Raw genomic sequence first — 57,671 nt, 5'->3', positions numbered from 1 at the left:
AACAGCAACGGCTGCGCCCACCGGGTCCGATCGATCAGCTCCGGATCCGACCAGGCTTCCCGGGCCCCTTCGAAGTGCGTCAGCACCGCGTCGAACGCGGCGGCGAACACCGGATAGCGGTCGTAGGAGTCCTGGCCCATGCCCACGCGCTGCGCGCCCTGGCCGGCGAACGCGATCGCCACCCGGCCCCGCGACACCGCGCCGCGCACGGCCTCGCCCAGCCGGGACACGCCGGTATCCCCCCGCAGCGCGGCGGTCTCCCCCAACGGCGCGGCGGTCTCCCCCGACGGCGCGGCGGCGTCACCCGGTCCCCGCACCACCTCCGGGCCGGCGAACAGCACCGCCCGGAACGGGAGAGCGGCCCGGGAGAGCGCCAGTTGCGCGCCGACGTCGGATGCCGGTGCGGCGGACTGCTCCCACCAGCCGGTCAGACGGTCCACCTGGGCGGCCAGCGCCCGCTCCGACCTCGCGGAGACCACCAGCGGCACGGGCCCGGCCGGAGCCGGCACCGCGACCGGGGCCGGCGCCGGTCCTTCCTCCAGAATCACGTGCGCGTTCGTGCCGGAGATCCCGAACGACGAGACGGCGCCGCGGCGCGGCCGGCCCTCGACCTCCCAGGCGCGGTTCGACGTCAGCAGTTCGACCGCTCCGAGGTCCCACTCCACTTCGGCGGAGGCCGCCTCGGCGTGCAACGTCCGGGGCGCGACGCCGTGCCGCATCGCCAGCACCATCTTGATGACCCCGGCGACGCCCGCCGCGGCCTGGGTGTGCCCGAGGTTCGACTTGACCGACCCCAGCAGTAGCGGCGTGTCGCGCTCCTGGCCGTAGGTAGCCAGCAGCGCCTGCGCCTCGATCGGGTCGCCGAGCCGGGTTCCGGTGCCGTGCCCTTCGACGACGTCGACGTCGGTGGGCGCCAGCCCGGCCGACGCGAGCGCCTGCCGGATCACCCGCTGCTGCGCCGGGCCGTTCGGGGCGGTCAAGCCGTTGGACGCACCGTCGGAGTTGACCGCGGACCCGCGGATCACGGCCAGGACCCGGTGTCCGTTGCGGATCGCGTCGGACTGCCGCTCGACGACCAGCATGCCGACGCCCTCGGACCAGCCAGTGCCGTCGGCACCGTCCCCGAACGACCGGCAGCGCCCGTCGGACGACAGCCCGCCCTGCAGCGCGAATCCGATGAACGTACCCGGGGTCGACATCACGGTCACCCCGCCGGCCAGCGCCAGATCGCACTCGTCCGAACGCAGCGCCTGGGCCGCGAGGTGCAGGCTGACCAGCGACGACGAACACGCCGTGTCGACAGTCACCGCAGGCCCCTCCAGCCCGAACAGGTACGCCACCCGGCCGGTCGCGACGCTGGCGGACGTCCCGGTGCCCAGGAAGCCCACGGACTCGTCAGGGAACTGCGCGCTGGTGCCGTAGTCGTGGTACATCAGCCCGGCGAAGACACCCGTCCGGCTGCCGCGCAAGCCGGTCGGATCGATCCCGGCCCGCTCCAACGCCTCCCACGACGTCTCCAGTAACAACCGCTGCTGCGGATCCATCGCCAGCGCCTCACGCGGCGAGAGCCCGAAGAACGCCGCGTCGAACTCCCCGGCCGCCGGGAGGAACCCGCCCACCAGCGGTCGGTCCAGCCGGGCGACGTGGGGGTCGAGCTCCCAGCCGCGATCCGCCGGTGCCGGTGCGATGCCTTCCCGGCCCGCGGTGACCAGTTCCCAGAGGTCCTCCGGTGACTCGACGCCGCCCGGGTAACGGCAGGCCATGCCGACGACGACGATCGGATCGTCCGTGGTCGCTCGTCGGCCCGGGGCCGCACGGCGTGGCGTCGCGTCGGTTCCGCTCAACTCGCCGGCCAGGTGGGCCGCGAGAGCGGCCGGGGTCGGGTAGTCGAACGCCACTGTGGACGAGAGCCGCAGGCCGGTGCCGGCCGCGACGCGGTTGCGCAGCTCGACGGCCGTGAGCGACTCGAGGCCGAGCTCGGCGAACGAGCGGAGCGTGTCGACGGCCTCCGGGCCCGCGTGTCCGAGTACTGCCGCGGTGGACGCCCGGACCAGGTCGAGCACGGCCTCGGCACGCTGCTCCGCGGGCAGCGACGCGAGCCGGCCGGCGGTGTCGGCGGCGCTCCCGTCCAGGGCGGTGCGCCGGGACGGTGGGGGCACCAGGCGGTGCAGCAGCGACGGCAGGTACCGGGCGTGGCGTCGCAGGATCCCCAGATCGAGCCGGAGGGGAACCACGAGCGGCTCGGCCGTGTGCGTCCCGGCCGCGTCGAACAGCGCGAGGCCCTGCTCCGTGGTGAGGGGCGGGAGCCCGATCCGCGCCATCCGATCGAAGTCGGCCGCCGCGGAGAGCTCGGTGCGGTCTTCCCACGCCCCCCACGCGAGCGACGTCGCCGGAAGTCCCAGGTTCCGCCGGTGGGCGGCCAGCGCGTCCAGTACCGCGTTCGCAGCCGCGTAGTTGCCCTGGCCGGCCGCGCCCCCGACGCCCGCGAAGGACGAGAACAGCACGAACGACCGCAGCGGCACGTCGCGGGTCAACTCGTGCAGGTGCCAGGCCGCGTCGACCTTCGGCCGCAGGACGTCCGCGACCCGGTCCGGCGTCAGCGCGGTCACGGTGGCGTCGTCGACGACGCCGGCCGCGTGGATCACCGCGGCCACCGGGTGCCCGGCGAGGAGTTCGGCCACGGCCGCACGGTCGGTGACGTCGCACGCGACGACCTGCACGTCGGCACCGAGCGCGGTCAGCTCGGCGGACAGTTCCGCGGCACCGGGGGCGTCCGGTCCGCGTCGGCTGGTCAGCACCAGCCGCGTCACACCGCGGGAGGAGACCAGGTGGCGGGCGAGCTGCGCGCCGAGACCGCCGGTCCCGCCGGTGATCAGCACCGGGTCCGCGAACGGCTCCACCGGCTCGCCCGAGGGGCTCAGCCGGGTGAGTACCGGGGTCAGTGCCCGGCCGGACCGGATCGCCAGCTGGGTGTGCCGGCCCGACGACAGCTCCGGCACGGCCGCGTCGGAGGACGCGTCGTCGTCGACGTCGATCAGCACGAACCGGCCGGGATGCTCCGCCTGCGCCGACCGGACGAAGCCCCAGACGGCGGCCGCCGCGGGATCGGTGACCGGCTCCACCGCGCCGCGGGTGACCACCGCGAGACGGTCGCCGTCGCCGGCCAGCCACTCCTGCACGGTCTCCAGCGCCCACCGTGCGGCGCGATGCGCCGAGCCGACCGGATCGGCCGGGTCACCGGCCGGGGCCTGCGCGAGGGTGACGGCCGGCTCGTCGCCGGGTTCCCCCTCCGCCGGGGAACCGATCGGATCCCAGGCCACCGTGAACAGCGATCGCCTGGCCGTGGCGGCTGCCTCGTCCACCGGGTCGGCGGCGATCGGACGCAGTGCGAGGCTGCCGATCGTCGCGACCGGTCCTCCCCCGCCGTCGGCCAGGTCCAGCGTGAGCTGATCGGTCCCTACCCCCTCGAACCCCGCTCCGTCGACGCCGTGGCGACGCAGCCGGACCCGGAGCAGCGTCGCGTGCGTGGCGTGCAGGCGGACGTCGCGCCAGGCGAACGGCAGGCGGGCGACGTGGTCCCCGCCACCCAGCGAGCCGGTGTGCAGGGCGCCGTCGAGCAGGGCCGGGTGCAGCCCGAACCGGGTCGCGTCCGCCCGCTCCTCGGCGCGGAGGGCGACCTCGGCGTAGAGGGTGCCGTCCGGCGCCGACCAGGCCGCCTGCAGACCCTGGAACGCCGGGCCGTAGTCGAGGCCACCGGCGCGCAGGCCGTCGTAGAGACCGTCGAGCGCGATCGGGGTGGTGTCCTCCGGCGGCCAGGTGCGCGCGAACTCCCCGGCGGCGACCCCGGCGGCCGCCGGACCGGTGGCGAGCGTGCCGGTGGCCTGGCAGACCCAGGGGTCGTCCGAGCCGTCCGGGCGGGCGTGGATCTCCACCGGCATCGGGCCGTCCGGGCCGGTCGGGGCGCCCACCACGACCTGGACCTGGACACCGCCGGAGTCGGGCAGGAACAGCGGCGCGTGCAGCGTCAGCTCCTCGACCCGGGTCGCGCCGACCTGATCCCCGGCCCGGATCGCGAGCTCCAGCAGGGCCGCGCCGGGAACGAGCACCGAGCCGGCGATCCGGTGGCCGGCCAGCCAGGGCTGAGCCGACAGCGAGATCCGGCCGGTGAGCACGACCCCGCCGCCGGCCAGCTCGACCGCGGCGCCGAGCAGCGGGTGGCCGGCCGCGCTGAGGCCGGCCGCGGTCAGGTCGCCCGCGTTTCCCCCGGACGCGGCGGGCCAGTACCGCTCGTGCTGGAAGGCGTAGGTCGGCAGGTTCAGCGCCGCGCCGTCCGCCCCAGTCCCGGCCCCGGTCGCGGTCGCGGTCGCGGTCGCGGTCAGCACAGCGGGCCAGTCCGGCTGCGCGCCGCGGACGTAGGCGGTGGCCAGCGCGCGCATCGGCTCGTCCCCGACAGCGGCCAGCGTGACGTCGGCCGGCACGATCTGCGCGGCGGCGCCGGTCAGCGTCTGATCGGGGCCGACCTCGAGGACGACCTCCACCCGGTCGGCCAGTGCCGCCACCGCGTCGGCGAAGCGAACCGGTTCGCGCACCTGCCGGACCCAGTACCCGGGGTCGGTCCAATCCGGATCGGGGCCGACCGTCGACACCAGCTCGAGCCGGGGTTCGCGGAGCTCGACCGCTTCCAGGACCCGCCGGTAGTCGTCCAGCATCGGGTCCATCAGCGGCGAGTGGAACGCGTGCGAGACCCGCAGCCGCCGGGTGCGCGCGGCCAGTCCGGCGGCGATCTCGGTGACCGCGGTCTCCGTACCGGACAGCACGACGGCGTCCGGTGTGTTGACCGCCGCGATCGCCACCTCGTGTTCGCGGCCCTCCAGCAGCGGGCGGATCCGGGTCTCGGGAGCGGCCACGGCGACCATCGCCCCGCCCGGCGGGAGCGCCTCCATGAGAGCGGCCCGTGCGGTCACGACCCGGCAGGCGTCCGGGAGCGACCACACCCCGGCGACGTAGGCGGCGGCCAGCTCTCCGATCGAGTGCCCGAGCAGCGCGTCCGGACGGAGGCCCCAGGACTCGAGGAGCCGGAACTGGGCCACCTCGAGCGCGAACAGCAGTGGCTGGGCCCATCGGGTGCGGTCGATCAGCGCCGGGTCGGCCCACGCCTCGCGCGCGCCGCCGAACTCCCCGATCACCTCGCCGAACGCGGCCGCGAACACCGGGTACCGCTGGTAGAGCTCCCGGCCCATGTCCGCACGCTGGCTGCCCTGACCGGCGAACGCCACCGCGATCCGGCCCGCCGACGCGACACCCCGCACGGCGTGGCCGAGGTCCAGCGCGACGACGTCGTCGGCGAAGAACACGGCCCGGTGCGGGAGTCCGGCCCGGGAACGCGTCTGCGCGGCGGCGAGCGCGCGGACGGGGGTGCGCGACTCGGCCCACCAGGCGCTGAGCCGGTCGGCCTGCGCGACCAGGGCCGCCTCTGACGCGGCCGAGACCACGATCGGCAGCACTCCGCCCGGCGACGGCTCGTCCGCCCGGGACCGGGCCGCCGCGGAGTCCCCCGACGACGGGCCGGCCGGCGCTGCGGGCCGGACCTCCTCCAGGATCACGTGCGCGTTCGTGCCGGAGATTCCGAACGACGAGACCGCCGCCCGGCGCGGGTGTCCGTTCGCGCCCCAGGAGCGGTTCTCGGTGAGCAGCTCGACCGCGCCCGCGGCCCAGTCCACGTGCGAGGAAGGCGCGTCGACGTGAAGCGTCTTCGGCAGGACGCCGTGTTCCATGGCCAGGACCATCTTGATGATCCCCGCGACGCCCGCGGCGGCCTGGGTGTGACCGAGGTTCGACTTGATCGACCCGAGCAGCAGCGGTGACTTCCGGTCCTGCCCGTAGGTCGCCAGCAGCGCCTGCGCCTCGATCGGGTCGCCCAGCCGGGTACCGGTGCCGTGCGCCTCGACGGCGTCCACCTCGGCCGGGTCGAGTCCGGCACCGGCCAGCGCCTGCCGGATGACCCGCTGCTGCGACGGGCCGTTCGGTGCCGTCAGCCCGTTCGACGCGCCGTCCTGGTTCACCGCCGAGCCCCGCAGCAGAGCCAGCGGCCGGTGTCCGTGGCGCACCGCGTCCGAGAGTCGCTCGACCACCAGCATGCCGACGCCCTCGGCCCAGCCCACCCCGTCGGCCGCGTCCGCGAACGACTTGCACCGGCCGTCGGCGGCCAGGCCACCGCGACTGCTGAAATCGGCGAAGACGCCCGGCTGGGCCAGCACCGTCACGCCGCCGGCCAGCGCGAGGTCGCACTCCCCCGCCCGCAGGGCCTGCGCCGCCAGGTGCAGGGCCACCAGCGACGACGAGCAGGCGGTGTCCACGGTGACGGCCGGCCCCTCGAGGCCGAACGTGTAGGAGAGCCGGCCGGTCGCGATACTGCCGGACGTGCCCGTGCCGAGGAACGACAGCGCGTCGTCGGGGAACGTGCCGCTCCAGCCGTAGTCGTGGTACATCAGCCCGGCGAAGACACCCGTCCGGCTGCCGCGCAAGCCGGTCGGATCGATCCCGGCCCGCTCCAACGCCTCCCACGACGTCTCCAGCAACAACCGCTGCTGCGGATCCATCGCCAGCGCCTCACGCGGCGAGACCCCGAAGAACGCCGCGTCGAACTCCCCGGCGTCCTGGAGGAAGCCGCCGGCGAACGCCTGGGACGCCCCGGATCCGAGGTAGGGGCTCAGGTCCCAGCCCCGGTCGGTCGGCAGCGGGGTGATGCCGTCCTCCCCGGCCACCAGCAGCCGCCAGAGGTCCTCCGGTGAGCCGATGCCACCCGGGTACCGGCAAGCCATGCCGACGAGGACGATCGGATCGTCGTCGGACACCCGGACGACCGGCCCGCCGCCCGCGGGCCCGTCGAGCTGCCCGGTCAGCTCGGCCAGGACGTGTTCGGCGAGAGCCAGCGGAGTCGGGTAGTCGAAGACGAGGGTCGCCGGCAGCCGCAGCCCGGTGGTCTCGGCCAGCTGGTTGCGCAGCTCCACCGCGGTGAGCGAGTCGAAGCCGAGGTCGTTGAAACCACGCCGCACGTCGATCCGGTCGGCGGCGGCGAAGCCGAGCACCTGGGCGACCGCGCCCCGTACCAGGTCGAGCACCTGACGGCGCCGGTCGGCCGCGTCGCGTCCGCGGAGCCGCTCGCGGAGCCGCCGATCGCCGGCCGGCTTCGACGACGCCGTGGGCCGCGCCGCGCGGACCAGCCGGCTCAGCAGCGGCGGCACGGCCCGGCCACCGGCGTCGAGCCCGGACAGATCCAGCCGGATCGGCGCCACCACCGGCTCGCTGCTGGACAGTGCCGCGTCGAACAGCGCCAGCCCGGCGCGCGGGCTCAGCGCGGGCAGGCCGGTCCGGGCCAGCCGGCGGGTCGCCTGCTCGTCCAGGGCTCCGGTCATCCCGGCGTCCCGGCTCCACGGCCCCCACACCAGCGAGACGGCAGGCAGTCCGGCCGCGTGCCGCTGCTGCGCGAGCGCGTCGAGGAACGCGTTGCCCGCGGCGTAGTTGGCTTGGCCGGCCGCGCCGAAGGTACCGGCGATCGACGAGAACAGCACGAACGCGGCCAGGCCGGCGTCCGCGGTCAGCTCGTGCAGGTGCCAGGCGGCGTCCGCTTTCGGGCGGAGCACCGTGGCCAGCCGGGACGGGTCCAGCGCGCCCAGCGTGCCGTCGTCCAGCACCCCGGCGATGTGTACGACCGCGGTCAGCGGGTGGTCCTCCGGCACACCGGCGAGCAGCCCGGCGAGCGCCTCGCGGTCGGCCACGTCGCAGCCGGCGAGAGTGACGGTGGCGCCGAGCTCGCGCAGCTCGGCCGCGAGTTCGGCCGCGCCCGGCGCCTCCGGTCCGCGCCGGCTGGTGAGCAGCAGGTGCCGGACGTCGTGCGCGGTGACTAGGTGGCGGGCGACGAGCGAGCCGAGCCCGCCGGTGCCGCCGGTGACCAGCACCGTGCCGGCGGGGTCCAGGCCCGGGTTCGCGTCCGGCGGCGGTGGCGCGTGCCGGACGACCCGGGGTGCCCACAGCGCTCCGTTCCGCGCCGCGAGCTGCCCGTCACCGGCGTCGGCCAGCGCGACCGCGGCCGGCCACGGGACGTCCTCGTCGTCGGCGTCCACCAGCAGGATCCGGCCGGGGTGCTCCAGCTGCGCCGAGCGGACCAACCCCCAGACGGCGGCGCCGGCCAGGTCGCTCGGGGCCCGGCCGTCGACGCCGACCGCGCCGCGGGTCAGGACGGCGAGCCGGGCGCCGGCCCGGCTCTCGTCGCCGCACCACTGTTGCAGCGCGGCCAGTACCCGGCCGGTCAGCTCGTGCACCGGCCGCACCGGGCCGGCCGAGTCGGCCGCGTTTGCCGCGTCCGCCGAGTCCGCCGAGTCCGCCGTGTCCGCCGCCGGGTAGGCGCGCAGCACGGTGAGGTCTGCCGGACCCGCCTCCGCGAGCGTGTCGACGACGTGGACGGCGAGCGTTCCGACCGGCGCGGGAGACACGGCCGACTCGGCCGGCTCGGGCAGCTCGGCCGGCTCGGGCAGCTCGGCCGACTCGGGCAGCTCGGTGAGGAGCGTCCAGTCCAGGCCGTACAGCGTCTGCGCCATGGCGCCGGGGCCCGGCTGCCGGGAGACCGGACGCAGCACCAGCGACCGGGCGGACAGCACCGGCGCACCGGCGGCGTCGACCGCGTCGACCGCCACCTCGTCCGCGCCCCGCCGGGTCAGCCGGGTCCGCAGCACCGACGCGCCGGCCGCGTGCAGGGTGACACCGCTCCAGCTGAACGGCACCCGCCCCACCCCGGCCGGCTCCAGGCCGGTGAACGGCGCGGCGTGCAGGACGGCGTCCAGCACCGCGGGATGCAGCCCGTAGGCGGGCGCGTCACGGACCGCGTCGGGTGCGGCCACCTCCGCGTAGACGACGCCGTCCGGGCCGCGCCAGGCCGCGCGCAGCCCGTGGAACGCCGGGCCGAAGGCCAGCTCGCCGGGGCCGCGTGGGGTGTACACGTCCGCGATGTCCAGCTCGACGGCGCCGAGCGGGGGCCACTCCTCGGCGGTGAACGCCGGCTGCTGCATCCGCGCGGTCAGTACGCCGGACGCGTGGCTCGCCCAGGGCTGGGCGTCGGGCGCGTCGGCCGGGCGCGCGTACACGGTGAAGTCGCGCGTGCCGGACTCCCCGGCGGCGCCGACCCACACCTGCACGGCGATCTCGCGGTCGGCCTCGATCAGCAGCGGCGTCGTGAGCGTCAACTCGTCGACCTGCCCGCAGCCGACGTGATCACCGGCCCGGATCGCCAGCTCCAGGAACCCGGTGCCGGGGAACACCGCCAGGCCGTCGAGCGAGTGGTCGCTGAGCCACGGCTGCGCGCGCACCGCCAGCCGCCCGGTCAGCAGCGTCTCGTCCGCCCTGGCCAGCGCGACGGCCGCGCCCAGCAGCGGATGTCCGGTGTTGAGCAGTCCGGCCCCGCTGACCTCCGGGGCCGGCCGGCCACCCAGTCCCGACGGCCAGTACCGCTCGTGTTCGAAGGCGTAGGTCGGTACGGAGACGGTCCGGCCGCCGACGTCGGCGAGGACAGCGGCCCAGTCGATCGGTACGCCGCGGACGTCCAGCCGGGCCAGCGCCTCGATCAGGACGGCCTGCTCGTCCCGGCCGGCGCGCTGCGCCGCCACCGCGACGGTGCCGGACCCGGTGACGTCGGCCCCGGTGATGTCGGCCGGCTCGGCGTTCCCGGACGGCGCCTCGGTGACCGGCGTCTCCGCGGTCGGCGCCCCCGTGGCCAGGGCCTCGGGGGCCAGGGCCTCGGGGGCCAGGGCCTCCGGGGTCAGGATCTCCGCGGCCAGGGTATCCGCGGCCAGCGCGGTGAGCGTGGCGTCCGGGCCGATCTCCAGCAGCGCGCCGTACGCGGAGTTCCGCAGCGTGGCGACGGCGGCGGCGAACCGCACCGGCTGCCGGACCTGGGTCACCCAGTACTCCGGGTCGCGCAGTTGCTCGACAGTGGCCCGGGCACCGGTCACCGTGGACACCACCGGCAACGCGGGCGGCGCGTAGGACAAATCGGCGGCGACCGCGCGCAACTCGTCCAGCATCGGCTCCATCAGCGGCGAGTGGAACGCGTGCGACACCCGCAGCCGCCGGGTCCGCGCCCCGGTCGCGGCCGCGACCTCCTCCACCGCGTCGGCGACCCCGGAGAGCACCACCGACGCCGGACCGTTGACCGCCGCCAGGCTGACCTCGTCTTCCCGGCCGGCCAGCAGCGGCAGTACGTCCGCCTCCGGCGCGGCCACGGCCACCATCGCGCCGCCGGGCGGCAGCGCCTGCATCAGCCGGGCCCTGGCGGTCACCAGCAGGCACGCGTCGCTCAGCGACCACACTCCGGCGACGTACGCGGCGGTCAACTCACCGAGCGAGTGGCCGGTCACCGCGCCAGGACGGACTCCCCACGACTCCAGCAACCGGTAGAGCGCCACCTCGACGGCGAACAGCAGCGGCTGCGCCCACCCGGTCTCGTTCAGCGCATCCGGCTCGGTACCGAACAACACCGCTCGCGCGGGCGTGTCCAGGTGCTCGTCGAGTTCGTCGAGCACCTCGTCCAGTGCGGTGGCGAACACCCGGTACCGGCCGTAGAGCTCGCGGCCCATGCCGAGCCGCTGGGCGCCCTGTCCGGCGAACAGCGCGGCGAGCCGCGTCTCCCCGGGGGCGGCTCCTCCGGTGAGTACTCCCCCGGCGATGCCGCCGCCGGCCAGGGCGTCGACGCCTGCGCGCAGGTCGGTGAGGTCGCTCGCGAGCACGACCGCGCGCTGCGGGAAGCGGGTCCGGCTGGTCGCCAGCGTCCAGGCCAGGTCGGCGAGGCCAGCCGCGCCGGATCCGTCGTCGAGAACGGACCGCAGCCGGGCCGCCTGGCCCAGCAGGGCGCCGGGCGACTCGGCCGAGAGCAGGATCGGCAGCGCCTCGACCCGGTCACGGGCCGGCCGTTCGGCCGCGGGGAGCTCCGGTGCCGACTCGAGGATCACGTGGGCGTTGGTGCCGGTGACCCCGAACGACGAGACGCCGGCCCGGCGCGGCCGGTCGCCGGACGTCCACGGAATCGGTTCGGTCAGCAGTTCGACCGGTCCGGTCGTCCAGTCCACGTGCCGGGTCGGTTGGTCGACGTGCAGCGTCCTGGGCAACAGGCGGTGCTGCATCGCCAGCACCATCTTGATGACACCCGCGACACCGGCCGCAGCTTGCGTGTGCCCGAGGTTCGACTTGATCGACCCCAGCCAGAGCGGCCGCTCCCGGTCGCGGCCGTAGGTTCCCTGCACCGCCTGTGCCTCGATCGGATCACCCAGGACGGTGCCGGTGCCGTGGGCCTCGACCGCGTCGATGTCGTCGGCGCGCAGCCCGGAGTTGGCCAGCGCCTGCCGGATGACCCGCCGCTGGGACGGGCCGTTCGGCGCGGTCATCCCGTTGGACCCGCCGTCCTGGTTGACCGAGGAACCGCGGACGACGGCGAGGACGTGGTGGCCCCGGCGCCGGGCGTCGGACGCGCGCTCCAGCAGGAGCATGCCGACGCCCTCCGACCACCCGGTACCGTCCGCGGCGTCGGCGAACGCCTTGCACCGCCCGTCGTCGGCCAGGCCGCCCTGCCTGCTGAAGCCGACGAAGCCGAACGGCGTGGTCATAATCGTGACCCCGCCGGCCAGCGCCAGATCACATTCGCCCTCGCGGAGCGCCTGCGCGGCCACGTGCAACGCGACCAGCGACGAGGAGCACGCGGTGTCGACGGTGAGCGACGGCCCTTCCAGCCCGAGGACGTACGACAGGCGTCCGGACAGAGCGCTGCCGGAGACACCGGTGACGGCGTGGCCCTCGACGTCCTGGGTCTCGGTGAAGATGACGCTGGCGTAGTCCTGCCCGTTCGAGCCGACGTACACGCCGGTCCGGCTCCCGCGCAGCGTCGCCGGGTCGATACCGGAGCGCTCGATGGTCTCCCAGCCGACCTCCAGTAGCTGCCGCTGCTGCGGGTCCATCGCGAGAGCTTCGCGCGGCGAGATCCGGAAGAAGCCGGCGTCGAAGTCCGCGGCGTCGGCCATGAAGCCGCCCCGCCGGGTGGCGATCGCACCGCGTCCCCGCAGGCCCGCGCCGAACAGGGCCTCCAGGTCCCAGCCGCGGTCGTCGGGGAACTCCGTGACGATGTCCTGATCGGACACCAGGAGCTGCCAGAGTTCCTCCGGTGAGCCGATCCCCCCGGGGAAGCGGCACCCCATTCCGACGATGACGACCGGGTCTTCACCCTGGGTCGTCGCGGGGCCCGGTCCGGTCGCCGGCGCGTCCGCCTCCTCGCCGAGCAGCTCGCCCAGCAGGTGCCCGGCGAGTTGCTGCGCGGTCGGGTAGTCGAAGATGAGGCTGGACGGCAGCCGGAGACCGGTGACCGCGTTGAGCCGGTTGCGGAGCTCGACCGCGGTCAGGGAGTCGAAGCCGAGGTCCCGGAACGCCTGGTGCGCACCGACGGACTCGCTTCCGGTGTGCCCCAGCACGACCCCGACGTGCGTCCGCACCAGGTCGAGAAGCAGGGTGATCCGCTCGGGCACGGTGAGCCGGGCCAGCCGCTGCGCCAGCTGGTTCCCGGCCGAGCCGACGCTTCCGGCGGTCCGCCGGCCCGGCCGGATCAGCCCGCGCAGCAGCGGCGGTACCAGGCCGGGGTCGGGCCGGGAAGCGACCGCCCAGAGGTTGAGCCGGAGCGGCGCGACGACCGCGTGCCCGACCGCCGGGTGGCCGACCGCCGGGTGCCCGACCGCCGGGTGGCCGGTCGCCGGGTGGCCGGTCGCCAGCACGCCGTCGAGCAGGGCCAGGCCCTGGTCGGCGGTGAGCGGCGGCATACCGGCCCGGCCCATCCGCTTGACGTCCGCCTCGCTCAGGCCGCCGGTCATTCCGGTCGGCACCGCCCACAGGCCCCACGGCAGCGACAGCGCGGGCCGGCCGAGCGCGCGCCGGTGCTCGGCGAGAGCGTCCAGGAACGCGTTCGCGGCGGCGTAGTTGCCCTGCCCGGCGGCGCCGAACAGTCCGGCGGACGAGGAGAACAGGATCAGCGGTGCGGATCCGGCCAGCTCGTGCAGGTGCCAGGCCGCGTCGGCCTTGGGACGCAGCACGGCGGTCAGCCGCTCCGGAGTGAGCGACTCCACGGTGCCGTCGTCGAGTACCCCGGCGGTGTGGAACACGGCCGACAGTTCGACGCCGGCCAGCAGTTCCTCGACCGCGGCCCGGTCGGCGAGGTCGCAGGCGGCCAGCTCGACCCGGACCCCACGCCCGGCCAGCGTGTCGCGGAGTTCGCGCGCGCCGGGGGCGTCGGCACCACGCCGGCTCGCCAGGAGCAGGTTCCGGACGCCGTACCGCTCGGCCAGGTGCGCGGCGACCAGCGCGCCCAATCCACCGGTGCCGCCGGTGATCAGCACGGTCCCGTCCGGGTCCCACCCCGGCTGCGCCGGATCGGCCGCCGGATCGACCGCCGGATCGGCCGGGGCGCCGGCCGCCGCATTCGCCGCGGGGCCGGCTGCCGGGCTCGCCCCGGGGCCGGCTGCCGGGCTCGCCGCGGGGCCGGCCGAGCCGGCGCGGACGAGCCGCGGGGCCCAGAGCCCATCGACGCGGACCGCGACCTGGGGCTCCCCGGCCGCGGCGATCGCCGGCAGTGCCGCCCGCGCCGGTTCCAGGTCGTCCAGGTCCTCGACGTCGACCAGGACGATCCGGCCGGGGTGCTCGGACTGAGCGGCGCGCAGCAGGCCCCAGCAGGCCGCCGCGGCCAGATCGGTCGGTGGGCGGCCGTCCACCCCGACCGCGCCGCTGGTCAGCACGACGAGCACCGACGTGCCGGTCCGCTCGTCGGCCAGCCACTGCTGGAGCAGCGTCAGCACCCGGCCGGTCAGCTCGTGCGTCGCCGGCACCGGGCCGGACGCGGCCGGATCCGCCGCGAGCCGGACGCAGACCACGGGCGGCACGGTGGCCAGCTCCGCGGGCGGACCGGTGAGCTCGACGGCGTCGAGTTCCGCGCCGCGCGCGGCGGCGCCGGTCGGATCGGGCAGCGCGGTCCACTCCACCCGGAACAGGGCGTCGCGGAGAAGGTCGGCGGTGTCGTCGGTGGCCAGCTCGGCGGCCTCGACCGGGCGCAGCGTGAGCGACCGGACGGAGAGGACCGGCGCGCCGGCGGCGTCGAGTGCGGTCACCGAGAGCGACTCCGACCCGAGACGCCGCAGCCGGACGCGCAGCGTCGCGGCCCCGGCGGCGTGCAGACTGACGCCGCTCCACCTGATCGGCTGCCGGGGAGTCCGGGCCAGGACACCGGTGGGCAGCGGCGCCGCGTGCAGGGCCGCCTCGAGCAGGGCCGGGTGGAGGCCGAAAGCGCGGGCGTCGGTGGCCGGCTCGGGAAGCTCCACGTGCGCCCACACGGTGCCGTCGGAGTCACGCCAGACGCCCTGGAGGCCGGAGAAGTGCGGACCGTAGTCGGCGCCGTTCGCGGCCAGCTCGGGATACCAGTCGGTGAGGTCGACCGGGGTCGCGCCGGGCGGCGGCCACGCGCCCGGGTCGACGCTCTCGCGGTGCTCGCCCGCGGTGAGCACGCCCTCGGCGTGGCGACGCCACAGGGCCCCGTCGGCGGAGTCCCCCGGACCGGCCGCGGGTCCGTCGGCCGGCCGGGAGTACAGGCCGACGGTCCGGGCTCCGGACCGGTCCGGCGGGCCGACGAACACCTGCACGACGACGGCTTCGTGCTCGTCGAGAACGAGCGGAGCGTGCAGGGTCAGGCTCTCGACCCGATCGCAGCCGACCTCGTCACCGGCCCGGATCGCGAGTTCTAGCCAGGTCGATCCGGGGACCAGTGCGCGGCCGAAGAGGACGTGCTCGGCGAACCACGGCTGGTTGCGCAGGGACATCCGGCCGGTGAGCACCACTCCGTCGCCGCTGGCCAGCGCAACCGCCGCGCTGAGCAGGGGGTGGCGCGTCTCGGCCAGCCCGGCACCGGCCAGGTTGCCGATCGACCCGCCGGAGGTGCTCGGCTCGGGCCAGAAGCGTTCGTGCTGGAATGCGTAGGTGGGCAGGTCGATCCGCCGGCCGCCGGTCAGCACCGGGGCCCAGTCCACCGGCACGCCGCGGACGAACAGCTCGGCGACGCCGGTCACCACCCGGGCCAGGGTGTCCTCGTCCCGCCGCAGCGTGCCGGTCACCGCGCCGTCGGTCAGATCGGTGATCGCACCGGCCAGCACCGGATGGGGACTGCACTCCACGAAGACGTCGTAACCCTCACCGGCGAGCGCCCGGATCGCGTCGGCGAAACGCACCGGCCGCCGCAGGTTCCCGAACCAGTAGGCGGCGCCCAGGTCGGGTCCGGCCACCCAGTCGTTCGCCACCGTCGACCACATCCGGGTCGAGGCCGCCGCCGGTTCCACCCCGGCCAGCGCGTCGAGCAACTCCGCCTCGATCGCGTCGACGTGCGCCGAGTGCGACGCGTAGTCGATCGGGACCCGCCGCGCCCGGACGCCCGCCGCGGTCCACCCGGCGATCAGCCCGTCGACCGCTTCCGAGTCACCGGTCAGGACAGTGGACCGCGGACCGTTCACCGCTCCCACCGACACCCCCGGCGGGAGCACCGATTCGACGTCGGCCAGTGGCAACGCCACCGACACCATCGCACCGGAGCCGGCCAGCCGGGACGCGAGGATCGCCGAACGCACGGCCACGATCCGGGCGCCCTGCTCCAGGGTCAGCGCACCGGCCACCACGGCCGCGGCGATCTCACCCTGCGAGTGACCCACGACCGCGTCCGGACGAACCCCGAACGAGTCCCACACCGCGGCCAGCGCCACCGTCACCGCGAACGACGCCGGCTGCACCACCTCCTCCCGGGTCAGCGCCGCCTCGTCACCGAGGACGTCGAGCAGATCCCATCCGACGTACGGCGCCAACGCCTCGGCGCACTCCGCCAGCCGCGCCGCGAACACCGGCGACTCCGCCACCAGCCGCAGGCCCATCCCGGCCCACTGCGCGCCCTGACCGGGGAACACGAACACGGTCCGGCCCCGGACGCCCGCGACACCCCGGACGACGTTCGGCGCGGTGTCCAGCGATCGCAGGCCTCTGACCAGTTCCGCTCCGTCGGTGGCCAGCACGACGGCACGCTGTTCGAACACCCCGCGGGTCGCCGCGGACGACCACGCCACGTCCGGCAGCGCCGGGCCGGTCTCCTCGACGTACGCGGCGAGCCGCGCGGCCTGCTCCGGCAGACCGGCGCCGGTCTTCGCCGAAACGACCACCGGAACCGGGGTGCCCGGCGCGGCCGGTACCGGCGGCGCCTCCGCCGGGAGGGGCGGGGCATCCGCCGGGAGGGGCGGGGCGTCCGCCGGCGCTTCTTCCAGGATGACGTGCGCGTTCGTGCCGGAGATCCCGAACGACGACACACCGGCCCGGCGCGGCCGGCCCTCCGTCGGCGTCCACGGCCGCGCTTCGCCCAGCAGCCGGACGGCCCCGCTGTCCCAGTCGACGTGCGACGTCGGCGCGTCCACGTGCAACGTCGGGGGAAGCACGTCGTGGCGCATCGCCAGGATCATCTTCAGCACACCCGCCACACCCGCCGCGGCCTGGGTGTGCCCGATGTTCGACTTGATCGACCCAAGCCACAGCGGCGTCTCGCGGCCCTGGCCGTACGTGGCGAGCAGCGCCTGCGCCTCGATCGGGTCGCCCAGGACGGTGCCGGTGCCGTGTCCCTCGACGGCGTCGACGCTCGCTGCGGAGACGCCCGCACCGGCCAGCGCCTGGGTGATCACCCGCCGCTGGGACGGTCCGTTCGGCGCGGTCAGACCGTTGGACGCACCGTCCTGGTTGACCGCGGAGCCACGGAGCACGGCCAGCACCGGGTGTCCGTTGCGCTGAGCGTCCGACAGCCGCTCCAGCACCAGCATGCCGACGCCCTCGGACCACGAGGTGCCGTCCGCGGCGTCGGCATAGGACTTGCAGCGGCCGTCGGCGGCCAGGCCGCCCTGCCGGGTGAACCCGACGAACCCGAACGGCGTGGTCATCACCGTGACGCCGCCGGCCAGCGCGATCGAACATTCGCCGCCGCGCAGCGCCTGGGCCGCCATGTGCATCGTGACCAGCGACGACGAACACGCGGTGTCGACGCTGACCGCGGGCCCTTCGAGGCCGAACGTGTACGCCAGACGACCGGACAGGACGCTGGCCGAGTTGCCGGTCAGCGCCGCGTCCTCGAGCTCCATCCGGGACGTGATCATCAGGTTGGCGTAGTCCTGGCCGCTCGTGCCGACGAACACACCGGCCCGCTCGCCCCGCAGACTCTGCGGGTCGATGCCCGCCCGTTCGAGCGCCTCCCACGAGACTTCGAGCAGCAGCCGCTGCTGCGGGTCCATCGCGAGCGCCTCGCGCGGCGAGATCCGGAAGAACCCGGGATCGAACTCCCCCGGGTCGTCCAGGAAACCGCCCTGGCCGGTCGCGGCGCCGCCGCGTCCGTCCGGGCCGTCTCCGGCGAGCATGTCGAGGTCCCACCCGCGGTCGGTGGGGAAGTCCGCGATCGCGTCGCGCCCGGAGGCGAGGAGGTCCCACAGCTGTTCCGGTGTGCGGACGCCGCCGGGGAACCGGCAGGCCATGCCGACGATCGCGATCGGGTCACGTCGGCTGGACTCCAACTGCTCCAAGCGCCGCCGCGTCTGGTGGAGGTCAGCGGTGACACGCTTGAGGTAGTCGACGACCTTCTGCTCCTGCGCCATGACGTCGAGTAGAGCCGAGATCGCACTACGAAACGCCTAGTGTTGCGCTCGAGTCAAAGGCGGATCAGCGCAGGTCAGGGCCTGATCCACCACCGTGGAGCGCGGCCTGGACGAGCTCGTCGAGCGGCATCGTGTCGATCGCGTCCCCGGGGTCGTCTCCGGCGTCGGCCGGGCCGCGGCCGGTGAGCTGGAGCAGCGGTCCGAGTACTCCGATCTCCCGGAGCTTGGCCATCGAGAGCGAGCCGAACACCGCCCGGACGGCGGCCTCCTCTTCGTCCGCGACGGTCCGTGGTCCCTCGCCGGGGAACAACTCGGCCACCAGGTGGGCGGCGAGCGTCCCGGGGTTCGGGTAGTCGAAGACGAGCGTCGCCGGCAGGCTCAACCCGGTACCGGCGGCGAGCTGGTTGCGCAGCTCCACCGCGCTGAGCGAGTCGAAGCCGAGGTCGCGGAAGACCCGGTCGGCCTCGATGGCGTCCGGCCCGGCGTGTCCCAGCACCGCGGCGGCGCGGGTACGCACCAGGTCCAGGATCAGGTCGTGCCGCTGCGGGGCCGCCGACTCCCGCAGCCGGCGCAGCCAGCCGGCCTCGATCACCTCCTCCGCCGGCTCGTCCGGCGTCGGGCGCCCGGCGGCGAGCCGGCGCAGCAGTGGGCTGGGTCGCAGGGCCGCGTGGGCGCGCGCGAATCGGACGGGGTCGATGTCGGCCACGACGACCACCGGCTCGTCCGCGCCGACGGCCTGAGCCAGTGCCTGCAGTGCGAGGGCGGGATCGAGCGGCCGGACGCCGGCCCGGCGCTGGGCCTGCCGTGCCCGTTCGTCCGCGGCCATCCCGTCCGCCCAGGCGCCCCAGGCCACCGACGTCGCGGCCAGGCCGGCCGCCCGTCGTCGCACGGCCAGCGCGTCCAGGGCCGCGTTCGCCGCCGCGTAGCTCGCCTGTCCCGGGTTGCCGACGGTGCCCACCGCGGAGGAGAACAGCACGAACGCGACGAGCGCGCGATCGGCGGTCAGCTCGTCCAGCACCTGCGCGCCGACCACCTTGGCCTGGCGGGCGGTGGCGATCCGCTCGGCCGTGAGCCCGTCGAGCACGCCGTCGTCCAGCACGCCGGCGGTGTGCACCACCGCGGTCAACCCGGGAAGCTCGTCGACCAGGGCACGGACGGTGGCGCGGTCGGCGACGTCACCCGCGACGACCCGGACCGAGCAGCCCAGCCCGGTCAGCTCGTCGTGGAGCGCGTCGGCGCCGGGAGCCGCGGGGCCGCGCCGGCTCAGCAGCACGAGGTGCTGGGCGCCGTGGGTGGCCAGCCAGCGGGCCACGTGCGCGCCGAGCGTCCCGGTGCCACCGGTGATCAGGACCGAACCGCTCGGTTCCCAGCTCCGCGGCGCCGGGTCCGGGGCGTGGTCGAGCCGGCGTCCGTAAGCGCCCGACGGCCGGATCGCGACCTGGTCCTCGTCGTCGTGCCCGGTCAGCACGCGGGTGAGCCAGCCCGCCGCGGCCGGGGTGAGGCTGGCGGGCAGATCGATCAGGCCGCCCCAGCGGGCGGGGTGCTCGGCCGCGGCGACCGGGCCGAACCCCCAGATCGCGGCCTGGCCGGGGTCCGGTGGCGCGTCGGCGGTGCCCACGCCGACCGCGCCGCGGGTGGCGCACCACAGTGGCGCGACGACACCCACGTCACCGAGCGCCTGGAGGAGCGCGGCCTGCACGGCGACGGCGTCCACCGGGGCGGGGACCGGCAGTGACAGCACGCCCTGCCAGGGCTGTGCGGCGTATCCGGCCAGCGTCTCGGCGAGAACGGCGCGGTCCGGGTCGGGCCCCGGCAGCGGCACGACCACCGTCTGCGGGCCGAGCGCCTCGGCCACCGCCTCCGCGAGCGCGGGCTCCGGTGCCAGCACCAGCCAGGCCGCCGGCCGGACCGGCGCGGTCCCTCCGGTCAGCGGTTCCCAGCCGACCCGGAACCGCCAACCGTCGATCGTGGACCGGCGCTGCCGCTCCCGGCGCCAGCCGGCCAGTGCCGGGAGCACCGCACCGACGGTGGCGGAGTCGAGGTCGAGCGCCTCGGCCAGCCCGTCGGCGTCCGTCTGTTCGACCGCGGCCCAGAAATCCTCGTCCTCGTCGGCCACGGCCGTCGCCGCGACCGGCTCGGCCCAGTACCGGCGATGCTGGAAGGCGTAGGTCGGCAGCGCCACCGGGCCCCCGGCCGGCGGCAGCACCGCGGCCCAGTCCACACCGACGCCGTGCGCGTGCAGCCGGGCCAGGGCGCCCATCGCCGCGGCCGAGTCGTCGGAGTCCCGGTGCAGCATCGACACCAGCCGCCCGGCCGCCTCCGGCGGGAGGACCGCACCGGCCAGCGCGGTCAGCGACGCGTCCGGACCGAGTTCGACGTAGGCGCCGGCCCCGGCCGCCGCCAGCGAACGGACGGCGTCCGCGAACCGCACCGGGTTGCGGACGTGGCGCACCCAGTACCCGGCGGCGGCGATCTCGGCCGCGCCGGCCTCCGCGCCGGTGACCGCCGAGACGTAGCCGAGCCGGGGTGGTGAGTAGTGCACCCGCTCGGCGATCGACGCGAACTCCGCGAGGATCGGCTCCATCAGCGGGGAGTGGAAGGCGTGCGACACCCGCAGGCGCCGGGTGCGCCGTCCGTTCCCGGTCAGCGCGGTGGTCAGCCGCTCCAGGACCACGTCCGCGCCGGCCAGGACGACCGCGGACGGACCGTTGATCGCCGCGATGGCGACCTGCCCGGCCTGTCCGTTGAGGCCCGCGAGCAGGGCGCCGACCTCGGCCTCGGTGGCGTCGACCGCGACCATCGAGCCGCCGGCCGGAAGCGCCTGCATGAGGCGGCCACGGGCGGCGACCAGCGTGCAGGCGTCCGCGAGCGAGAACACGCCCGCGGCGTGGGCCGCGGCGAACTCACCCACCGAGTGCCCGGTCACCAGGTCGGGCCGCAGGCCCCAGGCGGTGGTCAGCTCGAACAGCGCCACCTGCAGCGCGAACAGGGCCGGCTGGGACCATTCGGTCCGGTCGAGCAGGTCGGCCTCGGCGCTGCCCGGCTCGGCGAACATCAGCTCGCGGAGCGGCCGGTCGAGCTCCTGGTCGAAGTGGGCCAGCACGCGGTCGAGCGCCTCGGCGAAGACCGGGTAGCGCCGGTAGAGGTCACGGCCCGCCCCGGGACGCTGGGAGCCCTGCCCGCTGAAGAGCAGCGCCGTGCGGCCCGCGGGCCCGGACCGGCCGAGCGTGACGCGGGCGGCCGGCTCGCCGTCGGCCAGCGCGCGCAGATCGTCGAGCAGCCCGGCGTGGTCGGCCGCCAGCACGGCGGCGCGGTGCGACAGGGCCGCCCGGGTGGTGGCCAGCGACCGGGCGAGGTCGGACAGCCGCACCCCGGGCTGCCGGTCCAGTGCCGCGCTCAGCCGACCGGCCTGCGCGCGGAGCGCGGCCGCCGACCGGCCGGAGAGGACGATCGGCACCGGGGCGTCCCCGCCTGCCGGTGCGGTGGGAACGGCGGGGACGGCGGCCGGTGCCGGTGGCTGCTCCAGGATCACGTGCGAGTTCGTGCCGGTCGCGCCGAACGACGAGACTCCGGCCCGGCGCGGCCGCCCGCGCTCGGGCCACGCCCGCGCCTCGGTCAGCAGCTCGACGCTGCCCGCCGCCCAGTCCACGTGCGAGGAGGGGGCGTCGATGTGGAGGCTCTTCGGGACGCGGCCCTGACGCATCGCCAGGACCATCTTGATCACCCCGGCCACCCCCGCCGCGGCCTGCGTGTGCCCGATGTTCGACTTGATCGAGCCCAGCAGCAGCGGCGTCTCCCGATCCCGGCCGTAGGTGGCGAGCAGGGCCTGCGCCTCGATCGGGTCCCCCAGGCTGGTACCGGTTCCGTGTGCCTCGACGACGTCGACGTCGTCCGGACCGAGCCCGGCGCCGTCGAGTGCCCGCCGGATGACACGCTGCTGCGCGGGACCGTTGGGGGCGGTGAAGCCGTTGCTCGCGCCGTCGGAGTTGACCGCGGAACCCCGGATCAGCGCGAGCACCTCGTGGCCGTGCCTGCGGGCGTCCGTCAACCGCTCCACGACCAGCATCCCGACGCCCTCGGACCAGGCGGTGCCGTCGGCGCGGTCGGAGAACGCCTTGCACCGGCCGTCGCCCGAGAGCGCCCCCATCTCGCCGAACTCGATCAGTGCGACCGGGCTGGACATCACCGCGACGCCGCCCGCCAGCGCCAGATCGCACTCCCCGGCGCGGAGCGACTGCGCGGCCAGATGCAGGGCGACCAGCGAGGACGAGCACGCGGTGTCCACGGTCACCGAGGGGCCTTCCAGCCCGAAGGTGTACGACAGCCGGCCGGAGATCACGCTGGCCGCCTGCGCGGTCCGGTTGTGCCCACGCTGGTCGGCCGGCGGCTGGTAGTCGCCGTTGGTGGCGCCGACGAACACGCCGACCGGGGCGCCTCGCACGGAGGTCGGGTCGACACCGGCCCGTTCGAACGCCTCCCACGCGGCTTCCAGCGCGATCCGCTGCTGCGGGTCCATCACGAGCGCTTCGCGGGGGGCGATGCCGAACAGTTCCGCGTCGAAGTCCGGAGCGTCGTAGAGGAAACCGCCCGCACCGGGCCGATCCAGTTGCCAGCCGCGGTCCCGGGGAACGTCACCGATCGCGTCGACCTCGTCGGCCAGGAGGGCCCAGAGGTCCTCCGGCGTGCGGACGCCACCGGGGAACCGGCAGCTCAGTCCGACGATCGCGATCGGCTCGTGCGCCACCGAAGGCGCCGTCGGCTCGGTCACCGCCACCGCCGGGCCGGCGCCGAACAGCTCGCCGAGCAGGAAGTCCGCGGCAGCCTGCGGAGTGGGATGGTCGAAGACCAGCGTCGCGGGCAGCCGCAGGCCGGTCACCACGTCGAGCTGGTTGCGCAGGTCGACGGCGGTCAGCGAGTCGAAGCCGACGTCGCGGAACGCCCGGTCGGCATCGATCGCCGCGTCGGCCGGACGCCCGAGCACCAGGCTCGCCGTGGAGCACACCAGGTCGACGAGGCGCGCCAGCCGCCGCGCCGGTGACAGGTCGCGCAGCGTGGTCCGCAGGTCGGGATCGCCGGGCGCCGGCGCGTTCACCGGCGCGGCCGCCGGGCTCACCCGGTCGAACAGCGCGGTGGGGCGCTCCGCGGTGTGGACCGGCAGGAAGCGGTCCCACCGGACGTCGGCCACCGTGACGGCGGGCAGATCCGACCCCACCGCGGCCCGGAGCGCGGCGACCGCGAGGTCGGGCGCCAGTGGCGGCAGGCCGTTCACCCGCAGGTGCAGGTCCATCGCCGGGTCGGTGGTGACCTCACCACCGCTCCAGGCCGACCAGGCGATGGCCGTGCCGGTCAGCCCGGCGTCGCGCCGGTACCGCACGAACGTCTCGGCCTGGACGCCGGCGGCGCCGGTGACGGCCTGCCCGGCCGTGCCCCACACGCCGGCGATCGAGCCGGCCACGACGAACGCGTCCAGCGTCCGGTCCCCCAACGCGGTGTCGACGGTCTCCAGGACCGTCTGGCCGACCGCCACCGCAGCCGCGGTGGCATCCGGATCGGCGTCTCCGAGCAGGGCCGGGGAACCGTGTCCGGTCAGGACGATCACCGCGTCCGGCGGACGTGCGGCCACCAGCCCGGCCAGCTCGGCGGGCTCGGCCACGACGACGTCGGCCTCGGTTCCGGCCAGCCAGGTCAGCAGCGGCTCGCGGTCCGCGGCGGCGCCGCCCACGACCAGTACGCGTCCACGCGGCTGCCACGGCCCGCCGTCCGCCCGGGCCGCCCCGTCCGCGGGAACGGTCGCGGGGACCAGGCGCCGCCCGTAGGCACCGGAGGCGCGGATTCCGACTTCGCCTTCGGTGCCGGGCCGGGCGAGCACGGCGGCGAGCCTGCTCGCCGCGCGGGGGTCGAGCACCGTCGGGAGGTCGATCAGGCCGCCCCAGCGGTCCGGGTACTCGAGCGCGGCGGTGCGGCCCAGACCCCACAGACCGGCCCGACGCCAGTCAGCCATCCGGTCGGACCGGACGACCGTCACCGCGGCCCGGGTCAGGCACCACAGTGGCGCGTCGACACCGGCCGCGCCCAGGGCCTGCAGCAGCCCGACGGTGGCTCCGAGCGCGTCGCCGCCTCCGTGCAGGGCGAGCGCCGAGAGCACCCCGGCCGGTGCGCCGACGTCGCGCACGGTCTGCGGTAGCGCGTCGACGGAGACCACGAGCACGGTGGCACCGACCTCCCGCAGCGCGACGGCCAGCGTCCGCCGATCCACTGTGTCCGGCGTGTCCACTGAGTCCACTGTGTCCGCCGTGTCCGCGTCCGGCGGGACGACGAGCAGCCAGGTGCCGGAGAGGCTCGCTCCGGACGCGGCCGGCAACGGCTGCCAGCTGTCCCGGTACTGCCACTGCCCGACCGTCACGGCCGCCCGGCGCTCCCGGTGCCAGGCCGACAACGCGGGCAGCACGGTCGTCAGCGCGGCACCGTCGGTCCGCAGCAACCGACCGACGCCGTCCGTGTCGGCGCGGTCCACCGCGTCCCAGAACTCCGCGTCCACCGGATCACCGGCCACCGGCCGCGGCGCCGGTTCGGGCCAGTACCGCCGGTGCTCGAACGGATACGTGGGCACGGGGACCGCCCGGACGCCGAGCGCCGCGAAGTAGCCGCGCCAGTCGACCGGAAGTCCGCAGACCCAGCCGGTCGCCAGCGCACGCAGCACCGACTCGGCCTCGTCGTGGTCGCGGCGCAGGAACGGCACCACGGTCGTCTCCGGACCGCTCAGCACCTGTGCCACCAGCGCGGAGAGCACCGCGTCCGGCCCCAGCTCGATGAACGTCCGGACACCGGCGTCGTGCAGCGCGCGCACACCGTCGGCGAAGCGGACGGTCGCGCGGGCCTGGCGCACCCAGTAGTCCGGGCTGCGGAGCAGCTCCGGATCGGCAGGCGCGCCGGTGACGTTCGAGACGATCGGGATGCTCGGCGCCTCGAACACGACGTCCCGCAGCGCCGTCCGGAAAGCCTCGAGCATCGGCTCCACCAGCGGCGAGTGGAACGCGTGCCGGACCGCCAGCCGGGTCACCTTCTGCCCGCCCGCCGCCCACTCCCCGGCCAGCCGCTCGACCGCGCCGGTCACACCGGCGACGACCACGGACGACGGCGCGTTGACCGCCGCGATCGACACCTCGGCGCCCGCGCCCTCGATCAGGGCCGCGATCTCGGCCTCGGTGCCCTGCAGCGCGACCATCGCGCCCGGGACGGCCAGGCGCTGCATCAGGGTGGCGCGTGCGGTCACCAGCCGGCACGCGTCCGGCAGGCTGAGCACGCCGGCGACGTGCGCGGCCACGATCTCGCCGATCGAGTGTCCGGAGACGAAGTCGGGGTGCGCACCGAGCGACTCCGCCAGCCGGAACAGCGCCACTTCCAGGGTGAACAGGGCGGGCTGCGTCCAGCGGGTGGTGTCGAGCAGGTCGCCGCTCCCGTCGAAGACGACGTCCCGCAGCACGTGGCCGGCGTCCGGGCCGAGCGGGGTGAACTCACCGGCCAGCGCGTCGAATTCGTCGGCCACGGCGTCGAACGCCGCGGCGAAGACCGGGAACCGGGCGTACAGCTCGCGGCCCATCCCGGCACGCTGGGAACCCTGGCCGGTGAAGAGCACGGCGACGCCACCGCCGGTGCGGGCACGGCCGCGGGCGGCCTCGCGGACGCCGTCCCGGCCGGCCAGCAGCACCGCGCGGTGCTCGAGCCCGGAGCGCGCGGCGAGGCCGGCCCCGACGCCGAACACGTCGTCGGAGGCGCCGAGTTGCCCCAGCCGCGTGGCCAGCGCGTTCGGCGTCCGCGCGGAGACCACCCACGGCACCGCGTGGGACGGCAGCGGTCCGGACGAGGACCCGGGCGCGGGCGCGGGGGGCTCCTCGACGATGACGTGGGCATTGGTGCCGCTGATCCCGAACGCGGACACCCCGGCCCGCCTCGGGTGCCCGTTCGGCACCCAGGGCGTCGCCTCGGTGAGCAGTTCCACCCCGCCGGTCGACCAGTCCACCAGGCTGGACGGTGCGTCCACGTGGAGCGTGCGCGGCAACAGCCGGTGGTGCATGGCCAGCACCATCTTGATGATCCCGGCGGCGCCGGCCGCCGCCTGGGTGTGGCCGAGGTTCGACTTGACGGTGCCCAGCCGGAGCGGCACCGCCCGGTCCCGGCCGTAGGTGGCGAGCAGAGCCTGGGCCTCGATCGGGTCGCCGAGCGCGGTCGCGGTGCCGTGCGCCTCCACCGCGTCCACGTCGGCCGGTTCCAGCCCGGCCGCCGCCAGCGCGTGCCGGATGACCCGCTGCTGGGCGGGCCCGTTCGGTGCGGTCAGGCCGTTCGAGGCACCGTCCTGGTTGACCGCCGACCCGCGCACGACGGCCAGCACGCGGTGCCCGTTGCGCTCGGCGTCCGACAACCGTTCGAGCACCAGCAGGCCGACGCCCTCGGACCAGGCCGTGCCGTTGGCGCCCTCCGCGAACGACCGGCACCGTCCGTCCGGAGCCAGCCCGCCCTGAGTGCTGAACTCGACGAACGAGTCCGGGCTGGACATCACGCTGACGCCTCCGACCACCGCCAGCGAGCACTCACCGGAGCGCAGGGCCTGGCCGGCCCAGTGCAGCGCGACCAACGAGGCCGAACAGGCGGTGTCGACGGTGACGGCCGGGCCTTCCAGCCCGAGCGTGTAGGCCAGGCGGCCGGAGAGGATGCTGGCCGCGGTGCCGGTGGCGGCGTGCCCGGCGACGTCCGAAGCGGAGGACTTGAGCAGACCCACGTAGTCCTGGCCGTTGGTTCCGACGAACACGCCGGCGTTGCTGCCGCGCAGTTCCAGCGGGTCGATGCCCGCTCGCTCCAGCGCCTCCCAGGCCGTCTCCAGCACCAGGCGCTGCTGCGGATCCATCGCCAGCGCCTCGCGCGGGGAGATCCCGAAGAAGTCGGCGTCGAAATCGCCCGCGTCGTGCAGGAAGCCGCCGTGGCGGGTGGCGGACGCCCCGGCGAAGAGCGCGGAGAGGTCCCAGCCCCGGTCGGTCGGGAAGCCGGTGATCCCGTCCCGGCCGTCCACGAGCAACTGCCAGAGATCCTCCGGCGACGTGACGCCGCCGGGGAAGCGGCACGCCATGCCGACGATCGCGAGCGGCTCGTCGACGGCCTCCGCGCGCACCGGCCGGTCCGGCGCCGCATCGGCGAACGACAGCTCGGTCAGCAGCTGCCCGGCGAGCGCGTCGAGAGTCGGGTAGTCGAACGCGAGCGTCGCGGGGAGGGTCAGCCCGGTCGCGGCGCTGAGCGCGTTCCGCAGCTCGACGTTGGTCAGCGAGTCGAACCCGAGCTCCTTCAACGGCCGGTCGGCGGTGATGTCGTCCGCGCGTCGATGACCGAGCGTCGCGGCGACCTGGCCGCGGAGCAGGTCGACCAGGGCACCCCGGCGGCGGGCGGCGGGCAGCTCGGCGAGCGCGGCCGGCCAGGCCGACGCGGCCGGAGCGGTGGCGCTGCCGACGGCCGCGGCGGCCGCCCGCACCTCGGGGAGCCGCGCCACCAGCGGATTGCCCCGGACGCCCGCGCGGCCGCTGATGAAGCGCGCCCAGTCGACGTCCGCCAGGATCGCGACGGCCCCGGCGTCCGGACCGGCGGCCGCCGCGAGCGTACGGTCCATCGCGGCGAGCGCGCGGGCCGGCGCCATCGGCATCATGCCGAGCCTGCGGACGCGCTCCAGCTGCGCTCCGCCGTGGACGGCCATGCCCGCCTGCGCCCACGCACCCCAGGCGATCGACGTGACCGGCAGTCCCTCCGCACGCCAGCTGCTCGCCAGCGCGTCGAGCAGCGCATTGGCCGCCGCGTAGTTGGCCTGACCGGCCGCGCCGAAAACCCCCGCGGTCGACGAGAACAGCACGAACGCCGAGAGCGACGCATCGGCGCACAGCTCGCGCAGGTACACCGCCGTGGTCACCTTCGCCCGCAGCACCGTGCCGAAACGCGGCCGGTCCAACCCGTCCAGGAGACCGTCGTCGAACACGCCGGCCGCGTGGTAGACCGCACCGAGCGGCCGCTCCGCCGGGATCCCGGCGAGCACGCCGGCCAGCGCGTTCCGGTCGGCGGCGTCACACGCCACCACGGACGGCTCGGCGCCACGCTGCCGGAGCTCGGTGAGCAGCTCCGCCGCGCCGGGCGCCGCCGGGCCGCGACGGCTGAGCAGCAGCAGGTGACGGGCACCGCGGTCAGCCAGGTGCCGGGCCAGCTCGGCGCCGATCCCACCGGTGCCGCCGGTGATCAGCACGGTTCCCTCCGGCACGGGCGGCTCCGCGGAAACCGGCCGGTCCGGCGCACGGACGAGCCGGCAGGCGTAGAGGCCCGATCGGCGCACGGCGAGCGAGTCGTCCTCGCCGCCGGAGTCGAGGACGGCCAGCATCGTGGCCCGCGCACGGTCGTCGAGATCGGCGGGCAGGTCGATCAGGCCGCCCCACAGCCGGGGTGCCTCCAGCGCCGCCGATCGACCGAGCCCCCACGCGGCGGCCTGGGCCGTCGCGGTCACGACCTCGCCGGGCCCGGCCGCGACCGCGCCGCGGGTGACCGCCCAGAGCGGTCCGGTCAGGCCGGCCTCGCCGAGCGCACGCAGCGCCACGGCGAGTGTCCACAGCCCGGTGGGCACGCCGGGCTCGGCCGGAAGCTCGCGCTCGTCCAGTGGCAGCGCGCAGAGCACACCCACGACCGGGTCACCGGCGGCGGCGCAGGCCCGCAGCCGTGCGGCCAGGCCGGCCGCGTCGACGTCGGCGCCGACCTCGATCCGGTCGCCGGGTCCGCTCCGGGCCCCGGCCAGCGCCGCGCACCAGGCCGGATCGGGCGAGTTCGCCGGCACCAGCGTCAGCCAGCGGCCGGACCGGCCGGCCGCCGGCCTCGGCACCGGCCGCGGCGACCAGGTCAGCTCGTACCGCCAGCCGTCGAGGACGGAGTGCTCGTGCCGCCGCCTGCGCCAGCCGGCCAGTGCCGGGAGCAGCGAGTCGAGGGAGCCCGGCGCCAGGTCGAGCCGCTCGGCCAGCCCGGTGGCGTCGTGCTGGTCCACCGCGCGCCAGAACTCGTCGTCCGGTCCGGTGACCGCGCCCGCGCCCGCCGGACCGGGCTCCGGCCAGAACCGGCGCGGCTGGAAGGGGTAGGTGGGCAGCTCCACCGGCACCGCGACGGTACCGGCGAAGAACCGTTCCCAGTCGATCTCGACACCGTGCGCGTGCAGCCGCGCCAGCCCGGTGACGACGGCCGTCTCCTCCGGGTGGTCGCGCCGCAGCAGCCCCACGACGTCGGCGTCGGGATGGCTGGGCGGTACGAGGGCGGCCAGTACGCTGTCCGGTCCGATCTCGGCCACCGTGTGCAGACCGCGGCCGGCCAGTTCCCGGACGCCGTCGCCGAACCGGACGCTCGCCCGCACCTGCCGCACCCAGTACTCCGGGTCGGTGACGTCACCGGTCACCGTGCCGCCGGTGGTGATCAGAGGAACCACCGGCGGGGCATACGTGAGGCCGCGGGCGACCACCCGGAACTCGTCCAGCATCGGTTCCATCAGCGACGAGTGGAAGGCGTGCGAGACCCGGAGCCGGCGGGTCCGCGTGCCGTCGGCGGTGAAGGCCGTGGCCAGCGCCGTGACGTCCGGCTCCGGACCGGCGACGACGACCGCCGTGGGACCGTTGACCGCGGCGATCGAGACACCGGCGGGCAGCCGCCCGGAGACGTCGGCCTCGCTCGCCTCCACGGCCAGCATCGCTCCGCCGGTGGGTAGCGCCTGCATCAGCCGCGCGCGGGCGGCGACCAGCAGGCAGGCGTCCGGGAGCGCCAGCACGCCGGCGACGTGCGCGGCGGCCAGCTCACCGATCGAGTGCCCGAGCAGCGCGCCGGGCCGCACTCCCCACGACTCCAGCAGCCGGTACAGGGCCACCTCGAACGCGAACAACGCCGGCTGGGTGAAGCCGGTGCGGTCCAGGTCCGGTTCGTCGGCCGCGAACATCACCGGCCGCAGTGGACGGTCCAGGTGCGCGTCGAGGTGGGCGCACACCTCGTCGAGCGCGTCGGCGAAGACGCCGTACCGTTCGTACAGCTCGCGGCCCATCCCCGGACGCTGGCCGCCCTGCCCGGTGAACAGCAGCGCCACCCCGGAGGACCGGGCCGATGCCCGGTGAACGGCCGGGTGCGGACTATCGGCCAGCAGCGCGGCGAGCCCGTCGGTGAGCTCGGCCGGATCGGCGCCGACCAGCACCGCCCGGTGGTCGAAGGCGGTCCGGGCCGTGGCCAGCGCACCGGCCAGATCGGCGAGGCGCGGGAATCCGGTGGCCCGCAGCATGTCCAGCAGGTCTCTGGCCCGCTGCCGCAGCGCCTGCCCGGTCTTCGCGCTGAGGATCAGCGGCACGGTCCGCTCGTCGCTCCCGGGCTCCCCGTCCGGGCCGTCGGAGCTGACCGGGCCGTCCGAGCCGACCGGGCGAGCCGGAGCGGGTTCGGCGGCCTCGAGGATCAGGTGGGCGTTGGTGCCGGAGAGGCCGAACGAGGAGACCGCGGCGCGCCGCGGCCGGTCGGTCTCCGGCCAGGGTCGCGCGGTGGTCAGCAGCTCGACGGCGCCGCCGGCCCAGTCCACGTGCGACGACGGCGCGTCGACGTGCAGGGTCGCCGGGAGGAGCCCGTGCCGCAGCGCCTGCACCATCTTGATGACGCCCGCCACGCCGGACGCCATCTGCGTGTGCCCGATGTTCGACTTGACGCTGCCCAGCAGCAGCGGCCGCTCGCGATCGCGTCCGTACGTGGCCAGCAGCGCGCCGGCTTCGATCGGATCACCGAGCGCGGTGCCGGTGCCGTGTCCCTCGACCGCGTCGACGTCACCGGGGCGCAATCCGGCGGTGGCCAGGGCCTGCCGGATCACCCGCTGCTGGGCCGTGCCGTTGGGGGCGGTCAGGCCGTTGGACGCGCCGTCGGAGTTGACCGCCGTCCCCCGGATCACCGCCAGCACCCGGTGGCCGTTGCGGCGGGCGTCCGACAACCGCTCGAGCACCAGCAGGCCGACGCCCTCGGCGAGGCTCATGCCGTCGGCGGCGTCGGCGTAGGCCTTGCACCGCCCGTCGGTGGCCATCGCCCGTTGCCGGCTGAAGCCGACGAAGGCCGCCGGTGTCGCCATCACCGCGACACCACCGGCCAGCGCCAGGCTGCTCTCGCCGGCCCGCAGCGACTGCCCGGCCAGGTGCAGCGCGACCAGCGACGAGGAGCAGGCCGTGTCCACCGTGACCGCCGGGCCCTCCAGCCCGAGCAGGTACGACACCCGCCCCGAGAGCACGCTGGCGATCGTGCCGGTGACCAGGTGCCCGTCCAGTTGGGCGTCGGCGGCGGCGGCCGCCTGGCCCAGGGCGGAGTAGTCCTGGTAACCCGCGCCGACGAAGGCCCCGGTGGCGGTGCCGCGCAGCCGACTGGGGTCGAGGCCAGCCCGTTCGAACGCTTCCCAGGCGGTCTGCAGCACCAGCCGCTGCTGCGGGTCCATGGCCAGCGCCTCGCGCGGCGAGATCTCGAAGAAGTCCGCGTCGAAGTCGGCCACGTCGTGCAGGAAGCCGCCCCGCGTCGAGTACGTGGTGCCCGGATGCCCCGGATCGGGGTCGTACAGCGCGGCCGCGTCCCAGCCGCGATCGGTGGGGAACTCCGAGATCGCGTCGCCCTGGTCGAGCAGCAGCTGCCAGAGGTCGTCGGCCGAACGGACGCCGCCGGGGTACCGGCAGGCCATGCCGATGATCGCGATCGGCTCGTCGGACGCGCCCGGAGCGGCGTCGGCGATCGGATCGCTCCCGGCACCGGACCCGACGAGCTCGCCGGACAGGAAACGCACGAGCGCGACCAGGTTCGGATGGTCGAAGACCAGCGTGCTGGCGAGGCTCAGGCCGGTCGCGGTCGCCAGCCGGTTACGCAGGTCGACCGCGGTGACCGAGTCGAAGCCCAGGTCACGGAACGCCCTCCGGGGCCCGATAGCGTCCGTGTCGGAGTCGGTGTGCCCGAGTACCGCGGCGACCTGGGCCCGGACCAGGTCGGTCAGCAACCGGTCCTGCTCGGACGCCGGCGCGGCCCGCAGCTGCCGGGCGAAGCCGCTGTCCGCTCCGGCCGGCTCGGCCGCCGCCGCCGCGCGGACGGCGGGGATCTCGCCGAAGAGCGGGCTCGGCCGGGCCGAGGTGTAGACCGGGTGGTAACGGTCCCAGTCGACGTCGGCCAGCGCGGTGACGGGGGCGTCGTCCGCCAGCACCCCGGCCAGACCGGCCAGGGCCTGCTCCGGAGGCATGAACCGCAGGCCGCTGCGGCGGATCTGCTCCGGGTCCACCCGTCCGGAGCGCTGGTCGTCGGCCCAGATACCCCAGCTGACGGCGGTCGCCGGGCGCCCCTCGGCGCGCCGCCGCTCGGCCAGCGCGTTGAGGTAGGCGTTGCCCGCCACGTAGGCGGCGTGCCGTCCGCTCCCCCACATCCCCGCGGTGGAGCCGTAGAGCAGGAACGTCTCGACCGGGTCGTCGCGGAGCAGCTCGTCGAGGTTGGCCGCGCCGACGGCCTTCGCCCGTAGGACGTCGGCGAACGCGGCGGGCGTCGTCTCGGCCAGCGAGTGCAGCTGGATGTTCGCCGCGGTGTGGACGATCGTGCGCAGTTCGTGCCCGTCGGCGCGGAGGCCGGCCAGGACCCCGTCCAGGGAGTCCCGGTCGGCCACGTCGCACCGGATCGCCTCGGCGTCCGCACCGAGCGCGTGGAGCTCGGCCAGCAGCTCCGGCGCTCCGGGAGCGTGGGCACCGCGCCGGCTGAGCAACACCACGCGCCGGGCACCGCGCCGCGCGAGCCAGCGGGCGAGGTGAGCCGCGAGCGCGCCGCCGCCGGTGACCAGCGCGGTGCCGCTCGGTGTCCAGTCCCGGCCGCGACGCCCGGCCACCGGCACGATCCGGCGTACGTATCGCCCGGACGTCCGGATCGCGACCTGGTCCTCGCCGGTCCGGCCGGTCAGTAGCGTGGCCAGGTGGGCCGCACCGCGCCGGTCGAGCTCGTCCGGCAGATCGACGACGCCGCCGAACCAGCGTGGGTACTCCAGCGCGGCGGTCCAGGCGATGCCGTGCAACTGCGCCTGCCCCGGATGCGTCACCCGGTCGGCCCGGCCGGTGCTCACCGCCCCGCGAGTGGCCAGCCAGAGTGCGGGCGCGGCCGGTTCGGTGGCGAGCAGCTGGATCAGTGCGACGCAAGCAGCCACGCCCAGGCTCAGCTCGGGATGCGTCCGGGTGGGACGCTCGGCCGGGCCCAGCAGCGCCAGGATGCCGGTGACGCCGTCCAGATCGCCGAGCGCGGCACGCAGCGACTCCGGCTCGACCGGCTCGGCGAGTTCGACCGTGCGGACCTCGTCCGCCGAATCCGACAGCGCCGCGCGGACGTCGGCGTCCGGGACGCCCGACGCGGTCACCAACAGCCACGTTCCGCCGAGTGCGGTACGCGTGGCGGTGGTACCCGCCGGTCGCCAGACCGCCCGGTAACGCCATCCGTCGACGGCTGACGCCAGGTCCGCGCGGTGCCGCCACGCTGCCAGCGCGGGCAGGACGGCGTCCACCGCCGCGCCGTCGAGCTCCAGCGTGCCGGCCAGACCGGCGGCGTCTCCCTGCTCGACGGCGTCCCAGAAGTCCCGGTCGGCGGTGGGACCGCCGGTGCGCCGGCCGAACGCGCGGTCGCCCTGTTCGGCCCAGAAGCGCTGCCGCTGGAAGGGGTAGGTCGGCAGCTCGACCCGGGCGCCGGGCGGCGACGCGAACACGCCGCCGCGCCAGTCGACCGGCGCGCCACGGACCCACAGCTCCGCCAGCGCCCGGCGGAACTGGGACAGGTCTCCGTGCTTGCGCCGGAGCGAGCCGGTCAGCACGGTCGGTGCCGGCTGCGCGTCGAGGGTTTCCGCGATACCGGCCCGCAGCACGGGGTGCGAGCTGACCTCGATGAACGCACCGAAGCCCGCCGCCGCCAGCGCGTCCACCGCGTCGGCGAAGCGCACCGGCCGCCGCAGGTTCGCGTACCAGTACCCGGCGTCGGCCTCGGGGCCGTCCAGCCAGTCGCCGGTGACCGTCGAGCGGAACGGGACGCGCACCGGCTCCGGCCGGACCGGGGCCAGCGCGGTGAGCAGCTCGGCCTCGATGGCCTCCACCTGCGCCGAGTGCGACGCGTAGTCCACCGCGATCCGGCGCACCTGGACGCCGCGGTCGACCAGCACGGCGGCGAGCCCGTCCAGCGCGGCCGATTCGCCGCTCACGACGACGGAGCGGGGACCGTTCACGGCGGCCAGCTCCAGCTCGTCCCCGGTTTCCGCGATCGCGGCGACGGCCTCGTCGGCCGGGAGCCCGACCGAGAGCATGCCGCCCGCACCGGCCAGCCGGGCCGCGATGATCCGGCTGCGCAGCGCGACCACCCGCGCCGCGTCCGGCAGCGTGAGCGCACCGGCGACGTGAGCGGCGGCGATCTCGCCCTGGGAGTGACCGATCACCGCGTCGGGGTGGACGCCGTGCGCGCGCCAGAGCGCGGCCAGTGCCACCGACACCGCGAACGAGGCCGGTTGGACCACGTCGACCCGGTCCAGCGAGGCCGCGCCGGGCGTGCCGCGCACGACGTCCAGCAGTGACCAGTCGAGGTGCTCGGCCAGTGCGTCCGCGCACCGGGTGAGGGCTTCGGCGAAGACCGGCGACTCGTCCAGCAGGGCGGCGCCCATGCCCACCCACTGCGCCCCTTGGCCGGGGAAGACGAACACGTACCCGCCCGTGACGTCGGCGACGCCCTGCACGACCCCGGCCCGTGCGGCGGCGCCACCGGCCGGCGTGTCGGGGCCGGTCAGCACGTCCAGACCGGTCAGCAGCCCGGAAGGATCGGAGCCGAGCACGACGGCCCGGTGGTCGAGCGCGGACCGCCCGGTGGCGAGCGCGTGCCCGACGTCGTACGGCCGCTCCGGCACGGCGCCGGCGCGCAGCCGTTCGTGCAACCGTTCGTGCAGCGCCGCGGCCTGCGCACGCAACGCGGTGGCGCTCGCCGCGGAGAGCAGCCAGACCCCGGCCGGTTCGGCCGGCTCGGACGGCTCGGCCGGCTCGGCCGTGATCGGGACCGGCGCGGGAGCGTCGGCCGCCTCGAAAATCGCGTGGGCGTTCGTACCGCTGATGCCGAACGACGAGACCGCCGCCCGGCGCGGCCGGCCCTCCACGTCCGGCCACGCCCGCGCCGCGGTCAGCAGCTCGACCGCGCCGGCCGACCAGTCCACGTGCGACGACGGCGCGCCGGCGTGCAGCGTGGCGGGCAGGACGCCGTGACGCAGCGCCAGCACCATCTTGATCACGCCGGCCACACCGGCGGCCGACTGCGTGTGCCCGAGGTTGGACTTGACCGAGCCCAGGTAGAACGGCGTCGCGCGGTTCTGCCCGTACGTGGCGAGCAGCGACTGCGCTTCGATCGGGTCGCCGAGCGGGGTACCGGTGCCGTGCGCGTCGATCGCGTCGACCTCGGCCGCGTCCAGCCCGGCCCCGGCCAGTGCCTGCTCGATCACCCGGCGCTGCGAGGGACCGTTCGGCGCGGTCAGGCCGTTGGACGCCCCGTCGGAGTTGATCGCCGAGCCACGCAGCACCGCCAGCACCGGGTGGCCGTTGCGGCGGGCGTCCGAGAGCCTCTCGACGAGCAGCAGCCCGGCACCCTCGGCCAGCCCCATGCCGTCGGCGGCGTCGGAGAACGCCTTGCACCGGCCGTCGGCAGCGAGCGCCCGCTGCCGGCTGAACGCGACGAACGACGCCGGCGAGGCCATCACGGTGACGCCTCCGGCCAGCGCCAGCGAGCACTCGCCGCCGCGGAGCGCCTGCGCGGCCAGGTGCAGCGCGACGAGCGACGACGAGCACGCGGTGTCCACCGTCACCGCCGGCCCCTCGAGGCCGAACACGTAGGCCAGCCGCCCGGACAGCACGCTGGCGATCGTGCCGGTGACCAGGTGGCCCTCGGAGTCGTCGCCGGTCGACACGTAGTCGGTGTGGCTGGAGCCGACGAACGCGCCGGTACGGCTGCCGCGCAGCGAGCGCGGGTCGAGGCCGGCCCGTTCGAACGTCTCCCAGGCCGTCTCCAGGAGCAGGCGCTGCTGCGGGTCCATCGCGAGCGCTTCCCGCGGCGCGATTCCGAACACGGTCGGGTCGAACTCCGCGACGTCGTGGAGGAAGCCGCCGTCGACGACGTAGGTGTGGCCGGCCCGGTCGGGATCCGGGTCGAACAGCCGGTCGGTGTCCCAGTCGCGGTCGGTCGGGAAACCGGTGATGCCGTCCCCTTCGTCCAGCAGCAACTGCCAGAGCTCCTCCGGCGAGCGGACGCCGCCCGGGAACCGGCAGGCCATGGCGACGATCGCGATCGGCTCGTCCGGGTCGCGTACCGGCGTGCCGACCGCGCCGCTGCCCGCGTCGGCGGCCCCGGACAGCTCGGCGGCCAGGTGGTCGGCGAGTGCCCCGGGTGCGGGGTGGTCGAAGACGACGGTCGCCGGCAGCGTCAGGCCGGTGAGCGTCGTCAGGCGTTGGCGGAACTCGACCGCGGTGAGGGAGTCGAACCCGAGGTCGCGGAAGGCACGGCGCTCCCCGATCGCGGCGACCGGGTGGCCGAGCACGGCCGCGGCCTCGGTGCGGATCAGGCCGAGCAGCTCCCGGCGGCGGCCGGCGGCGTCCCGGCCGCGTAGCCCGGCCAGGATCGCGGTGTCGGCGGGTCCGGCGGTGGTGGCGCCGCCCGCGGCGTGCAGCGCCCGGACGTCGGCCAGCCCGTCGAAGAACGGAGCCGGCCGGACCGCGGCGAACAGCGGATGGAAGCGGGCCCAGTCCACGTCCGCGACGACCTGCGTGGTCTCCCGCCGGGTGAGGACGGCGGCCAGCTCGTCGAGCGCGACCTCGGGACCGAGCAGCCCCACGCCGCGGCGGTGCAGGAAGTCGAGCATGCGCTCGTCGGCGGCGGCCATGCCGAGCTCGGCCCACGGCCCCCAGGCGACCGACGTCGCCGGGCGGCCTTCGCCCCGCCGGTGGTCGGCCAGCGCGTCCAGATAGGCGTTGGCGGCCGCGTACGCGCCCTGACCGACGCCGCCCCAGGTGCCGGCGATCGAGGAGACGAGGACGAACAGTTCGATCGGATGGTTGGCGGTCAGCGCGTCCAGGTTCGCGGCGCCGATCGCCTTGGCGGCCTGCCCGGCGGTGAACTCGGCCGGCTCCACTCCGGCCAGCGGCGTGAACGCCTCACCGACGCCGGCCGCGTGCACGATTCCGGTGAGCCGCTCGTCGTCCGGCAGCCCGGCGAGCAGCCCGGCGAGCTGTTCCCGATCGGCCACGTCACAGGCCGCGACCGTCACCCGGCTGCCGACGGCGACGAGGTCGGCTTCGAGCGCGGCGGCACCGGGGGCGTCCGGGCCGCGCCTGCTGGTGAGCACCAGGTGCGCCGCGCCGGCCGCGGCGAGCCGCCGGGCGATCGCCGCGCCCACGCCACCGGTCCCGCCGGTGACGAGCACGGTGCCGCTGACCGGCAGGTTCGGAGCGGGCTCGGCGCTGACCGGGTGGCGGTACAGGCGGCGCCCGTGCAGGCCGCCGGCCCGGATCGCGATCTGGTCCTCGACGTCCCGCCCGGCGGTCGCGACGGCAGGCCCGGCACGGCGGCCCTCGGGTCCGGCAAGGGGGCCCTCCGGTCCGGCCGGCGGCCGGGAGCGGGCGAGGATGGCGGCGAGCCTCCGGCCGAGCGACTCGGCCGCGGTGCCGACCGGTCGCGCGGGCAGGTCGACGAGCCCACCGAAGCGCTCGGGATGCTCCAGCGCCGCGACCCGGCCGAGCCCCCACACGTGCGCCTGGGCGGGGTTGGGCAGCGCCTCGCCGTCGACGGCGACCGCGCCCCGGGTCACGCACCACAGCGGCGCCTCGATCCCGGCCCGGCCCAGCGCGTGCAGCAGGGCGAGCGTCGCCGCCGCCCCGCCGTCGCCATCGACGCCGTCGAAGCCGAGCGCGGCCGTGCTCACGACCCCGGCCGGTAGCCCGTCGGACGCGGCCAGCGCCGCGGCCAGGGCCGCGTCGAACCCGGCGCGGTCCGCGGTCGGCGCGGTCACCACGCTCAGCGCGACGCCACGGTCGCGCAGCAGATCGGCGACGTCGGTGACTTCGCCTGCCCCCACCACCAGCCAGTGGCCGGTCGGTACGGTCGCCGGCGGCTCCGCGAGCGCCTCCCAGCCGACGCGGTAGCGCAGCGGGCCGCGGGCAGCGGCGGCACGACGCCGTCCGCGCCAGGTGACCAGCGCCGGGAGCAGCGCGCCCGTGTCGGGGCCGGAGAGCCCGAGCAACGCGGCGAAGCCTTCCGTGTCTCCGGCCTCCACGGCCTGCCAGAGCGCGTTGTCCGGCTCCGCCGCCGCGTCGAGGCCCAGCAGCGGACCGGCGGGGGGCCAGAACCGCTCGCGCTGGAACGCGTACGTCGGCAGGTCGAGGCGCGGAGCCGGGGGCAGCGCCGACGGCCAGTCCACCGGCACGCCGGCGACGTGCAGCCGGGCCAGTGCGGTCGCCAGCGCCTCCGGCTCGGACCGCCCGGCCCGCAGCAGCGGAACCAGGGTCGGGCCGGCGTCGTCCGGCAACGCGCCGCCGGCCGCCGGGGTGAGCACGGCGTCCGGCCCGAACTCCACGAAGACCGTGACGCCGGAGCCGTGCAGAGCCCCGACCGCGTCGGCGTAGCGCACCGTGCGGCGCACCTGCGCGACCCAGTACTCAGGGTCGGTGACGTCCCCGTTCGTGGTGCCGCCGGTGGTCACCAGCGGGATCGTCGGTTCGGCGTAGGTCAGGCCGCCGGCCACGGCCCGGAACTCGGCCAGCATCGGTTCCATCAGCGGCGAGTGGAACGCGTGCGAGACCCGGAGCCGCTTCGTCCGCCACTCCCGGTCGGCGCACTGCCGGGCGATCTCGTCCACGGCCTCGGCCGCACCGGCGACCACGACGGCGCGGGGGCCGTTCACCGCGGCGAGGGAAACGTCGTCGGTGAGCAGCGCGGAGACCTCGGCCTCGCTCGCCTCGACCGCGAGCATCGCTCCCCCGGCGGGCAGCTCCTGCATCAGCCGGGCCCGGGCCGCGACCAGCGTGCAGGCGTCCGCCGGTGAGAGCACGCCGGCCACCTGGGCCGCGGCCAGCTCGCCGATCGAGTGCCCGGCCAGCACGTCCGGGCGCAGGCCCCACGACTCCGCCAGCCGGTAGAGCGCCACTTCCAGCGCGAACAGCAGAGGCTGCGCCCAGCCGGTCCGGTCGATCAGCTCGGCGTCGGTGAGCGTCTCGCGGGTCAGCCCGAACCGGTCGAGGATGTCGTCGAACGCGGCGGCGAAGACCGGGTAGCGCTCGGCGAGCTCCAGGCCCATGGCGGGCCGCTGCGAGCCCTGACCGGTGAACAGGAACGCGACGCGGTGCCCGCGGTCGGCGACGCCCCGCACCAGCCCGGGCGCCGGCTCACCGGCGGCCAGCGCACGCAGCCCGGTCCGGATCGTGCCGGGATCGGTGGCGACGATCGCGGCGCGGTGGTCGAACGCCGTGCGGGTGGTGGCCAGCGACCGTGCCAGAGCGATCGCCGGCGGGGCCGCGTCGAGCACGGGCAGGAGCCGTTCGGCCTGGGCTCGTAGGGCCTGCTCGGACTTGGCCGCCAGCAGAACCGGCAACGGCCCGGCCTGCGCGGCGCGCGGCCCGGCCTGGGCGCGCGGCTCGGCCTGGGCTGCGGAAGGGTCGGGGCCGCTCGCGGGTGGCGGCTCGGCCGCGAGGGGTGGTTCCTCGATCACCAAGTGCGCGTTGGTGCCGCTGATGCCGAACGACGAGACCGCGGCGCGGCGCGGCCGGCCGGTGCGCGGCCACGGCCGTGCTTCGTGGAGCAGTTCGATCCGGCCGGTCTCCCATTCGACCCGGGTGGACGGCGCGTCCGCGTGCAGCGTCCGCGGCAGCCGTTCGTGCCGGAGCGCGAGGATCATCTTGATCAGCCCGGCGACGCCCGCGGCGGCCTGCGTGTGCCCCAGGTTGGACTTGACGCTGCCGAGCAGGAGCGGCCGCTCCCGGTCGGTGCCGTAGGCGCCGAGCAGCGCCTGCACCTCGATCGGATCGCCCAGCGGCGTGCCGGTGCCGTGGCCCTCCACGGCGTCCACGTCGGACGGAGCCAGGCCACCGGCCGCGAGCGCCTGCCGGATCACGCGTCGCTGGGCGGGCCCGTTCGGCGCGGTGAGGCCGTTCGAAGCACCGTCGGCGTTGATCGCCGAGCCCTTGAGGACGGCCAGGATCGGGGCGCCCCGCGCACGGGCGGTGGAAAGCCGCTCCAGCGCGACCACCCCGACGCCCTCGGACCAGCTCGCGCCGTCGGCCCCGTCGGCGTACGACTTGCACCGGCCGTCCGGCGCGAGCCCGCGCTGGCGGGAGAACTCGACGAACGCGACCGGGGTCGCCAGTACGGTCACGCCGCCGGCCAGCGCGAAGTCGCACTCCCCCGCACGCAGGGCCTGCGCCGCCAGGTGGATCGCGACCAGCGACGAGGAGCAGGCGGTGTCGACCGTGACGGCCGGTCCCTGGAGCCCGAGCGTGTAGGAGACCCGGCCACTGACGACGCTGGCCGAGGTGCCGCCGCCCCGGAAGCCCTCGAACTGGCTGCCGGTCAGCAGCAGTTCGTAGTCGTGGTACATGACGCCGGCGAAGACGCCGGTGCGGCTGCCGCGCAGCGACCGGGGATCGAGGCCGGCCCGTTCGATCGCCTCCCACGACGTTTCCAGCAGCAGCCGCTGCTGTGCGTCGGTGGCAACCGCTTCCCGGGGGCTCAAGCCGAAGAAGTCCGCGTCGAAGCCGGACGGGTCACGCAGGAAACCGCCGTGCCGGGTGATCGACGTGCCCAGATGATCCGGGTCGGGGTGGTACAGGGCCGCGGTGTCCCAGCCCCGGTCGGTCGGGAACGGGCCGATCGCGTCGACCTCGTCGGCGAGCAACCGCCAGAGGTCCTCGGGTGTCTCGACGCCGCCCGGGAAGCGGCAGCCCATTCCGACGACGACGATCGGGTCGTCGGCGGCAGCGGTCGTGACCGGTGGGTGCCCGGTCGTCTCGGCGCCGCCCGCGATCTCCCCGGCGACGAACTCGGCCAGTGCGGCCGGTGTCGGGTGGTCGAAGACCAGCGTCGCGGGCAGCGCCGTGCCGAGAGCGGCGCCGAGCCGGTCACGCAACTCGACCGCGGTGAGCGAGTCCAGCCCGAGTTCGCGGAACTCACGCAGCGGATCGACGGTCGCGGACGAGGCGTGGCCGAGCACGACCGCGACCTCGGTACGGACCAGGTCGATCAGGGCGCGGAGCCGGTCGGCGGGGGCGAGCCCGGCGAACCGGCGTGCCCCGGTGCCGCCGCGGTCCGCTGACGCGGCGGTGCGCCGGGCTCCGACGAGCAGGCGGAGCAGCGGCGGGACGTCGCGTCCGCGCAGCACGGCCAGGTCGAGCGGCACCGGAGCGATCGCCGGGACGCCGGTCTCCTGGTGCGCGGCCAGCGCGGTGTCGAACAGCGCGACACCGTGCTCCGGGCTGATCGGCGGTGTACCGGCCCGGGCCATCCGCGCCTCGGCGTTGCGGCCACCGGCGGCGAGCATGCCGGTCCCACCGGCCCACGGCCCCCAGGCCAGCGACAACGCCGGCCGGCCGGTGGCCCGGCGGTGCCGGGCCAGCGCGTCGAGGAACGCGTTGCCGGCCGCGTAGTTGGCCTGACCGGCCGCTCCGACGGTGCCGAGGATCGAGGAGAACAGCACGAGCGGCGTCGACGGCAACAGTTCGGAGAGGAGCCAGGCCGCATCGACCTTGGGCGCCAGCGCCCGGTGCAACTGCTCACCGGTGAGCGTGCCCACCGTGGCGTCGTCGAGGACGCCTGCCGCGTGCACGACGGCGGCCGGCGGGTGCTCGGCGGGGATCGCGGCGAGTACCGCCGCCAGCGCGGCCCGTTCGGTCACGTCGGCGGCGGTGATCGTCACGGTGGCGCCCAGTGCGGTCAGCTCGGCGGCCAGCCCGGACGCCCCCGGTGCGTCGGGGCCGCGGCGGCTCACGAGCATCAGGTGCCGGACGCCGCGCTCACCGGCCAGGTGCCGCGCGACGATCGCCCCGAGGCCGCCGGTGCCCCCGGTGACCAGCACCGTCCCGTCCGGGTCCCACCCCTGGCCGTGCCCACTGACGGTGCCGCCGGTGCGGTCCAGGCGATCGAGACGGTCCAGGCGGGGCACGAGGAGCGAGCCGCGCCGGACGGCGAACTGCGCTTCCCCGGACGCCAGCGCCGCCGCGACCAGCGCGGCCGGGTCGGTGTCGGTGTCGGTGTCGAGCAGGACGAACCGGCCGGGGTACTCGAGCTGGGCGGAGCGCAGCAGACCGACGGCCGCCGCCGCGGCGAGGTCGTCCACCGCGTCGCCCGGCACCGCCGCGACCGCTCCGCGCGTCCGGAGTACGAGCGTGGACGACGCGAACCGGGCGTCGGCCAGCCACGCCGCGATCAGGCCCAGCGTCCGGGCACACAGGTCGTGCGTACCGGCCACGACGTCGTCCGCGTCACCGTGCAGGGAGACGACGACGACCCCGGGCGCGTCGTCCGGCACGGCCGGAAGATCCTCGTCGGCGAGCACCAGGATCCCCGCGCCACCAGCCGTGCCGTTCCCGTCCGCCGCGCCCTCGGCCGTGGGGGGTAGCGGTTTCCAGTCGAGCGCCAGCAGCACGTCCCGGCCGGTCCGCGGGCCGGCCGCGGCCGGGCGCCCGGCCTGGACGGCCCGCAGCGCCAGCGCATCGACGGAGAGGACCGGTGCGCCCTCGGGGTCGAGCGCGAGCAGCGCGAGCCGGTCGGGGCCGGTCCTGGTCAGCCGCGCGCGCAGTGCGGTCGCACCGACGGCGTGCAGCCGCACCCCGCTGAACGCGAACGGCAACCGGCCGGTGGAGTCCGCGCCCAGGTCGGCGAGGGCACAGGCGTGGAGGGCGGCGTCGAGCAGAGCCGGGTGGAGGCCGAACGCGCCGGCGTCGGTCACCGCGGCGGGCAGGGCCACGTCGGCCAGGATTTCGTCGCCGTGGCGCCAGGCCGCCCGCAGGCCGCGGAAGGCCGGTCCGTAGTCGAGGCCGTGCTCGGCGAGCCGCGCGTACGCTCCGGTCAGGTCCAGCTCCGCGGCGTCCGGCGGCCGGTCGGTCGTCACGAACGGTGCCGGAGCGGCCCCCGTCCGCCGCAACCGGCCGGCTGCGTGCTCGACCCACGACTCGTCGGCACCGGCGTCGGCCGGGCGCGCGTGGATCCGCAGCGGATGCGCGCCGCTCGAATCGGCCGGGCCGACCCAGACCTGCACGGCGGTCGCGGCCCACTCGTCCAGGACCAGCGGGCTGGTGAGGATCAACTCGTCGATCGTGTCGCAGCCGGCCTGGTCGGCGGCGCGGACGGCGAGGTCGAGAAAACCGGCGGCGGGAAAGACCGGCACCCCGCCGAGCGCGTGGTCGGCCAGCCACGGGTGGGCGCCGAGGCTCACCCGCCCGGTGAGCAGGACGCCGTCCGCACCGGCGAGCGTGACGACCGCCCCGAGCAGCGGATGCCCGGACCCGGTGAGGCCGACCGCGGCGGGGTCGGCGACGCGGGAGAGGCCACCGGCGGGCCAGTACCGGTCGCGCCGGAACGCGTAGGTGGGCAGGTCGACGTGTGCCTCGATGGGTGGGCCGAGCAGCGCGGGCCAGTCCAGCGGCACGCCCCGCACGTGGAGCCGGGCCACTGCCGCGGCCAGAGTGTGCACCTCGTCGGCGTCCCGGCGCGCGGTCGGCACCGCCACCGCGTCGCTCCCCGCACCCCCGGGTGTCAGGGTGCCGCCGGGAGTCAGCGCGCCGCCGGGAGTCAGGGTGCCGAGTGTCTCGAGGACCGCCGGGGTGAGCGCCGCGTCCGGGCCGACTTCGAGGAACACCCGCACCCCGCCGCGGTGCAGCGCGGTGACCGCGTCCGCGAAGCGGACCGGCGAGCGCACCTGTCGAACCCAGTAACCGGGATCGCACCACAGTTCCGGCCCGGCCGGTTGCCCGGTCACCGTCGAGTGGAGCGGCAGGGCGGGCGGGGCGTAGCGGACCGATTCGGCGACCCGCCGGAACTCCTCGAGCATCGGCTCCATCAGCGGCGAGTGGAACGCGTGCGAGACGTCGAGCCGGCGAGTACGGACGCCGAGCTGATCGGCGATCGCGAACACCGCCGCCTCGGCCCCGGAGAGCACGACGGAGCCGGGAGCGTTGACGGCCGCGATCTGCACCTCGTGCTCGTGCCCGGCGAGCAGTGGCGCCACCTGCTCCTCGCCGGCCTGCACCGCGACCATCGCGCCACCGGCCGGCAGGCTCTGCATCAGCCGCCCCCGCGCCTCGACCAACCGGCACGCGTCGGGCAGGGACCACACCCCGGCGAGGTAGGCCGCGGTCAGCTCACCGATCGAGTGACCGGCGAGCACGGCGGGCGTGACGCCCCAGGACCGGACGAGCCGGAACAGCGCGACCTCGACGGCGAAGAGCAGCGGCTGCGCCCACTCGGTCCGTCCGATCAGCTCCGGGTCGGCCCAGGCCTCCCTGGCTCCGCCGACGTGGTCGAGGACCTCGTCGAAGGCAGCGGCGAACACCGGGTACCGCGCGCTCAGCGCCCGGCCCATGCCGACGTGCTGCGCCCCTTGCCCGGTGAACAGCACCGCCAGCTTCCCGCCCCCGGTTCGCCCGGTCACCACGGTCGGGGTGCTGCCGGCGTCCGGCGGCGGCGCGTCCGCGGCCAGGGCGGACAGGCCGCTGCGCAGGCCGGTCCGGTCGGCGGCGAGCACGACCGCGCGGTGCTCGAAGTGGGTGCGGCCGGCCACCAGCGCGGCGGCCAGGCCGGCCGGCTCGGGCAGCGGCTCGGCGTCGAGATGCGAGGCGAGCCGTCCGGCCTGCGCCCGGAGCGCCTCGGGCGTCCGGCCGGAGACCGGCACCGGCACCGGGCCGACGCCCGCCGACACGGCGCCGGGCACGGGCGACACGGCGCCGGGCACCGGCAGATCGGGCATCGGCGGCTCTTCGAGGATCACGTGCGCGTTGGTCCCGCTGATGCCGAAGGACGACACCGCGGCCCGTCGCGTCGCCCCGCCGGCCGGCCAGGCGCACGCCTCGGTCAGCAGCGAGACCGCGCCCCCGCTCCAGTCCACCTTCGACGTGCCCTGACCGACGTGGAGCGTCCGGGGAAGCAGCTGGTGCCGCAGCGCCATGACCATCTTGATGACGCCGGCCACACCGGCCGCCGCCTGGGAGTGCCCGAGGTTGGACTTCACCGAGCCGAGGTGGAGCGGGCGCCGCGGGTCGCGGTCGCGTCCGTAGGTGGCCAGCAGCGCCTCGGCCTCGAGCGGGTCGCCCAGCGGCGTCCCGGTGCCGTGCCCCTCCACGGCGTCGACGTCGCCGGGCGTCAGGAGCGCGTTGTCCAGGGCCTGGCCGATCACCCGCTGCTGGGACGGCCCGCTGGGTGCGGTGATGCCGTTGGAGGCGCCGTCCTGGTTGACCGCCGAGCCACGCACGAGCGCCAGCACGGGATGACCGTTGCGCTCGGCGTCGGCCAGTCGTTCCAGTACCAGGATGCCGCAGCCCTCCGACCAGCCGACCCCGTCGGCGTCGTCGGCGAACGACCGGCAGCGGCCGTCGGACGCGAGCCCGCCCTGGCGGCCGAACTCCCGGAACGTGTCCGGGGTGGACATCACGGTCACGCCGCCGACCAGCGAGAGCGAGCTCTCCCCGGCGCGCAGCGACTGCACCGCCAGGTGCATGGCCACCAGCGAGGACGAGCACGCGGTGTCGATCGTGACGGCTGGGCCGATCAGGCCGAGCGTGTACGAGATCCGCCCGGAGAGGATGCTGTTGGCGTTGCCGGTGAGGCCGAAGCCGTCGAAGTCGGCCGGAAGCTGGTCGCGGTAGTCCGGAGACATCGCGCCGACGAACACCCCGGTGCGGCTGCCGCGCAGCGACCGCGGCTCGATGCCTGCCCGTTCCAGGGCCTCCCAGGAGTTCTCCAGGACCAGCCGCTGCTGCGGATCCATGCCGAGGGCTTCGCGCGGCGAGATGTCGAAGAATCCGGCGTCGAATCCGGCCGGGTCGGTGAGGAAGTGACCGCGCACCGCGTCCGGCCCGCCGAAGGCCGCCAGGTCCCAGCCGCGGTCGGCCGGAGCCGGACCGGCGGTGTCCCGGCCGTCGCGGACGAGTTCCCAGAGGTCGTCGGCGGAGTTGACGCCGCCCGGATAGCGGCAGGCCATGCCGACGACGGCGATCGGGTGCCGGTCCCGGTCCTCCAGCTCGCGTACCCGTCGTCGCGTGTTGACGAGATCGGACGTCGCCCGCTTCAAGTAGTCGCGCAACTTCGCTTCGTTGTCCATCGCACCCCGCCTCGGCCACACGCTCGGGCCAGTCTTGGCCGGGCGTCATCAGGAAATCCGTAGACGTTGCGACGTGCACTAGTCGTTTCCGGGCGGTTGGGGGCCGACCCTGATCCGACGCCACGGCACCGTGACCGGCGCGGGTTCCCGCCGCGGCGAACCAGGAGGCGACGTGCGGATCCTGCTCGCGACCATGGGCTCCACCGGCGATCTCCAGCCCTTCCTCGCGCTGGGCAGGCGACTGCTCGACGAAGGCCACGACGTGCGGCTGACCGCGCAGGACGGGCACGCCGGCCGCTGTGCGGAGGTCGGCGTGCCGTTCGAGTCGGCCGGGATCGGCGAGCAGGCCTCCGCCACGCTGACCGAGTTGATGCCCGACGTGCTCGCCGAGCACGATCCGGTGAAGGAACTGTCGCTCGTCACCGCCGCGACCGCCCGGATCCAGGCCGACGCGCTACCGGCCCTGCGCGGACCGGTCCGGGATTCCGATCTGGTGCTGCACTCGCCGCTGGCGATCGGCGCGGCCGTGGCCGCCCGCGCGGAGGGCGTACCGGACGTCAGCGTCACCCACACCTGGCCGCTCGAACCCACCCGCGCCTACGGTCCCTCGAACGTCGACCGCGGCCGGATCCTCAACGGGCTGGCCTGGTGGGTGGCGCGCCGGGTGATCGGGCCCGCGACCGATCCGGCCTTGAACACCGTCGTCACCGGGGGTGGCCTGCCCCGCTGGAAGGACGTCCTGTTCTGGGGCCGGCGTTCCGCGCTGCTCGAGTTGGTGCCGATCAGCCCGGCGGTGCTCCGGCCCGATCCGCACTGGGCCGCGACGACGCTCCTGACCGGCTACTGGTTCCTGGCCGAGCCGGAGTACACGCCGTCGCCGGAGCTCTCCGCCTTCCTGGCGACGGCGCGGCCGCTGGTCATCGGCTTCGGCTCGACGGCCGGCTACGACGTGCCGGTGCTGGCCAGGACCGTGGCCGACGCGGTCCGTGGGCTCGGCTACCCGGTCGTGATCCAGGGGGACTTCCTGGCCGAGACCGGCGTCGATCCCGGCCCCGACGTGTTCCTGGCCGGCCACGTGCCGCACGACTGGTTGTTCGCCCGGGCGGCCGGGGTGGTGCACCACGGCGGCGCCGGCACCACGGCGGCCGCGTTCCGGGCCGGAGTTCCGCAGGCGATCATCAGCCATCAGGGTGACCAGCCGCAGTGGGGCCGCCGGCTCGTCCAGCTCGGCGTCGGGCCCGAACACTGCCCGCACGACCGGCTGGACGCCCGCTGGCTCTCGTCGACACTGCGCACGCTCGCCGAGGACGCCGCGATGGCCGATCGCGCGCGGGCGTTAGGGTCCGTGGTCAGCGCCGAGGACGGCACCGGGGAGGCCGTCCGGGCGTTGGAGAAGGTCCACTCCGGGACGGGCCGCGGAGGGCGCTGAGCACCGGCACCGCCGGTATTCAGCCCTGGGCCCGGGACTCCCACCACTCGCCGTTGTCGCGGTACCAGTCGAACACGCCCAGCAGGCCCTCCCGGAACCCCATCTCCGGTTCGAACCCCAGCTCCTCGCTGATCTTCGTCCGGTCCAGCGAGTACCGCTGGTCCTGCGCGACCCGGTCCGCGACGTAACTCACCCGGTCCCAGCCCGCACCGCCCAGCTCCAGCAGAAGCCTGGTCAGCTCGCGGTTGGTCATCTCCACACCACCGCCGATGTTGTAGATCTCCCCCGGCCGTCCCTTGTCCAGGACGAGCGAGATTCCCCGGCAGTGGTCGTCGACGTGGATCCACTCCCGCACCGCGCTCCCGTCGCCGTGCAGCGTCACGTCCTGGCCGCGGAGCAGCCGGGTGATGAACTTCGGGATGATCTTCTCCGGGTGCTGCCGAGGGCCGTAGTTGTTCGAGCACCGGGTGATCGAGAGATCCAGCCCGAACGACCGGTGCAGCGACCTCGCCATGCAGTCGCTGGCGGCCTTCGACGCCGCGTACGGGTTGTTCGGCTGCATCGGGTAGAGCTCGGTCCACGACCCGTTCTGGATCGACCCGTACACCTCGTCCGTGGAGACGTGCACGACCCGCTCGACGTGGTGCTGCCGGCACTGTTCGAGCAGCCGGTGCGTGCCGACGACGTTGGCCCACAGGAACGGCTCGGCGTCCGCCACCGATCGGTCCACGTGCGACTCGGCGGCGAAGTGCACCAGCGCGTCGTGGCCGGGGACGAGATCGGCGAGCAGTTCCCGATCGCAGATGTCGCCGTGCACGAACGTGAGCCTCGGATCGTCCGCGGGCAGGTTGTCGCGCCCGCCCGCGTAGGTCAGCTTGTCGAGCACGGTCACGTGCGTGTTCTCGTGACTGGGATACATGCCCTGGAGCAGCGAGCGCACGAAGTGGGATCCGATGAATCCCGCACCCCCGGTTACCAACACCCGCATGGCAACTCCTCGCCCACGACGAATAGGTAGCCATTCTGCGTTCGCGAGAGCACATGAATCCCTTAGCTGCGTCGCCGATATGGTCCCGTCGTCCGGCCCGCTCCGTACCGGGAAGAGGTCGTCGATGGACGCACCGGATCGTTGCCTCGTCTGTACGTCGACCGAGCTGGAGCCGGTCGTCTCGCTCACTCCGACGCCGCCGGCCAACGACGTCACCAGCAGCCCGGAAGCCTCCCGCGCGCAGGAGCGCTACCCGCTCGACCTGGTGCGCTGCGCCGGGTGCGGGCTGGTGCAGTTGCGCGACGTCGTCCCCCGGGACCGGTTGTTCGCCGACTACCGGTACGCCACCGGCGCGGCACCGGGGCTGGTCGCGCACTGCCGCGAGCTGGCCGACACGGTGATCGGCCGGCTGGGGCTGGGCGCCGGGGACAGCGTTCTGGAGGTCGGCTCGAACGACGGCACGCAGCTCGGCTTCTTCGCGCAGCGCGGCCTGTGGGTGCTCGGCGTCGATCCGGCCGTCGAGCTGGCCCGGGCGGCCGACCGGTCCGGTGTCCCGACCGTCGGCGCGCCGTTCGGCAAGGACAGCGTCGACGAGGTGCTCTCCCGCATCGGGCCGGTCGACGTCGTGCTCGGCAGCAACGTCGTCGCCCACGTCAGCGACGTCGGCGGCGTGCTCCACGGGATGCGCCAGCTGCTCAAACCGGCCGGCCGGGCCGTGATCGAGGTGGCCCACGTCCTGCCGATGATGCGGCACGGCATGTTCGAGTTCGTCTACCACGAGCACCTGTCGTACTTCTCGCTGCACGTGGTGGCCCGCGCCGCCGAGGCCAGCGGGCTGCGCCTCGTCGACGCCGACCTGATCCCCACCCAGGGCGGCTCGCTGCGCTGCTGGCTGGCCCGCGACGACGATCCGGCCGAAGTGAGCCCCGGCGTGGCGCGGATCCTGCACGCGGAGGTCGAAGCGGGTGAGCGCGACGGCACGCTGGTCTCCGGGTTCTCCGACCGGGTGAAAGGCGTCTCGGCCAGCCTGCACGACGTGCTCGGCGGGCTGACCGCGACCGGCAGGCGGATCTGCGGCTTCGGCGCGTCCGCACGTGCGGTGACGCTGCTGGCCCAGGCCGAGGTCGCCGGCGACATCGACTTCATCGTCGACGACAACCCGCGCAAGGTCGGCTGCTTCACGCCGGCCGACGGCATCCCGATCGTCCCGGTGAGCCGCCTGCGCCCGGAGGACGTCGACTACTGCGTGCTCTTCGCCTGGAACTTCGGCGACACCATCCGGGCCCGCCACCGTGCGTTCACCGCGGGCGGCGGAGCGTTCGTGCTGCCGTTCCCCGACCTGACCGTGGTACGCGGCCGCTGACCCGGCGTGCGCACCCTCGTCACCGGCGGTTCCGGCTACCTGGGGCGGCCGGTCGTCGACGCCCTCCTGGCCGCCGGCCACCACGTCACCGTGGTGAGCCGGCGCGACGCGTCGTGCCGGCCCGGCGTACGGCACCTGCGCGGAGACGTCCGCGACCGGGCTCGCGTGCACGACATCGTCACCGACGGACGCTTCGACGCCGTGTGTCACTTCGCCGCCGCCGTCAAGGGGCGTGATTCGTTCGCCGACCCGCTGACCTATTTCGACGTCAACGTCGCCGGCACGCTCAACCTGCTCCGGGCACTGCGGGACGCGGGCTCGCCGGCCCGGTTCGTGTTCGCCTCCACCGACAAGGTGTACGGGTCGAGCCGGTCCGGCGCCGTCGACGAGACCGTCCCGCCGGCCCCGGAGAGTCCCTACGCCGAGTCGAAGACGAGCGCCGAACAGCTGATCGCCGCGCAGGCGCGGACCGGCGCGATCGGTGCGGTGACGCTGCGCTGCTTCAACCTCGCGGGCACCGCCGGTGGCGTTCCGGACGACGATCCGGATCGGATCATCCCGAACGCGTTCCGCGCCGCGACCGGCGTCCGATCGCACGTCACGCTCAACGGTGACGGCTCCGCGGTCCGCGACTTCGTGCACGTCCTCGACGTCACGGACGCGGTCGTGCTCGCGCTGGACGCGGTCCGTCCGGGCCGGAGCCACACGTACAACATCGGGAGCGGCGTCGCGACGAGCATGGCGGAGATCGTCGCCGCGGTCGAAGAGGTGACCGGGCTCCCGGTGCCGGTGGTCCGCGCACCCGCCCAGCCGGAGCCCCAGGCGCTCATCGCCGACGTCGGACTGGCCCGCGAGCACCTGGGCTGGAGCCCCGGCCGATCCGACCTCACCGCCATGCTCCGCGAGGCCTGGCAGGCCTGGCCCCGGCCCTGACTCCGGCTGCCCGGGCGACCCCGCTGCCACGCGACCCCGCGGGAGCGGCCGGTCTCAGGACAGGCCCAGCTCGTTGTCGAGGAAGTCGAACATTTCGGTGTCGCTGGCCAGCTCCAGGTGATCCGCGGCGGTCCCGCCGTCGCGCCGGGCCGCCCACCGGCCACGCAGCACGTCCAGCTTCGCCGCGACCTGCTCGTGCGTCGCCCCGTCGGACTCCAGCGCCCCGAGCGCCTTCTCGATCGCGGTGAGCTGGTCGAGGAGCTCCTCGACCGGGTCGAGCGGCGCCAGGCCCAGCTGTTCGATGACCCGGCCGGCGAGGTCACCCGGCGTCGGGTAGTCGAAGACCATCGTCGCGGGCAGTCGCAGCCCGGTGGCTCGTCCCAGCCGATTGCGCAGTTCCACCGCGGTCAGCGAGTCGAACCCGAAATCCCGGAAGGCACGGTGCGGCTCGAAGGCCTCCGCTCCGGTGAACCCGAGGACGTCGGCGACCTGGTCACGGATCACGTCGAGCACCACGTCGGTCCGGCCGGCCTCGGTCAGCGGCGCCAATCGGCGGGCGAGCGTGTCCGGCGCGGCCGTGACCGCCGCCGCGCGCCGCCGGGAGTGGCCCAGAGCGCGCAGCACGGGCGGCAGTTCAGCCGCGCCGCCGAGGTCCAGCGCCACCGCGGCCACGACCGCACCGGCCCCGGTACCCAGGGTGCCGGTGCCCAGCGTGCCGGTGCGCAGGGTGCTGGTTCCCAGAGCGCCGGTGACGGCGGCGTCGAAGAGCGCGAGGCCGTCGGCCGGGATGAGCAGGCGTACCCCGGCACGGCGCATCCGGCGCAGCGAGGCCTCGTCGAGATCCTCGGCGAGCCCGTCCTGCTCCCACGGACCGTAGGCGATCGAGACGGCCGGCTGCCCCGCGGCCCGGCGCTGCTCGGCGAGCGCGTCGAGCGCGGCGTTCGCGGCACTGTAGTTGGCCTGACCGGCGTTGCCGAGCACACCGGCGATCGACGAGATCAGCACGAGCGGCGTGTCCCCCACGAGCTCGTGCAGGTGCCAGGCGCCGTCCACCTTCGGCCGGAGCACACGCGCGAGCTCGTCGGTGCCGAGCGTGGCGACCGTGCCGTCGTCGCGCACGCCCGCGGTGTGCACCGCCGCCGACAGCTCGACACCGGCGAGAACGGCGGCCAACGCGTCGCGGTCGGCGCTGTCGCAGGCGACGACGTCCACCTCCGCGCCCTGCCGGGCCAGCTCCTGTCGCAGCGCCGCCGCCCCTGGAGCAGCCGGGCCGCGGCGGCTGGTGAGCAGCAGGCGACGTGCACCGCGCTCCACCAGGTGCCGCGCGAGCCGGGCGCCGAGCCCGCCCGTCCCCCCGGTGATCAGCACGGTGCCGTCCGCCGTCCACGGCCCGGCTCCGGCGTCGCCGCCCGGGGCCGCGACCGGACCAGCCGCGCCGTCCGTTGAGCCGGCCGCACCGTCCGTTGAGCCAGCCGTGCCGTCCGTCGAGATGGCCGCGCCTTCCGGCGCCACGGGTGCGGTGCGGATCAGGCGCGGGACGAGCAGCGTCTCCGCGCGCACGGCGACCTGGGGTTCCCCGGTGGCGAGCACGGCCGCCAGCAGCTCGGCCGGGACCGTCCCGGGGGCGTCGAGCAGGACGATCCGGTCCGGCTGCTCCGCCTGGGCCGCCCGGACCAGCCCCCACACCGCCGCCCCGACGAGATCGGGCGCCGCGTCCGCGGCACCGCTGGTACGGACCGCGCCGCTGGTACGGACGATCAGGCGGGCGTCGTCGAAACGCGGCTCGGTGAGGAAGTTCCGGAGCACCCCGAGGACGTCGCCGGTTCGCGCGTGGACCGCGGCGACCGGATCGTCCGCAGCCGTCCGCACCACGTCGTAGCGGACGACGGGTGGCACCGTGCCGTCCGGGGTCAGGCTCTCGATCGGCACGGCGTCGACGACCGCGCCGGACGGCCGCTCGGCCGCGACCGCGATCCAGTCGAGTCCCAGCAGTGTCGCGGTGTGCGCGGCGGGGCGGGCCGCGAACCCGGCCGGGTCGACCGGACGCAACGCGAGCGCGTCCACGCCCAGCACCGGCGCACCGGCCGGGTCGCAGGCCGCGATCGAGACGGTGTCCGGCCCCTCGAGCCGCACGCGTACGCGGAGCGCCGCGGCGCCACCGGCCGACAGCCGGACCCCGCTCCAGACGAACGGCAGCCGTGCGTCCTCGGCACCCGCCGGGTCTGCCGACGGGTGCAGGGCCGCCAACGGGTGCAGGGCGGCGTCGAGCAGCGCGGGATGGAGTCCGAACGCCGTCGCCTCGGTGGCACGCTCCGGCAGCACGATCTCGGCGAACACCTCGCGGTCGCGCGTCCACGCCGCACGGACGCCGCGGAAGGTCGGCCCGTACCGGAGTCCCCGCGCGGCCAGGTCCGGGTACAGGTCGTCGAGGTCGGCCGGCGCCGCTCCGGGTGGCGGCCACGTCACGGCGTCGAAGTCGTCGGTGCTCTCCACGCCACCGGCGGCCAGCACACCGCTGGCGTGCATCGTCCAGGGCGCGTCGTCCCGGTCGGCGGGCCGGCCGTAGATCCGCAGCACGCGGCGGCCGTCCGCGTCGGCCTCGTCGACGACGACCTGCACGGCCGTGGCCGCCACCGGGTCGAGCACGAGCGGCGCGGTCAGGCCGAGCTCCTCGACCCGGTCGCACCCGACCTCGTCGGCGGCCCGGACGGCCAGGTCCAGCAGGCCGGTGCCGGGGAACACCACCGCGCCGCCGATCACGTGATCGGCGAGCCAGGGGTGGGTGCGGATCGCGAGCCGGCCGGTCAGCAGCACGCCGTCCGAACCGGCGAGCCGCACCGCGGCGCCCAGCACCGGATGTCCGGCGGCGCCGAGCCCGAGGCCGCGGGCGTCACCGAGACGCGGGCTGCTCGGCCAGTACCACTGGTGCTCGAACGCGTAGGTCGGCAGCGTCGTGGCCGGGCCGGGCGACGCGAAGACCCGCGACCAGGCGACGGCCACGCCGTTCACGTGCAGCCGCGCCAGAGCCGTCGTGACGGTGTCCGGCTCGTCGTGGTCCGCGCGCAACGTCGGCACCAGCACCACCTCGGCATCGTCGGACGTCAGGCGCGCCACCAGACCGGAGAGGACGGTGCCGGGACCGGCCTCGACGTACGTGCGCACGCCCAGCGCACGCAGCGTCTCGACGCCGTCGGCGAAGCGCACGGCCCGGCGGACGTGCCGGACCCAGTACTCCGGATCGGCCAGCTCCTCCGGGGTGAGCACCGCACCGGTCACGTTGGACACGATCGGGATGTCGGCCGGGCCGAACGCCAGCCCGCGGACCACCGAGCGGAATTCCTCCAGCATCGGGTCCATCAGCGGTGAGTGGAACGCGTGCGAGACCCGCAACTCCGTCGTCTTCCGGCCGGCCAGTGCCTCGCCCACGCCGGTGACCGCGGCCGCCGCACCGGCCACCACCACCGACGTCGGCCCGTTGACCGCGGCGATCGAGACGTCCGGAGGAAGCAGCGCGGCGACCTCGTCCTCGGTGGCCTCGACGGCGAGCATCGCGCCGCCGGCCGGCAGCGCCTCCATCAGCCGGGCGCGCGCACCGACCAGCCGGCACGCGTCGTCCAGCGAGAGCGCTCCGGCCAGGTGGGCGGCCGCGATCTCCCCGACGGAGTGGCCCAGCAGGACGTCCGGGACGACGCCCCACGAGGCGAGCAGGCGTCCCATCGCCACCTCGACGGCGAACAGCGCGGGCTGGGTGTAGCCGGTCCGGTCCAGCCGCTCACCGCCGGCGGCCAGCACGTCGCGCAGCGGCGGGTCCAGGCGCAGTTCGGGGTGGTCGAGAACGGCGTTCAGAGCGTCGGCGAAGACCGGGTGCGCGGCGGCCAGCGCCGAGCCCATTCCTCCGTGCTGTGCACCCTGGCCGGGGAGCAGCAGCGCGAGTTTCCCGCCGGGCCGGTGCCGTCCGGACACGACGCCGGCCGCCGTGCTTCCCGCCGCCGCGGCGTCCAGACCGGCGAGCAGGTCTTCGGGGCCGCGGGCCAGCACCGCGAGGCGGTGGTCGAACGCGGACCTCGCGGTGGCGAGTGCGGCGGCCAGGTCAGGCACCGGGAGGCCGGGGTTCGCCCGCAGCCACCCGGCCAGCCGGGCCGCCTGCGCACGCAGCCCGCCGTCGGTCTTACCCGCGAGCACGACCGGCACCGCGGTGCCGGCGGTCGTACCGGACGACGTCTCCGGAGCCGCGGGCGGCTCCTCCAGGATCAGGTGGGCGTTCGTGCCGGAGAGCCCGAACGACGACACGGCCGCCCGGCGCGGACGCCCGTTCACAGGCCAGGCCCGTGCTTCGCGGAGCAGTTCGACCGAACCGGCGGCCCAGTCCACGTGCGGCGTCGGCGCGTCCACGTGCAGCGTGCGCGGCAGGACGCCGTGCCGCATCGCCAGCACCAGCTTGATGATTCCGGCGACGCCGGCCGCGGCCTGGGTGTGTCCGAGGTTCGACTTGACCGACCCGAGCCAGAGCGGTGTCTCCCGGTCCTGGCCGTAGGTCGCCAGCAGCGCCTGCGCCTCGATCGGGTCGCCGAGCGTGGTGCCGGTGCCGTGCGCCTCGACGGCGTCCACTTCGGCGGCGGACAGGCCCGCGGACGCCAGCGCGGCCCGGATGACCCGCTGCTGCGAGGGCCCGTTCGGCGCCGTCAGCCCGTTCGAGGCCCCGTCCTGGTTCACCGCCGACCCGCGGAGGACCGCCAGCACCTCGTGTCCGTGACGGCGGGCGTCGGAGTAGCGCTCCAGCACCACCATCGCCACGCCCTCGGACCAGCCCACGCCGTCGGCACCGGCCGCGAACGCCCGGCAGCGTCCGTCGCCCGCCAGCCCGCCCTGCGCACTGAACTCCGCGAACGTGGCCGGGGTCGCCATCACCGTGACGCCACCGGCGAGCGCCAGCGAGCACTCGCCCCCACGCAGCGCCTGGGCGGCCAGGTGCGTGGCGACGAGCGACGACGAGCAGGCGGTGTCGACGCTCACCGCGGGTCCCTCGAGCCCGAGCAGGTAGGACAACCGGCCGGAGAGGATGCTGCCCGAGGTGCCGGTGCCCAGGAAGCTCCGGGCGTCGGCGGGGAACTCGCCGCTGGTCGCGTAGTCGTGGTACATCACGCCGGCGAACACGCCCGTCGCGGAGCCGCGCAGCGTGAGCGGGTCGATGCCGGCGCGCTCGACCGACTCCCAGGCGACCTCCAGCAACTGCCGCTGCTGCGGGTCCATCGCCAGCGCCTCACGCGGCGAGATCCCGAAGAACCCCGCGTCGAAGGCGCCCGCGTCGTGCAAGAACCCGCCCTGCGCGGCGTAGTCGGTGGCGCCCTCCACGTCCCAGCCGCGGTTGGTGGGGAAGGCCGTGATCGCGTCGGTCCCGCTGTCGAGCAACCGCCAGAGGTCCTCCGGCGAGGCGACGTTCCCGGGGTAACGACAGGCCATGCCGACGATGACCACGGGGTCGTCGGCCGGGGCCACCGGCGCGGGCTGCGCCACGTGCGGTGGCGCCGCGCCATCGAGTGCGGCGAGCAAGTGGTCGGTCACGGCGGCCACGTTCGGCGCGTCGAACACCAGCGAGGCCGGCAGCGGCAGACCCGTCTCGGCGGACAGGCGGTTGCGTACCTCGACCGCGGTGAGCGAGTCGAAGCCGAGGTCGGAGAAACCGCGCAGCGGATCGATCAGCTCGGGACGGGCATGGCCGAGCACGCCACCCACCGCACGGCGGACGACGTCCAGCACGGCGTCCCGGCGCCGGGACGACGCCAGCCCCGCCAGCCGCTGGGGGAAGCCACCGGCCGGGCTCCCGGCCGCCCGCCGGGTCCTCCGGCGGACCACGGTGTCCAGAAGGGACGGCAGGTCGTCCCGGTTCCGGAGCGTGGCCAGGTCGAGCCGCACAGGTGCCAGCACCGGCTCGTCCGCGCCGACGAGGGCGTCGAACGTGGCCAGGCCCGTCTCGAGGGCCAACGGGCGGATTCCCTCGCGGCCGAGGCGTTGCTGCTCCGCCTCGCTCAGCCCACCGGCCATACCGACGCCGAGCCACGGGCCCCAGGCGAGCGAGAGCGCAGGCGACCCGGCCGCACGCCGGTGCACGGCGAGCGCGTCGAGGAACGCGTTGGCCGCTGCGTAACCGGCCTGCCCCGCGGTACCGAGCAGCCCGGCGAGCGAGGAGAAGAACACGAGCGGCACGTCGCCGGCCAGCTCGTGCAGGTGCCAGGCCGCGTCGACCTTGGGCCGCAGCACGGCGTCGAGCCGCGTCTCGTCCATCGCCTCGACGACGCCGTCGTCGAGCACCCCGGCCGTGTGCACGACCGCGGTCAGCCGGTGCTCGGCCGGGACGGCATCGAGCACGGCGCGGGTCGCGTCGCGGTCGGCGAGGTCCGCGGCGAGCACGCGGACGTCGGCGCCGCGCTCGGTCAGCTCGTGGACGAGCCGGGCCGCCCCGTCGGCGTCGGCACCACGGCGGCTGACCAGGAGCAGGTGCCGGAAGCCGCGGGCGTCCACCAGGTGGGTGGCGAGCGCGGCACCGAGGGCACCGGTCCCGCCGGTGATCAGCACGGTGCCGGCGGGGTCCCAGCCGGGCGCTTCGGGGCTCGATCCCCGGCCGACCGGGGCGGCGACCAGCCGGGGCGCCCAGAGCTCCCCGGACCTGAGGGCCAGCTGCGGCTCACCGCTGGCCAGTGCACCCGCCACGGCGGCCGGGACGACGTCCGGCTCGGCCGGGGCCACGTCCGGCTCGGCCGGGGCCACGTCCGGCTCGGCCGGGGCCACGTCCGGCTCGGCCGGGGCCACGTCCGGCTCGGCCGGGGCCACGTCCGGCTCGT

7 protein-coding genes (1 of these 7 only partly in view) are annotated in these 57,671 nt (G+C 75.6%); 3 read left to right on the top strand and 4 right to left on the bottom strand.

From position 1 onward, the window contains the following. Window positions 1-17,735, bottom strand: partial view of a type I polyketide synthase gene (locus ACIBZJ_RS41880; protein ID WP_395939184.1) — the beginning only. It extends 18,052 nt beyond the left edge of the window; 17,735 of the gene's 35,787 nt are visible here — the first part of the coding sequence; it begins with the start codon at window positions 17,733-17,735; its stop codon lies beyond the left edge, outside the window. Between the two features lie 64 nt (window positions 17,736-17,799). Further along, window positions 17,800-46,119, bottom strand: a complete 28,320-nt coding sequence (locus ACIBZJ_RS41875; protein WP_395939183.1) for a type I polyketide synthase — start codon at window positions 46,117-46,119, stop codon at window positions 17,800-17,802. Window positions 46,120-46,291: 172 nt separating this feature from the next. On the opposite strand from ACIBZJ_RS41875, the gene ACIBZJ_RS41870 reads away from it, so the two are divergent. Then, a complete protein-coding gene (locus tag ACIBZJ_RS41870) occupies window positions 46,292-47,548 on the top strand; it encodes a glycosyltransferase (protein ID WP_395939182.1) in 1,257 nt (418 codons plus the stop codon). Between the two features lie 19 nt (window positions 47,549-47,567). Here the strand turns inward: ACIBZJ_RS41870 and rfbB are convergent, their stop codons facing one another. Next, window positions 47,568-48,536, bottom strand: coding sequence for a dTDP-glucose 4,6-dehydratase (gene rfbB / locus ACIBZJ_RS41865; RefSeq protein WP_395939181.1), 969 nt, complete (start codon window positions 48,534-48,536; stop codon window positions 47,568-47,570). Between the two features lie 124 nt (window positions 48,537-48,660). Between rfbB and ACIBZJ_RS41860 the strand changes: the two genes are divergently transcribed. Together ACIBZJ_RS41860 and ACIBZJ_RS41855 are read left to right on the top strand one after the other, a co-directional pair. After that, window positions 48,661-49,899, top strand: a complete 1,239-nt coding sequence (locus ACIBZJ_RS41860; RefSeq protein ID WP_395939180.1) for a methyltransferase domain-containing protein — start codon at window positions 48,661-48,663, stop codon at window positions 49,897-49,899. Window positions 49,900-49,905: 6 nt separating this feature from the next. Beyond that, window positions 49,906-50,832, top strand: a complete 927-nt coding sequence (locus tag ACIBZJ_RS41855) for an NAD-dependent epimerase/dehydratase family protein (protein WP_395939179.1) — start codon at window positions 49,906-49,908, stop codon at window positions 50,830-50,832. A gap of 54 nt (window positions 50,833-50,886) precedes the next feature. Here the strand turns inward: ACIBZJ_RS41855 and ACIBZJ_RS41850 are convergent, their stop codons facing one another. Beyond that, window positions 50,887-57,660 (bottom strand): type I polyketide synthase, encoded by a 6,774-nt coding sequence (locus ACIBZJ_RS41850; RefSeq protein ID WP_395939178.1) that lies wholly within the window; start codon window positions 57,658-57,660, stop codon window positions 50,887-50,889. Window positions 57,661-57,671 lie beyond the last annotated feature (11 nt).

The sequence above is a fragment of the Cryptosporangium sp. NPDC051539 genome (assembly GCF_044454545.1).
Lineage (GTDB): Bacteria > Actinomycetota > Actinomycetes > Mycobacteriales > Cryptosporangiaceae > Cryptosporangium.
The sequence above is the reverse complement of the archived record's forward strand: the minus strand, read 5'-3'. Positions and strand labels throughout refer to the sequence as shown.

Coding starts and splice junctions, on each gene's coding strand:
- rfbB (WP_395939181.1), bottom strand. CDS start 48,536: ATGCGGGTGTTGGTAACCGGGGGTGCGGGATTCATCGGATCCCACTTC.
- ACIBZJ_RS41875 (WP_395939183.1), bottom strand. CDS start 46,119: ATGGACAACGAAGCGAAGTTGCGCGACTACTTGAAGCGGGCGACGTCC.
- ACIBZJ_RS41860 (WP_395939180.1), top strand. CDS start 48,661: ATGGACGCACCGGATCGTTGCCTCGTCTGTACGTCGACCGAGCTGGAG.